We start from the raw sequence: 57671 nt of genomic DNA, 5'->3' as shown, positions 1-57671 counted from the left end.
CGTTTTAAGATTGAAAATCCCACGCTCCGATTCCTGCTTGACATGCTCGATAGCAGACCTAACCCGGTTGCGATTCCTGCGACTATCGTCAGCGGATCGCCCATAGAAGTTGATCAATATCTCGTCGCAGCGCTGTGGACCGGCGAAGTACCAAAGCCATCCGTTCGCGAGGTGACGGAGTGGGTCAACATCCTTCATGAACGCGGCGAAGGCTTCTCGTCTCACGCGTCGGCCTGTCACTACTGGCTGTTCGAACAGAGGTCGATCGCGGCGGGCAACGCGCCGCGTCCATATCCTAAATGCGCAAAGTAGATCTGACCGGATCGAGCCAGATCGGCCCAGAAACCTCTCGGCGCGGCCGGCGAGCAGAGATGCGACGGGAGCGGCGACGGAACGCGTGTGGCACGATTTGGCAAATCAGGCAAAACAGCATTACAACTTCGCTTCAAGCGTATCCACGCGCGCACCCAGTTCGCGGATCGCCTCGACAATCGGCGCAGCCAGTTCGCCGTACGCAACGGCTAGCGTGTCCGCTTCGCCACCGCGCGCAACCGCCTGCGGATACACGGCCCGTCAGCAAGGTGGTCACATCGCCGTTCGCCCACGTCAGTTGCAGGTCCCATGCGAGCATGCGCCCGACGAGCTTCGCGCACTCGGCAGCCGTCAGCGTGGCGAGGATCGTGTTCGGCAGTGTGGCGCGGATGCCCTCGAGATCAGGCCATCCATCCCGATCCGGCACGATCGAAATCGCATTTCATCTCCAAAAAATTCGAATCAGATGTCATGCGCCCGGTCTCGAAATACCATGTCGCGGCCTTGCACGCATGTAACTCGTCCGCCAACCGCCGGTTGACGGGTAGGCTGGCCGAAATCTGCGACGCCGGTTGGACTCCTCCAACATCGCCTTTCGGATCAAATCTGCAAAGCACTCGAGCGCCTCTTTCGTCCCACAGACGCTGCTGTATTCGTGCCCGCCAATCCGGGCTTCCAGCAGTATCGTGAATCCTGCTGCGCGCGCAATTCCAAGCAAATCCATTTCGGTTCCCCCGGTACGTTGACTTGCCAGTACATCCGCATGATCCGTACCTCGCGCGTCTTCGGGCCTGTCGTGCCAAGAAGACTCGTCCGATTCCGCAGTCGAACCGGGTAAAGCAAAGGTGCCGCAGCAAAGACAGGCGTGCATTGTCACTGCATAAACCATCTGATCTTGCGTGCTGGTAGCCAGCGATCGCACAAGCTAATCGGGTTGCTGCTCGCGCAATCCCTGCTCGGTCGCCGGCGGCCCAGGCGTAACTGGTTTCGCCCTTGGACGGCAGGATGAAGCCGTCATCGGCGAGCGGCGGTTGTGCGTCGCGGCCGGCCGTCGCTGCCGCGCCGCAACAGAGCGCGCTCGAGCCTGCAGGCGTTCAGGCGGCGCATATCCTGCGCCTGTGGAATTTGACGCTGTTCATCTGCGGAACCGTTTTCGCAGCCGTGCTTCTCGCCACGCTCGTCGCGCTCATCCGCAGCCGGCGCAACAATGACTCATCGCCGCCGACTCCTCAACCCGACGAGCAAACTTCGACGCGCACGCGCAACGCGGTCACGACCGATGCAGCCGTCGCCGCAATGAGTGACGGGGCAGCAATGGTGGTGGCAAGCTCGTGATGACGGATCGCGCCCTCTCGAAGCTGCCCGTCGAGAGCAGTCTATTCGCCGGAATCGGGGCAGCCCGGCTTCACGCGTCGGCGAACACCAGGCCGACGAGCAGTACGTCAAATGAGCTACACGTGCCCGCCGGCCGGCCTGTCATCGTTGATCTTAAGGCGGGTGATGTGATCCATACGTTCTGGGTGCCGAATCTGCACGGCAAGAAGGACATGCTGCCGGGCATCCAGACGACCATTGAGTTTCGCGCCGACAAGCCCGGCATATATCGCGGCCAATGCGCAGAGTTTTGCGGCGCCGAGCACGCGCTAATGGCGATGCTCGTCGTTGCTCAATCGCCGGAGCAATACGCGGCATGGTGCGGCCAGCAGGCGACATCCGCTTCCGGTGCGTCCGACGCCCTCGCGCAACGCGGACGACAAATCTTCGAACAGTCGAGTTGTGCCGGATGCCATACGGTGCGTGGCTCCTCCGCACAAGGCACGCTCGGTCCCGACCTCACGCATCTGATGAGCCGTCAGACGATCGCCGCAGGAGGGCTCGCCAACACACCCGCCGGTCTGCACCAATGGATTCGCGATCCGCAAGCGGTCAAACCAGGCACGACGATGCCGGCGGTGCCGCTGGCCGCCGACGATCTGCGTGCCGTCATCGCGTGGCTGGGGACCTTGCAATGAGCACTGCTGAACCGCGAGTCGCGATGGATGTGAACCTCGACCTGAAGGACGGGCCGGACGCGCCGCAGCACGTAAAGGATGCGCTCGAGCAAACCTGGCGCGACCCGGGTGGCTTGATCGGCATGCTGTCCGCCGTCAATCACAAGACCATCGCGCGCCGCTTCATCGTCACGACATTCGTTTTCTTCCTGCTGGCAGGACTGCTTGCGCTCGCCATGCGCACCCAGCTCGCCCGCCCGGACAACCGGCTGATCGGACCGGACGTCTACGACCAGCTCTTCACGGTGCACGGCTCGACTATGATGTTCCTGTTCGCCGTGCCCGTCATGCAGGCGGTTGCAGCGTGGCTCGTGCCCCTGATGATCGGCGCGCGCAGCATCGCATTTCCGCGCGTCAACGCCTACGCGTATTGGGTGTTTCTGTTCGGCGGACTGACGTTGTACGTCGCGTTCGCGCTGGGCGCCGGGCCGCGCGCCGGCTGGTTCAGCTATGTGCCGCTTGCGGGCCCCGACTATTCGACGGGCAAAGGCACGGACATCTGGGCACAGATGATCACGTTCACGGAGCTCTCCGGGCTGCTCGAAGCCGTGGTGCTGATTGCGACGATCCTCAAGATGCGCGCGCCCGGCATGTCGCTCAACCGCATGCCGCTGTTCGTCCGGGCGACGCTGGTGACGCAGTTCATGGTGCTGTTCGCGATGCCCGCCATCATGCTGGCGAGCACAGCGCTGATCCTCGATCGCCTGGTCGGCACACAGTTCTATAACCCGGCGCTCGGCGGCGACGTGTTGCTATGGCAGCATCTGTTCTGGTTCTTCGGCCACCCGGAGGTGTACCTGATCTTCATCCCGGCGCTCGGCTTCATGTCGTCGATCGTTGCGACGTTCTCGCGCCGTCCGGTGTTCGGCTATCCGGCGATGGTGCTCTCATTGATCGCGACGGCATTCCTTGCGTTCGGCCTCTGGGTTCACCACATGTTCGCGACGTCAGTGCCCGCACTCGGCAAGAGCTTCTTCACGGCGGCGAGTGTGATGATCGCGGTTCCGTCCGGCGTGCAGATTTACTGCTGGCTCGCGACCCTGCTGACGGGCCGGCTCAATATGAAAACGCCTCTCTATTTCGTGCTGGCGTTTTTCTTCACTCTCGTGCTGGGCGGATTGACGGGCGTGATGCTTGGATCGGTATCGCTCGATCTGCAGGTGCACGACACGTACTTCGTCGTCGCGCATTTGCATTACGTGCTGATCGGCGGCGCGGTGTTTCCGCTGTTTGGCGCGATCTACTACTGGTTTCCGAAAGTGATGGGCCGGATGCTGGACGAACAGCTCGGTCGATGGCATTTCTGGCTCTTCTTTATCGGGTTCAACGTGACATTCTTTCCGATGCACCTGCTCGGTCTGCATGGGATGCCGCGTCGCGTGTGGACGTATCCGCACGGGATGGGCTGGGACACGATGAACCTGGGCGCGACCGTCGGCGCGTACATGATGGCCGCAGGCATGCTGGTCTTCATCTACAACATCGTGCATAGCAGCAGACGCGGATCGCACGCGGGCGCCGATCCATGGGGCGGCGGCTCGCTCGAATGGAGCGTGCCGAGCCCTCCGCCGCCTCACAACTTCGACGCGCTGCCCGTCGTCCATGCACAGGAGCCGCTTTGGGCGCCACCGCGCGAGCCGCGCTGGGTGTCGGGACTGACGGCGACTGCGCGCGAAGTGCTGACGACGACCGTGCTCGACGCGCAGCCCGACACGCGCCCGCTGTTCCCGACGCCGTCCATCTGGCCGTTCCTTAGCGCGATCGCGACCACGGTCTTCTTCATCGGCTCGATCTATACGCCGTCGGCCGTGTGGTGGGGCACCGTACCCGTCGCGATCGCGATGATCGTCTGGTTCTGGCCAAGGCGGCGCAGCAACGCAATTGCGCGCGCGCTGGAACGCTGGCCCGACGATGCACCGGACAACGATGCAAAGAAAATAGCCATGCCGCCCGCACAACCATCGACGCTCGACGTGCGCGGCCTGCCGAGCTTCGGCTTTGGTTCACGCAGCCTGATGTGGTGGGCGACTGTGGGACTGATGCTGATCGAGGGCACGGCGTTCGCGCTCGCCATCGCGATGTACTTCTATCTGCGAGCCGTCAACGCCGTGTGGCCGATGCATGCGCCGCCGCCAGCGCTGCTGTGGGGCTCGCTAAATACGGCGGTGCTGATCGCGAGCATGGTGCCCAACGAACTCGCGCGGCGAGCGGCGAACAAGGGCAACCGCGAAGGCGCACGCCTGTGGCTTGTGATTTGCCTTGCGTTCGCGCTGATCTTTCTGGTGTTGCGCGGTTTCGAGTTCGCCGCGCTGAACGTGATGTGGTACGCGAACGCGTATGGATCGATTGTGTGGCTTCTGCTTGGTCTTCATACCACGCACCTGGTCACCGACACCGTCGATACCGCCGTCCTTGCCGCGCTGCTGTACTTCGGTCCATACGAGGGGAAGCGGCTGGTCGACACGAGCGAGAACGCGGTCTACTGGTATTTCGTCGTGTTGAGCTGGCTGCCGATCTATCTGGTGATCTATTTCGTGCCACGGATGTCGCCATGATCCGGACTTCTTTTGCTTCGTGGCTCGGTCTGGTCGTCGCGCCGTTTGTCGTGCTCGGTGCGCAGAGTCTCAACTATGCGCTGGTGCAGGTGGCGTGCGCACAGCAAAGCACGCTGGCGCTCGATGTCGTCAGTGCGGTCGCATTTCTGTTTTCGGCGGCGGCGACGGTGCTTGCTTACACGCGATGGCGTCTCGTATCGCACGTACGCGATGCCGACGCTGCGCCGGATACCGCGCACGCCGCATTCTTCGCGCTGATGGCGATGCTGGTCGCCGCGCTGTCGGCGTTGATCCAGCTGATGATGTGGTTCCCGCAATGGTTGATCTCACCCTGTCGCTGAACGCGGCGTGCATGCGAATCGGACGCGTTGCCGCGCCGGCGTGCGTCGCGTTGCTCACGCCCAGAATTGTGGCGGCACATGTGCTGTCCGCGTCGAGCGCTGCAGTGCCTTCGTTCGGATGGACGGGCGAGCCGTGGGTGCTTGCGCTGATGATCACGAGCCTGGTTGCATACGGTACCGGCTATTGGCGTCTGCGCAGACGCGGCTCTGCGCAGGCGCGCGGCGCCCGCGTACGCGCGACCCGTCTCGCCGCGTTTGCCGGTGGCTGGCTAGGGCTCGCGCTAGCCCTGTTCTCGCCGCTCGATCCTCTCGGCGCAGCGCTCTTCTCCGCGCATATGGTGCAGCATGAATCGATGATGCTGATTGCCGCACCGTTGCTCGTAATGGGCCGACCGCTCGGCGTATGGATATGGGCGCTGCCGAAGCGTGCGCGGTTGCGGCTTGGACGGCTGGTCAGGACGCGCGGGTTTTCCCGGTGCTGGCACGCGCTGACCTTGCCGCTCGTTGCCTGGCTACTGCATGCGGTGGCGTTGTGGACATGGCATGCACCCGCGCTGTTCCAGGCGGCGCTGCTGCACCAGTGGGCGCATTCGCTGCAGCACGCGAGTTTTCTGCTGACAGCCTTGCTGTTCTGGTGGACGGTCGCCGGCGACGGCGCGCGGCGGCAGACGGACGGCCACGCCATGCTGTCGCTCTTCACGACGATGGTCCACACGGGCGCGCTCGGCGCGCTGATCACGCTCGCGCCGGGCCTCTGGTATCCGCTGTACGTAGAACCTTGCAGCGCGCTAGGTGTCGATCCGCTGCGCGATCAGCAGTTGGGCGGGATGATCATGTGGGTGCCCGCGGCGACGGCATATCTGGTCGGTGGGCTTGCAATTGCCGCACGCTGGCTGACGCGCCCCAATGCGCCCGTGCTCGCAACGCGGCATGCGGTGATTGTGCCGCGGGATGGAACGCGATGAAGCGTCGCCGCACGCCGCGCATCCGTTGGCTCATAGCCTGCGCCTTGTCGGGCGGCTGCGTGCTCGCGCTGCTGCTCAATCCGCCGGCACCCCATGAAGCCGCCGCTGCTGCGCAGGCGCCGCTGGCGGATGACGCAACGCTCGCGCGCGGCGAATACGTCGCGAAGGCAGGCGATTGCGCAGGCTGCCATACGGCGGCCCAGCGCGGCGCACCGCTCGCAGGCGGACTAGGGCTCGCTTCGCCGTTCGGCACGATCATGTCAAGCAACATCACACCTGACAAACAATTCGGCATTGGCCAGTACAGCTATGAGGATTTCGCGCGCGCGATGCGCGAGGGCGTCGCGCGGGGCGGCAAGCGCCTGTATCCGGCGATGCCGTATGCGTCGTTTGCCAAAGTATCGGACGACGATATGCGGGCGCTCTACGAATACATCATGCATCGCGTCGCGCCCGTTGCCAAGCCGACGCCCCCTTCGGACGTGGCGTTTCCGTTCGATCAGCGCTGGGCGTTGCGCTTCTGGCAACGGGTGTTCGTGCCGCGCGGCGTGTACCGGCCGCGTGCCGACCATGACGCACAATGGAATCGCGGTGCGTATCTGGTGCGGTCGCTCGGCCATTGCGGCGCGTGCCACACGCCGCGCGGTAAAGCGTTCCAGGAGCGCGGCTACGACGAATCCTCGAACAGTTATCTCACGGGCGGCGTCAACGATCACTGGTTCGCGCCGAACCTCACAGGCGATAAGGGATCCGGCCTCGGTCGGAAGAGCGCCGCCAGCATTGCGTCGTTCCTGAAGACGGGGCACGCTGGCGGCGTGATCGCCTACGGCAGTATGGTCGAGCAGATCGAAGACAGCTCTCAATACCTCACCGACGAGGATGCGCAGGCAATCGGGCGCTATCTGAAGTCGCTGCCCGCGCAAAAGCCGTCCGGGACTTACACGCCGAACGCCGATCCGGCGCGCGCATCCGTCAATGGCAACCGCGTGCCCGATGAACTGTCGCTCGGCTTCAATGTATATCGCAGTTTTTGCGCGCGCTGTCATCGCGATGACGGCATGGGCGTTCCCAACGCCTTTCCTTCGCTGGCCGGCAACCCTTCAGTGCTGACGGAAGATACGACGTCGCTGATCAGGCTGCTTGTCGAAGGCGGCAATAGCCCGGCGACGCTCACGGGGCCGCCGCGCCAGTCGATGCCCGGCTTCGTCGGGACGCTGGCCGATGTGCAGATTGCCCAGGTGCTGACCTATATCCGCGGTGCGTGGGGCAACAACGCGCAACCCGTCACGGCCAACGATGTAAGCACGCTGCGCGGCGAACTGCACAAGTGACAGAGGGGGAGCCATGAACGTGGCACGACAGGTGGTGTCTTTTCTCAGCTCGCGCGGCCTCAAGCTCGCGACAGCCGAGTCATGCACGGCGGGGCAGATCGCATCGTGTCTCGCTGAAGTTCCGGGAAGCGGGGCGTGCCTCGACGTGGGCTTCGTGACGTATTCTCCGTCGGGCAAGGCGGGCTTCCTCGGCGTACAGCACGCGACCATGCAGGCACATGGCCTGACGAGCGAAGCCGTCGCCCGCGAGATGGCGGAAGGCGCATTGCAGCAGGAGGCGAGTTGCGCCGATGTTGCCGTAGCCAACACGGGTGTTGCCGACCATCGGACGGACCGCCGCCCGGTACACAATGCTTCGCGTGGGCGTACCGCATGCGCGATGGTCGCATCGTCACGTTTGCAAAAACCCGACGTTTCACCGGCAGCCGCAACGAAATCCGTCATCACGCGGCTCGTTACGCCTTGTCCCGCATCGAGCATTACTTCAACACCCTGGGTTCGCTGCGCTGACCCCGCGTCGCGGCAAGGCGCGAGGCACGGCGGATGCTGGCAACGTCTCCAGGTAATTCATGGAGCGCACGATGAGCACCGTCCACAAGAAGTCAGATGCGTATCAGCACGCAAGCGGAGGCTGGGGTTCCGTCAAGGCCGTAGCAGACGCACTCGTGCATGAACACGCGCCGGTCGCGACGAGCCGCGTGCTGGTTCATCAGAACAAGCCCGACGGCTTCATGTGCGTCAGTTGCTCATGGGCCAAGCCGGCCCATCCGCATCCGTTCGAGTTCTGCGAAAGCGGCGCCAAGGCGACCGCATGGGACTTGACGTCGCGCCGCGTCGATCCTGAATTTTTCGCGGCACATACCGTGAGCGAACTCGAAGCATGGCATGACCACGATCTCGAGGAAGTGGGACGTCTGTGTGCCCCGATGCGCTGGGACGCCGCCACCGACCGGTATGTCGAAACCAGCTGGGAACATGCGTTCGGTGAGATCGGAGGCGAGCTGCGGGCGCTCGATCCCGATTCTGTCGTGTTCTACACATCGGGGCGTGCGTCGCTCGAAACCTCATACATGTACCAGCTTCTCGCGCGCATGTACGGCACCAACAATCTGCCCGACAGTTCGAACATGTGTCATGAAAGCACGAGTGTCGGCCTCAAGGAGGCGATTGGCGTCGGCGTCGGGACCGTCACGCTCGACGATCTCACCCAGACCGATCTGATGTTCTTCTTCGGCCAGAACGTCGGAACCAACAGTCCGCGCATGCTGCACGACCTTCAGGCGGCGCGCGAGCGCGGCGTGCCGATCATCACGTTCAATCCGATCCGCGAGCCGGGGCTGGTCAGCTTCGTGAATCCCCAGTCGCCGTCGCAGATGCTCAAGCCTGGCGCGACGCAGATCAGCACGCAGTACCACCAGGTGAAGGCGGGCGGTGACTCCGCGGCGATTGCCGGCATTTGCAAGGCAGTGATCGAAGCGGACGACCGCGCGCAGTCGGAAGGTGGCGCACGCATTATCGACGTTGCCTTCATCGCCGCGCACACGACAGGCTTCGACGCGTTTGCCAGCTATGTGCGCAACACCGGCTGGGAGGAGATCGAACAGGAGAGCGGCCTGCCACGCGAAGCGCTGATCGCGGCCGCCGACGAGTACATGCGAGCCAGGGCCGTCATCGCGCACTACGGCATGGGGTTCACGCAACATCGGATGGGTGTGCAGAACGTGCGGATGATCGTGAACCTGCTGCTTCTGCGCGGCAACATCGGCAAGCCGGGAGCAGGTCCATCGCCGATACGCGGACATTCGAACGTGCAAGGCCAGCGCACGGTGGGTATCACGGAAAAACCGTCGCTTGTGCCGCTCGACAAGCTCACCGAACAATACCATTTCGAGCCGCCACGCCATGAGGGCATGGCGACTGTGGATGCGTGCAAGGGCGTGATCGACGGTCGCGTGCGGGCGGTGATGCAGCTTGGCGGCAACCTCGTCAGATCGGTTCCGGACCGTTACGCGATCGAACCGGCATGGCGCAAGCTACGCCTGACCGTGCACGTCGCGACCAAGCTCAACCGGAGTCATCTCGTGCATGGGGAAGTGTCTTACCTGCTGCCCTGCCTGAGCCGTATCGAGATCGACGCGCGCCTTGGCAAGGCGCAGGCGGTCTCGATGGAGGACAGCACGGGCTGCATGCACGGCTCGCGCGGCGTCGCGTTGCCGGCAAGCGACCGTCTGCTGTCGGAACCGGCCATCGTGGCGGGGATTGCGATGGCCACGCTCGATCAGTCATCGGTCGACTGGGAAGCATGGAGCAACGACTATGCGCTGATCCGCGATGCGATCGCGCAAACCTACCCTGACATCTTTCACGACTTCAACGCGCGCCTATGGACGCCCGGCGGCTTTCACCGTCCGCTGCCAGCGCGCGAACGGAAGTGGCAAACGAAGAGCGGTAAAGCGGAGTTTCTTGTGCCCGGGACATTGAACGAAGACCCCGACATGCCGGAGCGCAGTCCCACCGATTTACGTCTGTTCACGTTGCGCAGCGACAGCCAGTTCAACACGACGATCTATCGGCTCGACGACCGCTTTCGCGGCATCAGCGGCACGCGGATGGTCGTATTGATGAATCCCGCGGACATCGCGCGTCAAGGGCTCGAAGCGGGCATGTCGATATCGCTCGAAGCCGTATCGCCCGATGGCGTGAAGCGTCAGGTAGATGGTTTCAGGGTCGTGAGTTTCGATCTGCCGGAAGGGTGCGTCGGCGGTTACTACCCCGAATGCAATCCGCTCATTCCGCTGTCGCACCACGCGAAGGAAAGTAAGGTGCCGGCTGCGAAGTCGGTGCCTGTGCGGATCGTGCGTGAACGCATGTGAAACCCGGTTGAGAGAGAACCCGGGCAGGCGGCCGGGCGGCTGCCTGCATGCTGCCGCGCTGTGCTCAACGTCGCGTCGTGGTATCGGATGCGGGCACGCGCAGTGGCGTGTCGCTGTCGTCGCGAGAAGGCGTCCCGCTTAGCGCGGCGACGACCTCTGCCCCCAGCAGGAAAACGGCGGCGCAAAAGTATAGCCACATCATCAGCACGGCAAGCGAGCCGGCCGCGCCGAACGAGCCCGCAGTGCCTGCGTGTGCCAGATAAAAGCCGAACAGATGGCGCCCCACCGTAAAGAATACCGCCGCAACAAGCCCTCCGATCATCGCGGGCCGAACCGGGACGTGCGTGTCGGGCAGCCACTTGATGAGCGCGCCCAGTCCAACCGTCAGTATCACAAGGCCGAGCAGCGTCTGCGCTACCTCGGCGAAAACGCTGAGCGCCATGCTGCCAAAAAGTGCGTTTCCTACTGTCTGAACTGCGGCGTCGAGAACGAGCGAGACGACGAGCAGGAATGCAAGACCCATCACCAGACCGAGCGAAACGAGCCGCGCTCGCAACAGCAGCGCGACGCCTGCAAGTCCTTTCGGCGAACTGGTGCGGAACACGACGTCGAGAGCCGTGTTGAGCGACGAGAACGTTGCCGATGCGCCGACGGCAAGCAGCACGATGGATATCAACGCCGCGATGCCGCCGTTGCCCGAGTAGTGCGCATGTTCGACGATCGACTGTATCGCGCTGGCCGCGTCCGCGCCGAGAATGCCTTTGATCTGGTTGAACAGTTTTCCCTGCGCGGCGTCGCGTCCGAAGAACCAGCCGATGATCGCCAGCACGATCAGAAGCGTCGGCGCGAGTGAGAATGCGCAGTAGAAGGCGACGCTGGCGCCCAGCGTCGTGCACCGGTCGCTGGAGAACCGGCTTGCGACCTCTTTCACAAACGCGACGACGCCGCGGCCGCCACGGGGCGACGGCCGGGAATGACGTGATGGCTTTAGAACGTTGGTCGGTTGCATGGCGGACGTCCTGAGCGCGGCGGTGAAGACGATCGACATTCAGCAATGGCTGTGCCCTGCACATCGGGTTACACATGCGACGCGTCGAAGATCCGAGCCGTCTGTTCGGTCACCCTCCTGCGCGTTCGCGCTGCAACGCTGGCTCGGCGTGTCCGTTCTGCACACCCGGCGCACATGAAACGGGGTACGAAAGCGCCGAGAAATAAGGGACTGTCTTCGCCAGACCCGCTTCGAGCGACGTCACGGGCGCCCATGCAAGCAATTGCGTGGCGCGCGTGATATCCGGCTGCCGGTGCCACGGGTCGTCGATGGGCAGCGGACGAAACCCGATTTCCGACTTCGAACCCGTAATCTCGACGATCTGTTGCGCGATCTGCAGCATCGACACTTCATGCGGATTGCCGAGATTGACGGGACCGTCTGGATAGTTCCGCAGGTTCATCAGCCGGAGGAACGCGTCGATCATATCGTCGACGTAACAGAATGAGCGCGTCTGGGAGCCATCGCCATACACTGTCAACGGTTCGCCGCTCAACGCCTGCATCACGAAGTTCGACACGACCCGCCCGTCGGCGGGATGCATGCGTGGCCCATAGGTGTTGAAAATGCGCGCGATGCGGATGTCGAGTCCATGCTGACGGCGATAGTCCATGAACAGCGTCTCGGCGCAACGTTTGCCTTCGTCATAACAGGAGCGTGGGCCAATGGGATTCACGTGTCCCCAGTAGTCCTCCGTCTGCGGATGCACGCGCGCGTCGCCATAGACCTCGCTGGTCGATGCCTGAAAGATCTTCGCCTTCACGCGTTTCGCGAGTCCCAGCATATTGATTGCGCCGTGCACGCTGGTTTTCGTCGTCTGCACGGGGTCGTGCTGATAATGAATCGGCGACGCTGGGCAAGCGAGGTTATAGATTTCGTCCACTTCGACATAGAGCGGAAACGTGACGTCGTGGCGCATCAGTTCGAAGTTCGCGCAGTCGAACAGATGCGCGATATTGTCCTTCGTGCCCGTGTAGAAGTTGTCCACGCATAGCACGTCGTGTCCTTGCGCGACGAGCCGCTCGCATAGATGCGAGCCGAGAAAACCTGCGCCGCCTGTGACGAGGATGCGTTTGCGCGATGCCTCTTTCATGATCGTGCTCCTGGCAAAGTCTCAGGCCGTGACCTGAGTGAGCGTGTCGTGCCAGTCCTGCACGAAACGGTCGATATGGAAGCGCTCCAGCGCCGTGCGTCGTGCGTTTGCGCCCAGCACGCGCGCCAATGACGGATCGCGCAGCAACATTTGCATCGAATCGCACAGCGCACCGTTGCTGGTATGAATGAAGCCATTCTCGCCATTGCGGATGACCGTCGAGAGTTCGGTTGTCGCGAGGCCGACAATGGGCAGGCCGATCGTCATTGCCTCCACGACCGCAAGCCCGAGGCTGGTCCAGCGGATCGGATTGAAAAAGAAGCGGTAGCGCGCGATAAAAGCGGCCAGTTCCATATTGCCGATCTCGCCGATACCGCAGCAGCTCTGCGCATCCATGCCGACCAGATCGAGCGGCACCTGCGAGCGCATCTGCGTGAACACATCCGCGCCGAGGCGCCGCCCGCGCTGCGCGAGATGGTTAACGACGACGATCCCGCACTCCCGTTCGCCGCTATAGCGCACGCCTTCGGGCACGACCACGCCATGCTCGATCACGCGCGTGGGCGTCGCACCGCAGTCCCACATGAGCTGGTTGAAATGCGTGACGTGCACGAGCAGCGTGTCGGGGTCGTCAACCCAATGCCATTGCTGATACGGGTTTTCCATCGGCGGATCGTGCTCGATGTACACGCGCGGCAAGCGACGCTGCGCGATGGACAACACGCTTTCGCGGTCGTGCTCCCAATGCTGGCGATGCTGATACAGCACCACATCGAAATCGCGTGACGCCACGTCGTCGATTCCGACCTCATGTACATTGTCGCCCCACGGCAGCGAGCCGTTCGCGCCTGCGTAGCCGGGCGGGTTGCCGGGCTTCGTGACGAGAAAGAAGTCGTGCGGCACCTGGCTCAGGTAGTACAGGTAATTGCCGTGGACATGCCAGGTCAGCACGCGCAGGCGGCGGCAGCTATGCAACATGGCGGGTCTCCCGGTGAATCGAAATCACTGTTGCTCCTCCCGCGTGCAGCAGGCATGACGCCGCGGGATGCGCATCGGGGTCGCGCACGAGCATTGCCCGGGCCGTGCCTGCAACCTGCGGCACCGAGACGTTGAGCGCACATTCGTGAGCATAAGGACAGATGCGATAGGCACAGGGGCGGCAAGCCGGATAGTCGGCCAGCACGCGATGCCGCTCGCGGTCAAGCGGCGCCCAACGGCGCGTGTCGCTACCCGACGCGATGACCACGCTCGGCGTGCGCATCGCGGCTGCGATGTGCGAGATGCCCGTGTCGTTGCAAACCACGAGCCGCGCCCGCGCGACCAGCGCGGCCAGCGATCCCAGCGAAGTCGACCCGGCGAGGTGCAGGGCGGGCGCTGCCATCAGTCCGAGCACGGCAGCCGTCAGTTCGGCTTCGCTGGCCGTGCCTGTGATCGCGATCTGCCAGCCGTCGGCGGCAAGCGTGTCGGCGACTTCGGCGAAGCGTGCCACGGGCCAGCGTCGTGATGGCAACTGCGCGCCGGGGTGAACCAGCACGAGGCGGTCCGGCTCGATGCCATGCGTGGCGATCAGCGCGTCCAGTTCGCGCTGGTCGTGCGCCGTCAGATCGAACGAGAGCGCATCGCTTTCGCACGGCGCGCCCATTGCGTTGGTCAGCGCGAGATAGCGGTGTGGCTCCGGCAGCAAGTCCGGCCATTCGATAAAGCAGCCAGCGCGCGGGATCTCGTCATGCTGCACGAAGCCCGCATTGGCGCGCGCATCGAAGCTGCAAACGATGTCGTTCGCTACGCCGCCGCTGCCGTGCAATTGAATCGCGAGATCGAAACGCCGTTCGCGCATAGCGTCGACGAACGCAGGCAATGCAGTCTCGTCTTCGCGCTGTTCGGGAAAGCCGGGCGCGCCCGGAAATTCGATCAGTTCGTCGAGCAGGTCCGGAAAGCGGTCGATGAAGGCCCGTGCCCAGGGCAGACCGATCAACGCGATATGCGCACGCGGCGCGCCGCGGCGGAGAGCACGGAGTGCAGGCACGCTGCACAGCATGTCGCCGAGTTGCAGCGCGCGGAAGATGACGATGCGCTGCGGGTCGAGTCGTTCGAGAAAGGAATTCACAGGAAGAACACCTTGTAGCGAAGCGCGCCGCGCAGGCGCCAGTAGATGGACAGAAACGGGATCAACACGGATGTCCATCCCATTTCGGCAATATGTGTCAGGTCGCGGCGCGTATGACGCAGGCGCGCGGCGCAAAACGCCGCAGTCAGCACACCCCACACTGCGAGGGCGAGCGAGGCCAGACGCTGCTGGCCTGCGAGCGCTGCGATCACGGCGCACAGCAGACTTGCCACGATCGCGTAATAGCGCAGCGGCGGTCCCGTATCGATCCGCTGCCGGTACAACGCGGGATGCTTGCGATATAGCAGCGCCTCGAACTGGCTCTTCTTCTGCTGCGACAGACTTACGCCCCATCGCGCAGGACGGACCGGATGGACGACCACCGCCTTATCGGCATGAATCACGCTGGCGCCCGCTTGCAGCATCGCGAATTGCAGGTCCGAATCTTCACGCCATGCGGACGTGAACCGTTCGTCGAAACCGCCCAGCGCGGCAAGCCGGGCCCGGCGCACGAACGCATTGGCCGTCGCGAACTCGGCGCGCGCAAGGCCGCTTGCATCGAGTTCGTAATCGGTAGGCGGGTCGGGCAGCGGCACCATGATCATGCCGGACGCCGCGTCCGCACCCGTGGCAAGCGCGTCGATACCGCCTGTCAACCAGTGTGGATCGGGGATCGTGTCATCGTCGGTAAATGCGATGAGGGGATACCTCGCAGCACGCCATCCCGCATTGCGCGCGCCGGCGGGGCCTCGCGTGGCGGTGACAGGGATATAGCGCACTGTCATGCCGCGGACCGATGCGCACCGTTGCGCGAAACGTTCGACGGCCTCCCGCGTCGCGTCGTCGGGACCGTCGTCGCACACGATGACCTCGTAGCGCGTCATGTCAAGGTCTTGTGCGGCCAGCGCAGCCAGGCAGGTGCCCAGTAACGCGGGCCGCCGGTACGTCGGCACGACGACAGAGATCGCATCATGCAGAGGTCCGCCTGTCGCACCGGATGCCGCCGATATTGCGCCGTCAGTGCGTGCGTTCATCGTCCAGCCTCGTTTGCCGACGCGCCCGTCACGCCGGAACCCGCTTTCTCGACGATGAATGGGCCGATTACGAGCGCGTCGAGCGGCGAGGTCCAGAACGACTCGACCGCATCGCGAGGCGAATTGACCATCGGCTCGCCGCGCGTGTTGAACGACGTATTGACCAGCACGGGCACGCCCGTGCGTTGCCGGAACGCATCGAGCAGATCGTAGTAGAGCGCGTGCTGCAGGCGGTTCACGGTCTGCACGCGCGCCGTGCCGTCCACGTGCCGCACGGCGGGAATGCGCGCGGCCTGCTCCTCTCGCACATCGAATATGAAGAGCATGAAGGGCGCGCGCTGTCCCCCGACGAACCAGTCGGCAGCATGCTCTTCCATTACGACGGGCGCGACGGGCCGAAAATCTTCGCGGTCCTTGATCTCGTTGAGCTTTGCCTGCATGCCGGGGTCCATCGGCGAAGCCAGAATCGAGCGGGCGCCCAAGGCGCGCGGCCCGAATTCAGTGCGCCCCTGATACCAGCCGATTACCTTGTTCGCGGCGAGCATGTCGGCGGTTTCGGTGACGACATCGTGCGCCCGCCGGTAGGGAATCTTCGACCATTGCAGAAAGCGCTCGATTTCGTCGTCGCCGTACGCGGGACCGAGATACGCATGATCCATCGCCCAATGGCGAGTGCCGTCCCCGCGCTCACGATAGTCGGTCCACAACGCCGCGCCGAGCGCCGTGCCCGCATCGCCGGCAGCAGGCTGCACCCATACTTCTTCGAACGGCCCGAGATCGCGCACCTTCGAATTCATGACGCAGTTGAGCGCGACGCCGCCCGCCATGCACAAACGTGTCAACCCCGTCTGCCGATGCAGCCAGCGCGCGAGGTGCAGCACGGTTTCTTCAAGCACACATTGCAACGAATGGGCAATGTCGAAGTGACGCTGTTCGAGCGGGCCGCCGCGTTCGCGCGGCGCGCCGAACCGTTCGACGAGGCGCGGCGCATCGACGGTATAGGTGCCGTCCTGCCGCGTTCTGACGATCTCGCGGAACTGATCGACATACGCAGGCTTGCCGTACGATGCGAGGGCCATGACCTTGTACTCGTCCGACGAATGCAGAAACCCGAGCCATGCTGTCACGGCCTCATACAGAAGGCCAAGCGAGTGCGGCAATTCCACCTGTCGCAGCCGCGTGTACTGGCCGCCGACGAACTGGCCCATACTGGTGGTCACGCCTTCGCCGCGCCCATCCATCGTGAGCACGGCGCTATCCTCGAAGGGACTGGCGAGAAAGGCGCTGGCTTCGTGCGCGAGGTGGTGATCGACGAAATGCCAGCTGAATCCGCGCGTGCGGTCCACATCCCTGAAACGCTTCGACAGATGATGCGGTGCGCCGTCGAGCAGTTGCGCTTTCGCATTCGCGATATAGCTCAGAAAGAGCGGGTCCCACGGCGATTGCGATGGGTTCGCGATCTTGTGCAGCGTGGGATCGAATGGCAGCTCAATCGTCGCGCGCGCCTCCTTCGGCATACCTGCGAACAGTGCCGGGTCGTACGAGTAGGCAACGTGACCGACGTCTTTCAGCGCAATGCCCGCTGCGCCAAGACAGTAGTCGATCGCATCGAACGGGAGTTGCCACGTCGAAAACGGCACAGGCCGCTTCGCATGCTTAACGTGCGTGAACCGTTCGTCTTCGGCCGCGGCCAGCACGACGCCATCGCGCACCAGAACGGCTGCGCTGTCGTGATAGACGGCATTGATTCCCAGTGTGTACATGAGCGTCATTCCGTATGGGTTGCAATTGAATGGCCGGCGGGCCGCGCAGAAACCGGTGTCCCGCCTGTCTCGTCGATCAGCGCCAATGCCGCGTCGGCAACATCGGCGGGCGATATGCCTCGCAGACAGGCGTGGTGTTTCTCGGGGCACACGCTGCGATAGCACCAGCGGCATTCGACGTCGTTGAACAACACGCGGTGCGGCGTTTGCCACGGGCCATGCTGCGGATTAGTCAGCGCGTACAGGTCCACGACAGGCGCACCCAGTGCGGACGCAATATGCACGGGCCCGCTGTTGTTCGAAATGACCACCGCGGCGCGCTCGATCAGCGCGGCGAACGCGCCGAGTTCGAAGGCATCCGTCAGGTCGTGCATGAACGGCCGCACGGAAGGGCCGGCGGCATCGATGAGCGTATGCGCGAGCGCGGCCTCGCTTTTGCTGCCCGTGACCAGCACGTTCATGCCTGTTGCGCGCACCAGCCGCGCGGCTGTTTGTGCGAATTGCCCGACGGGATAACGGCGCGATTCGGCGCTCGCGCCCGGATGCATCACCGCGTAGGGTGCATCGGAATCGATGCCGCGCCGCGCGAGAATCGAGTCCAGGGTCTTGCGATCGATGGAGCGCAGTTGCATGCGCATGCGCGTGTCGACGGCGTCCGCTCCAATTGCCTGCACCAGCGACAACTGCCGTCGCACCTCATGCTGCACGCCATGCTCGGGCTCTGTCTCGCGCACCCAGTCGCTCAAGAGCGCATACGGGTTCTCGCGGCAACGCGCGAGCCGCCGATGAATGCCCGCGAGATAGCACATCGTCGCGGCGGGCATGGGATTCTGACTGTAGACGGTGAATATCACCGCGGCGTCGAACTGGCCTTCTTCGAGCCTCTGCTGCATGGCCAGGTCGGCAGGGTGCGAGCGGGGCGGGCGCGCGCCTGCCCATGGCGCGTCATAGCGGATGACTTCATCGACATCGGCGAGGAAGGGGGCGACGGCGGCGCCCGCAGGCGAAGTCAGCAGGGTCAGATGACGGTCCGGACAGGCACCGCGCAGTGCCTGCAGCGCCGGCGTCGTCATCAGCACGTCGCCAAGATTGTCGGTGCGCACACAAAGAATTCGCTTGATGTCGCTGTCCCATCGCGTGAGCGGCGCCGACGCCGCCACGCGCGCATGAGCGGTAACCGGTGGTGGAACCAGTGAGAGGCTTTTCATCACGCCGCCCGCCCGGGAACAGCGCACGCGTCTGCGAGGGAACGCTCGTGATAGTGAAGAATCATCAGCACCGCGCGATGCAGATCGCGCGCATAGGCTATGGGCGCGCGGGAATGCGAGCGATCCCATACCGTCTCGTGCCCGTTGTCGAGCAGGATCGTCTTGCACCCGGCGAGATTGCCGGCTTCGACATCGTCGAGAATATCGCCGATGAACCACGACGCGCGCAGATCGATCTTGTGTTCGCGCGAGGCGCGCAACAGCATGCCGGGCGCGGGCTTGCGGCAGTCGCAGGCCCGCGCGTAAGCGGAAACCGTGCCGGCGGGGTGGTGTGGACACCAGTACACACCATCAAGCGTGGCGCCGCATGAGGCGAACATGTCGTGCAGCTTCGCTTCGACCGCATTGAGCGAGCCGATCTCGAAGCGTCCAAGGGCGACACCGCTCTGGTTGCTGATCACGATCAGCCTGAACGGGCAGCATGCGAGTTCGGACAGCGCCTCGCAGGCGCCGGGCGCGAACCGCATGCGGTCGGGGTCGACGTTATAAGGGTCGTCTTCGATCAGCGTGCCATCCTTGTCGATAAAGACGGCCGCCTTTCGATGATCGACAGAAGGTGTAAACATGGCTACCTCAACTGGATTGCATTCGATCGACACGCCGCTAGCGCGCGGCGCTGCCCGCCGCCGACCGCGGTTTTTCATTGACGCGGCTGCGAGCGGACACGGTGTTGATGTCGGCCACGCGCGCGTACACGGCCCTCAGGGCTGCCGCCACGCCGCTCCAGGTGAACTCGGTGCGCGCCCGGGCGAGGCCTGCCTCGCCCATGCGTCGAGCGAGGGCGGGGTCACGCTGAAGTGCAGCAAGGCGCATTGCTAGCGCAGCGGGATCGCGCGGCGGCACGAGCCAGCCTGTTTCGCCTTCCTTGACCGTATGCCGGATCCCGCCGACGTCCGCGCCGATCACGGGCGTCCCGCACGCCATCGCTTCAACAGGTGTGATGCCGAACGGTTCGTACCATGGCGTCGTCACGAACACATCCGCTGCGCTGTAGAACTGATGCAACTGTTCGCGGCCGCGCCGTCCGACGAAGGTCGTCGCCTGTTCGACGCCGGCATGCCGGGCGATGCCTCGCAGCCTTGCGATTTCAGGCGTGGCGATCTCGTTCGGTGAATCCGAATTGCCGCCGACTACATACAGCTGGGCATCGAGTCCATGCTGAGCCTTCAACACGCCGACGCCGCGAATCACATTGTCGATACCCTTGCGCTGCACGATCCGTCCAAGTTGCAGGACGATGAACCTATGTTGCGGCCATCCCAGCGCAGCGCGTGCCTCGTTGCGCGGCTTCGGATGAAATTCGCCTGCATCGAATCCGCATGGCACGATCTCGATGCGCTCGGCGTCGGCCCCATAGAGGTCGATAAGGTCCGCTTCATCCTGCGGGCATTCGGCGATGACCGCATCCGAATGCCTGACCAGTTCGTCTTCGATCGCGAAGCGTGCATCCGGAAAGCCGTCGTCGCTTCCCTGATGAAGCCGGCGTACGCGGCCAAGCGCATGAAAAGTCGTGACGAGCGGAATGCCGAGTGTGCGTTTCACCTTGAGTCCCGCGAGGCCGGACATGAAGAAGTTGGCGTGCATTACGTGATACGGCGTTCGTTCGCGCCGAAAGAAGCCGGTCAGAAAGTCCGCGAATTCCCCCATGTAGGGCAATAGCGCTTCTTTGGGCAGCTGCAGTGGCGGCCCCGCTGGCACGTGGATAACGCGCACGCCATCCATGTTCGAGATGACCGGCAACAATGCCCGATCGCGGCGAGTGAATACATCGACATCGTGACCGCTTCTTTGCAACTGGCGCGCGACATGAGCGACATAGATGTTCTGTCCGCCGCTATCGACGCCGCCCGCAACCGCAAGGGGAGACGCGTGTTCGCTGATCATGGCAATTTTCATCGTGGTCCCTTGGCAGGTGAGCGGGTGGCGAGAGTGGAGCGCTGCATGTCTGGCTCGCATGTCGGCGGCGCACGAGGTTGGTTCAGCATCCGCTGTGCCGGACGATGAGCATGGGCGTTTTCAACGTCTGGCGAGGCGCGAAAAGTTATTTCTGGAATCGCGCGTGCCTCGAAGCGCTGTGGCGCACCCCGAATTACACGCGCCATGTAAAAGGCGCTGCTCGTGGGGGCTTCATCTGCAACTGAATGCCACGTGTTGATTGGCGTGGCTCGCGCGCAGCGATGTGTGCGCAGTGTTTCGTCGAGCAGGATCGGACGCGCCGATATCGGGATCGAATCTCGCTCGCCTTACTTCGCGCGCCTGAAGGCGCAACTCAACGGACAGAACGATGAACCCGACCCACGCGACGACTCGCGCGCAGATCAAAGGCCTGATCGTCCGCGACCTGCTGGCTGCAGTGCTTAAATATCGAGCGATCACGGCTGCGTCATTCGCGTTGATGATTCTCGCGAAGCTCTCCGCCGTCGCCGTTCCGCTCACACTCAAGCACATCGTCGACGAATTGAGCCATCCCAGGTCGCCGGTCGTATTTCCCGTTTTTCTCGTGCTGGCGTACGCGCTGCTGCGGTTTTTTGCCGATGCGTTGAACGAGGTGCGCGACGTGGTCTTCAGCCCCGTCACGCAGCGCACGGTTGCTGATTTCGCGGAGCGTACCTTCGACCATCTGCAACGGCTCGGCGCGCGCTTTCATGCGCGGCGCGAGACGGGCGCTGTCGTGCGCGACGTGCAAAAGGGCACCGACGGCATCGGCTTTCTGCTCGGCACCGCGCTGTTTTCCATCCTGCCGACCTTCATCGAGATCGGGGCGATCATTGCGATCGTGATGCGCAACTATACGTGGACGTTCACGATCATCATCGCGGCAACCTTTACGTGCTACGCGCTCTATACGTACGTGTTCACCCAGCGGCGTCTCGTGGTGCAGCGTCGCGTGAATGGGATCGAGGCGCAATCGGACGGACGGCTCGTCGATAGTCTGCTGAACTACGATACCGTCAAGTTCTTCGCCACCGAGGAGACCGAAACCCGACGCCTTTCGGACATCCTTGCCCAATGGATCGACGCGCGCATTGCCAACCAGCGCGCGCTGACGGCCCTGCATATCGGGCAAAGCGGCGTGATTGCGACGGGCATCGCTGCCGTCGTGCTGCTGGCAGTGCAGAACGTGACGACGGGTGCCATGAGCGTGGGCGATCTCGTGCTGATCAACGCCTACATCATTCAGGTCTGCATGCCGCTCAACACACTCGGCTTCGTATTCCGCGAGACCAACGACGCGAAGGTCAATGTCGAACGGATGTTCGCGATTCTCATCGCGCGCGGCGTACCGGGTGAAGACATCGACATGCCGGACGCAAAACCGCTGGTCGTCACGCATGGCGCGATCGAGTTCGATCACGTGAACTTCGGTTACGACCCGGCGCGTCCGGTGCTACGCGATGTGACGTTTCACGTGCATCCGGGCCACCGGCTCGCGGTGGTGGGCGGCAGCGGCTCGGGAAAATCCACGCTTGTGCGTTTGTTGTTCCGCATCTATCAGACGGGTTCGGGGCGTGTGTTGATCGATGGTCAGGACGTGCGCGCGATTACGCAGAAAAGCCTGCGCGAAGCGATTGGGATCGTGCCGCAGGATACGGTGCTGTTCAACGAGACGATTGCCTACAACATTGCCTATGGAAGACAGGGTGCAACGCGCGCCGACGTGGTGCGCGCGGCGCGTGCAGCACAGATCGACGAGTTCATCGAGCGCTTGCCCGATCACTATGACACACGGGTCGGCGAGCGCGGCGTGCTGTTATCGGGCGGCGAGCGGCAGCGCATTGCGATTGCCCGCGCGATACTGAAAGACCCTCGCATCATCGTCTTCGACGAAGCGACCTCTGCGCTCGACACCCGCTCTGAACGTGCGATCCAGGCGGAGTTGAACCGGCTTGCATGCGGACGCACATCGGTTTCGATCGCGCACCGGTTATCGACGGTGGTCGACGCAGACTGGATTCTCGTGATGGAGCACGGCCGGATTGTCGAGCAGGGCACGCATGAGGATCTGCTTGCCCGCAACGCGGTTTACGCGAAGATGTGGGCGTTGCAGTGGCAGCAGGGCGAACTCGAGCATCTGCAGAGAAAGGTATCGTCGGAGTCGGTGAGGATCGGTGCGCTGATTGCCGATGCGCTGGGTCCTTTGCGAGGCGCGATTGCGCAACGTCGCATCGTATGGCAGACGGTCGTGCCACAAGAGGACCTGCGTGTGACGGGCGACCCCGTCGAGTTGCAGCAGGCGGTCGGCATGTTGTGCCAGAGGGAGATCGAACAGACGCGGGCAGGCGGGCGCGTGGAACTTCGTGTCGAGCGTCAGGGCAATCATGCGTGGATCAGCGTGACCGGGGCGCATGACAGCCCGCTGGAATTGTCGCAGGCAACCGCTGGCGCGATCGAAGCAAAGCTGACAGCTTCGGGCGGCCGGCTGACGGTGATACCCATCGGTCACCGTCTTGCATATGGACTGGTTCTGCCTTTGCGGCCGGTTCTGGATGACGATCATGCGAACGGGCAACGCCCGGCGGCTGCCGATGCGCCACAGACCGTCATCGATACGCAAAGGCCGCTCGAAGGCTTGCGCGTGCTTGCGATCGACGATCAGGAAGACGCGCGCGATGCATTGGAGGCAGTGCTGACAATGAGCGGCGCGCAAGTGCAGCTCGCCGGCTCGGGCGACGAAGCGCTCGCCGTTCTCGCGCAGATGGCGGCGAACGCCGGGCCGCAGATACTGCTTTGCGATATCGTGCTCGGCGCAGAAGACGGATATCAGGTTCTGGCGCGCATCAGGGACTTCGAAACCCGGCAAGGCGTGAGCGCGCACGACCGGATGCCGGGCATCGCATTGACGGGATTTTCGCAGGCGGGCGATCAGGATCGCGCGCGGCAGGCCGGCTTCGTCATGCATTTGGCCAAGCCCGTCGCGGCGCCCGTGCTGATCGGAGCGATTCTCGACGTGACGGGTAGGGCTCGCGTATAGGACGTTAGCCGTGCGACATTATGGTTCAACGGATTCCGGGCAGTTTTGTTGCCGCGAGCGCGCCGTTTGCGCGCGTGTCGCGTGCAGCGTCGATGCGCGTCGGCGTTCGTGCCGCTTCACTTCACGCAGCATCCGTAGCACGTCTCGCGACGCGCGTCGACGTTCGCCTATCGCCCACGCGAAGCCGCGCACCAGTGTCTCGCCGTCACTCAACAGCGTGCCTTCGCGCCAGAAGACAAGGAGCGCATCGAGCGTCCGTCCGATGGCGACGCCAACGGGCAGTCGCAACCAGGCAATCCACGCGGCGTTGCGCGCGAGCATGCGCCGCCGCAATGCGCTGTCGCGCGCAGTGGATGGATGGTGGGCGACGGTGAGCGAGTCACAGTACGCGATTGCATGACCTCGCTCCAGCACGTCGAGTGCGAGCAGTTCTTCTTCGCCGCCGATGAAAAGGCGCGCATCATACCCGCCGCACTCGCGGAACACGGCTGTTCTGAAGACGGACGCGCCCGCCATATAACCGACGAGAGCCGGGCCGGGCAATCCCGTCGCATCGAGCGGGCTGTGCCGCATGACCACGCAGGTCGGGTCGGTTTCACCCGCATCGCCGACGACGATGCGCGCATTGAGCACCGCCGCGCGCGGCGCCGCATCGAGCGCACGGACGGCTTGCGCGAGGGAACCCGGCTCCCACCAGGTGTCGTCGTCGCAGAAGGCGACATATTCCGTCTCGACGTATGCGACGGCCTGATTGCGGCCTGCCGCGCCGCTGTTGCTGCCGCACTGGACGACGCATATGTCGGGGAATGCGAGGCCGATCATGCGGACCGTGTCGTCCGTGGATGCGTTATCGGCGACGATAATCCGCGGACACTCCGGCAATGCACGCAGCCGGAACAACGTTTCGCGCAGACGCGCCGCGCGGTTGTGCGTCAGTACGACGACCGAAATGCGCGATCGCGCGTCCTTCAGTCCAGCAGCGATGCCATTGCTCACTGGATGCGTGAAATTTCTTTCGATACAGCCGATGGGCTGTCGTAATTGTGATCGGGCAGTCTGTCGATCAGATCGACGATATCCGTGTTGGCGCGATTCTGCCGGGCGCGCTCCACGAGTTTCTCGCGGGTAGTCGGATAATCGACGCCTGTCAATGCCTTCTTGACATCGATGGGATTGGGTTGGCCGGGGTGACGTTGATCCTGCGAATGGGCGGGATGCTGCGACATGAGTACCCTCCGTTGATTCAATGTGAGTGCTGCGCGAACGGCCGCACGCCGGCTCGCGGTTCATCAACCGCGCAAGCGCAATGCCTGTGCGGCCGCGAACGGCGGGACCTGCGCTTGCTGGTCCACTGGTTCAGCGGTGCGCAACCGCATCTCATTGGGAGAGGGCACATGAAAGCAGTCGTTTTCCACGGCATTGGCGATATACGGCTCGACACCGTTCCCGATCCGGCCATCCAGCAACCGACGGACGTCGTCGTCCGGATCACGTCCAGTGCGATTTGCGGCACCGATCTGCACATGATTCGCGGCACGCATGCCCGGCATGCAGCCCGGCACCATACTCGGGCACGAGGCCGTCGGGATCGTCGAGGAAGTCGGGCGCAACGTGCGCAATCTTCGCAAGGGAGACCGCGTGCTCGTGCCGTCGACAATTTCATGCGGCCATTGCGCGTATTGCCGGGCGGGCTACACGGCGCAATGCGATACGGCCAACCCGAACGGGCCGCTGGCAGGAACGGCGTTTTATGGCGGCCCCAAGGCCACGGGCCCGTTCGATGGTCTGCAGGCCCAGTACGCGCGCGCCGCGCTCGCCCACGCAAGTCTGATCCGTCTGCCCGACAACATCGACGACGATCGCGCCATCCTCATGTCGGATATCTTCCCGACCGGCTTCTTCGGCGCACAACTTGCGGAAGTGCAACTGGGCGATACCGTTGCCGTGTTCGGCGCGGGGCCCGTCGGTCAGTTCGCGGTCGCCAGTGCGAAGTTGATGGGCGCGGGCCGGGTGATCTGCGTGGACCGTGTGCCGTCGCGGCTCGACATGGCCCGCGCCCAGGGCGCCGAGGTGGTCGATTTCGACGTCGACGATCCCGTGCAGACCATACTTGAGCTGACGGGCGGCATCGGCGTGGACCGCGTGATCGATGCCGTCGGCGTCGACGCGGTGCGAGCCGCTCAAGGGCCGGCCGCGAGCGCGCAGCAGGACAGGCAGCAGACCTTCGACCAGGAGCGCGACGAAATCGCACCTGAGCGCAACGAGCAGGGCGGACACTGGACGCCCGGCAGCGGCCCGTCTCAGGTGCTGCAGCGGGCCGTGAAGGCGGTCGCGAAAGCGGGCACGGTGTCGATCATCTGCGTGTATCCGGCGAATGACCGTTTTTTCCCGATAGGCGAAGCGATGAATCGCAACCTGTCGGTCAGGATGGGCAACTGCAATCACCGCGCGATTACACCGCACCTGGTCGAACTGGTAGCGAACGGATCGTTCGATCCGATTTCCGTGCTGACACAACGTGAGCCGATCACCAATGCGATCGAAGCTTACCAGGCATTCGATGCACGCGAGCCGGGCTGGATCAAGGTGAAACTCGAGCCTTGATCGATCGCGAGCGTCGCATGAAGGGCCGCCGTGACGTTGCTTCGGTTCCGCCTGGGCCGGCATCGGATCGCCGGCTCTTCGTATGGAAACGATGGTCATGGTCCGCGCGACAGCGTTGCCTCACTGCAAGCGCATCGGCTAACCCCGTGCCGAATCGGGGTGAATGATCTGCACCGCACTCGCACGAGCGCCCGGCGTAGGGGCAACATCCTCCATCAGCAATGAAGCGCGCACGCCGTCAGTCGCTTCGTCCAGCGAACGGTTCAGCGCGATGAAAGTGCTGTTGATACGGCTCCCGGCGGCTCCCGGCGCCGCCAACGGCGTCGGTGAATGCGTCCAGTGCGATCTCGTTCAGATGTCGCCGGTAGGCGGCCGCTTTCGCGGTGCCCGCCAGCGCAAAACTTGTCTGCAAACGCCACGCGCCAAGCGGCGAATACTCGTTTGCAGCCTCTAGCGCGATTGCCTGCTGCTCGTCGAGCGACGCATGTATCGCCTTGCTGTTCAGTTTCGCAATCCTCCCGGCTGTCTCGACACAAAGCTGCGCCAGATCGATCAACCGGTTTGCGGGCCACGCGTCGTGCTCGCGGACGGTGTCGGCTGCATCGTTGGGCAAAGCAATGAGACTTTCGCTCATGTTGAACTCCTTCAGGGGTTGAAGACTTTGTCGAGGGCGAATGGGCTCGCCGCTGTGCGCCGCCGCAATCGCCATTCCACTTTCGGCTCCGCGATGCAGTGCCCGTCACGTGGTACGTGCCATGCTCGGACGTCGAGGTCTTCAAGGAGTGTGTGTTGATGGATCGACAGATAAGACGGACGGTCGCCGAGGATTACCCCGAGATCTGTTCGTGGATCCCCGATGCAACGGTCTGCCGTCAATGGGCGGGGCCTGCTATCGCGTTTCCTCTCCAGTCTGATCTCATCGCGACAGAACTCGTGAAAGAGGGGCAACGGAGTTTCAGTGTGCTCGACGGAGGGCGTGTAGCCGGATTCGGGCAGTTCTGGGTGATCGAGCCGGGCGCGGTTCATATCGGACGGGTCGTCGTGTCGCCGCACTGTCGCGGCAGAGGCATCGGACGTTATCTCGTGCAGGCACTCGTCATGGAAGGGCTGAACTCAACGGGCGCAGGCCGCGCGACGCTCCGGGTTGCGTCCGGAAACGACCGCGCCCGGGCCCTGTATGCAAGCATGGGCTTCGAAGCGGTGCCGGAGCGCTCCACGCCGGACGTCCTCTTCATGCAGCGGTTTGCGTGAATGCATGCCGCGCATCCAGCGGGCCGGGCGCTTACTAGATCTTGCTAGATAGTTGACACAACCGTGCAGGCCGGCACGCCGGACGCGCGACGATTTCATGGGAGAAAGCAATGACCGGGACCCAATATGCAACGCCGCCTTTCGCGCCGCAACAGCAGGACGCCGTGCCGGGCCGTACCGCGCCGATGACTCCGCAGTCCGATCATGGCGAAGAGAGTTATGTCGGACACAACCGGCTCGCAGGCAAGGCGGCGATCATCACGGGCGGCGACAGCGGTATTGGGCGCGCCGTGGCGATTGCCTTCGCCCGCGAAGGGGCGGACGTGCTGATCTCTAGAAAAAGGCGGGTCGCCGTGCGGTGCTGATGCCGGGTGATATCAGGGACACCGCGCAATGCAACGGGATCGTCGAGCGCGCAATGGCAGAGTTCGGACGGATCGACATCGTCGTGAACAACGCGGCCTATCAGATGACCTACGATTCGCTCGACGAGATCACCGATGAAGAATGGAACAAGACGTTCGATACGAATATCGGCGCGATGTTCAGGATCGTGCGCGCGGCCGTCGAGCATATGAGACCTGGCAGCTCGATCATCAACACGACATCGATCAATGCGGATAAGCCCAATCCCGGGCTGCTCGCGTACGCGACAACAAAAGGTGCAATCCAGAACTTTACGGGTGGTCTTGCGCAATGCTCGCCAGGCACGGCATTCGCGTCAACTGCGTTGCGCCCGGACCTATCTGGACGCCGCTTATCCCTTCGACGATGCCAAAAGAAAAGGTTGAAAACTTTGGCAAGCAGGTGCCGATGGAGCGGCCGGGGCAGCCCGTCGAACTCGCACCTGCCTATGTGATGTTGGCGACGCACGAGGCGAGCTACGTGTCAGGGGCGACCATAGGCGTGACGGGTGGCGCGCCGATTCTCTAGGCGGGTGAAGCGCGCCTGGCGGCATGATGACCGGCCTTCGCGCCTGCGCGCGCTCGAAGTCTGTTTTCCTATCGACGAATGGACACAACCATCTAGCTAGGGCGCGGACATGGAAAGCCTATATTCAGGGCGACAGCGCCCGAATGGTGAAGTTGATGCACAGGTAAGACTTCTCACCCTGCTCGTGGCTTTACATTTGCTCGTGTTTTCTGAGTCACGGACGTGGTTGTCGCCCGCACAGTCCGTAGGTGTCATGCGACCATCCGACGTGCGTGCGAAGCCGCGCTGCTGCCCGATTGACCGTCGGCACAGGCCGCCACCCTTAGGCATCGGGTCGCGCGGGCTGCCGCGTCGCCGCAGTCACGGCACCAACCGGCGAACTCAACTCCAGGTTGTCCGGCGTGCCTCGCATACGCGGGACTCGACGTGTCGGGCACGCTCGCGAGCGGATCTGTGGGCCCGTTGCCGTTACCGTGTGTCGTTTCATGAGTCATGACACCTCCCCGTCGTGAACTGAGTTCGTGTTTGATGGTTACCCTGCATGATGGCATTTGGCGTGCCTGATTCTTGCTACTGGTTTACCGAGACCGTCCGTGCCCGTCAGCCGCGGGGCCGGGACCCGGCGGCCGCCGTGCGGCAACGCGCGGAACTGCACTGCCGCATGCGCGCATCAAGGAGCCAACATGAAGGAGCGAGCGACCGTCATCTGCCGACGCGACGACACGGTTCTATTCGTGCGACACCGCATCCGTTGGACGCTGCCTGGCGGCATTGTCCGCGCGAACGAAAGTCCACGGCAGTGCGCGCATCGCGAGCTTGAGGAGGAGACTTCGCTGGTCGCCGTGTCGTCGGCCTATCTTTGGCAATTCGTCGGCTTCAACAAGCGCCATCACGTATTCATCGTGGAGATTGCAGACGGTGCGGACCCGCAGCCTCGAAACGAAATACGGACTTGCAGATGGTTCGTTCCACGCGACATCGAAACGCTGCTTGTAAGTGTGCCGACGAGATCAATTCTGGAACTGGTGTCGGGCCGTCGCGGCTACGCCGCGCTATGGACGAATCAACGAGCGCGGAAAGCTGAATCACACGATCGGCATCTGCCATGGGAATGACGGGCAGCGGGCCGGTGTCTTCGTCACTGTGCGGCCGGACGATGTTTCTCCGGCTGCGTGCAGGAAGGAGGCAGAGGTTGCACGACCTGATTGGAAAAGTTACGCGAAGCGACCGCAAACCCGGGCGTTGTGCAGCAGGCGTACGCGGTGGCTTTGCATACACGCGCGCCTATGCGGTGCGCGATCAACCCAGGAGGAAGGATGGCGATGACGCGCGAAGAATTCGAGCAAAAGATCGGAACCGTATTACGTGCTCACGGCGCGGGTGTGACAGCTGATCTGACCGACGAACTGCTCGCTTACTGGAACGGGCATGCGGTCGCCTATGTGCTGATTTGCGCGGAGCCGCCCGATGCCTGCTATGAAGAATTTTCCATGGACGACGCGCAGTGGGCAAACTGGCGGTCGTGGCTCGAGGCATGGATAGAGGCGCCGACGTTTAGCGTGCGCCCGGAAGTGCACAACTGGCTGTCGGAGGAACCGCCTGCCGAACCTGGAGAGTAGAAGCGGGGCGTTGCGCATCCCCCGTCTACCGGCGAGTGGTCGTACGAGATCAGGTTCGACGGCTACTTGTTGATGGCGCGGATCGTCTTCGAAACATGCTGCGCCGGTCCGGGCGGCCTGCAGGATGAAGCTGGAAGGTGTCCCGGCAGGGAATTCGTGGTGGCCGGGCGCAGCGCGCGTCGCTAGTCTGGACGGTCGTCGATCTCTGCCGCAAGGACGTGAAGCAATGCGTGCGTGACCCAGGCTTGCGCGCCGAGTTCAGCCAGGATCAGGTCCGCTTGCTCCTGACCGAGGGGCTCGAAGCTGATCGTGATGCGCTCAAATTCACCGTGTCGCACACAGCCCGTACTGGCGCCCCGCACATTCGCGCCCGCGGCCGTCAGCAGGCGCCACAGCGCGATCACATGCATCTCGCCGCACGCTGTCTGGACCGTGACACCGCCCACACGTCCACTGCTCTGCAGATAACGGGTCATCGTCATCACCGGCGAGCGTCTCATGTCGATCGGTGAAGTTTAACGCCATACCGTTTGCCTGTTAAGCGAGCGACGGTCTGCTCTTCCTCAAGGGCCGGCAGGCGAGTGCAGGGCACCCGCCTGCGCCTGCCGGAAGATCTTCTCCGCCATATCAACCCGCGGGTGTCCCCGCTAACCATGTCGAGCGGGATATCACGACTGTGCGTATCGGCCTCGTTGAGGCAGCGTATCCCCTCTGGCCGAAGAACCACCGGACTCTTCGAAAGGCGGCTGATGTTTGAAGCCCGCGCTGCCCGAAACGATTGCGATAATTGCGCCAACAATGAGTGCGGCAAACGAGTACCAACTCGCCCGCGCGACACCACGAGCCGCCTGGTCCGCTGCCTGACGGGCCTGAGCTTGCGCATCAGGACTCGATGCGAATGACGCCGCCGATTCGACGGCCGCCTGGACCTGCTGTCTTGCGGAGTCGATCGACGGATTTCCTGCATCTGTCCGGTTCGCGGCCGTGGCGCCGACTTGCGCGCCCGTCGCTGCCACGCTGCCGACTGTGCTGACGGCACCCGTGACAATGGCGGTCATGCCGTAGACGACCAGCAGCGTCATGACGGCCCACGCGAGAAGCCCGTGGAGCCATCCGAGCACCGGGGCGCATCGTCCCGCGAAATAGGACCCGACAAAGACGGCGAGCACCGTCGTCAGGATCATCCAGACACCGGAGCCGAATCCGAAGCCTTCGAGTGGATGCGGTTTTGACATCGGCGTAAGCAGCGACGCTCCGATTGCCGTCCCGAGTACGCTCATGACCAGATACACGATCATCGACAGAATGACGCCTGCGATGACGGTGCCCCAGGACAGTCTTGGCAGACCATCGCGCGTGCTGAGCAGTTTCATGATTACCCCCTTGGCGTGCCACGCGCGGTGGCCGGTCGGACACCGCGCGGCGCTTTGTTTGCGCAAACGCCATGCCGTTGCGCCGTTCATTTCAGCAGATGCAGGGATGTCACATTCAGACGACAGAGAATTCGCGTCTGTCATGCACGTCCGCCGTGATCACGCTCCGTGCTCTGGACCGCGCGGCTCGTTTTCCCCGCCGGGTTGCAGGTCTGGGTCGACATGATCGTGTTCAGGGGTGTACGGCCCCTGTTCAGGATGATCCTTTCCTTTCGGAACCAGCGTTTCATCCATGTTGCCGTGCGGCTTCTGTGTGACGGTCCCATCGGGGGCGACGCTCACGTCGCCGTCATCCGTTTGCCGTCTGCGGCGATCCGCGCGCTCGACGGGATCAGCGGCTTCCTCGATTTGTTGGCCGGGTCGACGCGCGTCCGACGGGTTGTGATGAGCGGGCGCGTCTTGCGAAGTGGGCGGGTTGTCGGGAAAAACTGGCACGATAGACTCCTGTGGAGGTGGTGGCAGGTATGACACCGCATTGGGCGTTCCACGGCGAGCCGTCGCCTGGCGCTCATAGGACTACCGCCTGAGCCGCCTACCAGCCAGCGGAGGCGGCCGGTTTCCGCTTCGGTTTCGTGTCGTGTGCGGGCGCTTTCCCGTACCTGCGCATGTAATGCTTCAGCGCGGGCGTCGCGCTGCAACCATGCGCGAACACCGATATGGCTATGGTCGCGAGAATCGCGGGTGCGAGAGGACGGACGGCGCTGCGGCTGTGTTCGAGAGCAAACAGAAGGTAGTAGAACGCGCCCACTCCGCGAATGCCCATCCATGCCGTCATGATCCGCTGCTGGCGGTCGAAGCTCGACCCATAGAGCGACAGTGCAGTGCCAATTGGCCGCGCGACCAGAAGCAGGAACAGCGCTGGCCAGATCGCATGCCAGTCGAGCAGCTCTCGCCAGTGCGCGGAAACGACGCTGCCGACCAGCAGCATCAGTCCGAGTTCGACGATACGTTCAATTTCCACCGCGAACGCCATCATCGATTCGGCCATGTACGCGTGTGCCAGTTCGGGACTGGTGGCGGCCTCCCGTTTCTGGCCGCGCTCGACATCGGCGAGTGCCTCAGAGGGCATCTGCTCGCGAGTTGCGTCCAGTTCTTCGTGGCGCAGCGCGACGCCAGCGGCGAACACGGCGACGAAGGCGTAGGTGTGCGCCATCAACGCTGCGCCATAGCAAAGCGCCATCAGACCGATGGCGAGAAACCCTTCGAGTCCAACCGCCTGGCCAAAGCGCGTCCTCAGACGGGTCACGATCCTGACCATGCCGATACCACACGCCCAGCCTATCGCCGCTGCGCCAGACAGCCCCCACGCCACGGCCAGCAGGAAAGTCGCGGGCCGGTCGCTGCCCAGGCTCGGCCAGCCGCAGAGAGCGAGGCCGATCAGCGCAACCGGATAGGCCGACCCGTCGTTGCACCCGCCTTCGCCGGACAGCGCGAAGCGCAGCGGTTCGTCATCGCCGGCTTCCCTGACGCGCAGTTCATTCGCAAGCACGGGATCCGTCGGTGCGAGCGCCGCCGCAAGTACGAGCGCCGGCCCAAGGGCGAGGCCGCCCCACAGCAGGCCGGCGCCAGCAACGAGGGCGACGGTGGCAAGCATCGCCGGAAAGCCGAGGCGCAGGGGAAGTCGCCACAATGGATCGCGTAGCGGGAGACGCAGGTGCATGCCGATCGCCATCAGCGAGACGACAAGACCCGTCTCACCCACCACTCTCAACGAGCGCACGTCGCTGTCGAGCGAGACGGGCAGCAGGTTCGCGCACGCCGGTCCAATCAGGAAGCCGACCACCAGGTAGACCATCGCGCCACTGAGCGGCAGGCGGGCAACGAGCCCGCGGCCGAGCGCCATCGCGACGAGAAGCGCGCCAACGAGGAGGAACCAGAGCGCTTCCATCGGCATCTCCGAAAGGGAACGACTGTCGTCGGACTGACCGGCCGTCGCCCGCAGCGGCACGACGGGCGCAAAGTTCGGGATGCGCTATCTATCCCAGATACGGCAGGACGTCACAGACGGGGCGTTATATCAAGGAGCAGGCGACAGCAGCGCTCCAGATCAGCAGTTGCATGCACAACAGGGAAATATTTAACCGTCTCATGATGGCGCTCAGGGTGGATTGACGATGGGAAAAGCAATCGCCATACCGCAGCGGTCCTGACCAGGCGGCATTACACGCGCGTGCATTATTTGCAATCCAAAGTAAAGATCCCGCATCAAGATGTGCCGCATTCATTGCACAGCCCGTGGCACGGCGCATGCGAAACCAGTCGCGCAGGTTGAACCCTTGCGTTCCTGCGCGCAGTCACGCCAGAGCCACCGCTCTGAGACCGGTTCGATGGCATCCCGCACCCGCCTGCGTTCGTCTTCGGTCCGCACAGCCAGTCATGCCCAGTCATTCCAGATGCGACGTCCTTTCGCCCACCAGGGGCGTGAAGTACGTCGTGGCAGGTCCCGTCACATCTATTGGAGAAATGCCATGTTCCATCACAACAAAAGACTGCAATACACCGTACGCGTCGCGGCGCCCAACCCGGGGCTGGCCAACCTGCTGCTCGAGCAGTTCGGCGGGCGGTGTCAGGTTGGTTGGCAGACAACGGTAGAATGAAGCGATGAACAAGACGAAATCGCTTTATCACGGCCACCGCTTCCCTGCAGTCGTCATCAGTTGCGCGGTGCGCTGGTATTTCCGGTTTAACCTGAGCCTGCGCGACATTGAGGAGTTGTTGCTTGAGCGTGGCGTCGTGGTCACGTACGAGACGGTCCGCTGCTGGTGCGACAAGTTCGGCGCGGGATTCGCCCGTTGCGCCAGGTCGGTGCGGCGGAAGCCGGGCAGCACCTGGCACCTTGACGAGATGTTCGTGACACTGCGCGGCGAGCCGTATCTGTTGTGGCGTGCGGTCGATCAACATGGCGCCGAGCTTGACGTGCTGGTACAAAAGCGCCGCGACAAGGCCGCGGCAAAGCGCTTCTTCCGGCGGGTGCTGCGACCGAACCCGGCGCCGCGCAAGATCGTTACCGATCAACTGCGCAGTTATCCGGCGGCAAAGGCTGAAATTCCTGAACTCGCTCGGGTAAAGCACGTCTTCGTCAAAGCGACTGCTCGCGTGAACAACCGCGCCGAGAATAGCCACCAGCCAACCCGCAGGCGCGAACGCCAGATGTGCGGCTTTCGCGACGCGCGTCGCACGCAGGCGTTTCTCTCATGCTTTGGCCTGATCCGGCAGCACTTCGCGTTGCCCAGACATCAGATGAACGCGGCATGTCATCGCGCCATACTAAAAGAACGCCTCGCCACATGGCATGACTGGGCTGTCGTAACCGCAGTCGAACGAGTTATCTGATAAGGATACCTATTCTTTATTCGGACACGTAGCCTGCGCTCCTCAACTTGACAGTGCCCTCAGTATCTGTTCTTGTGTGCCAAAGCAACGCTGCGGGGGCTCAAAACAAAAACGCCACCTTTCGGTGGCGCCTCGTTCGGGCAGAAAGACTTTCGGACCGGTTACGATTCCGAGTCCGCAGTTCGTCGCGTCCGCACTCGCACCGTCGCGCGATACGTCTCACGAGCCTTCTTTTCCGTCAGTGCGCCGTTCTCCGCCGCCGCCTCGGTACGTTGGAGGATCACGGCAACCCCGCGCTTCTGCAGCGCTATCACCTTCGGGCGAAGCTTGCTAGATGCGTTCAAAGCCATAAAAACCTCCTTCATCTGATGCGGGCCGGGTCACGCAGCGAAATGATGCTCCCATTTCGCCGCGTTCGAATTTCCTAGCAAGCCTATTATATAGTGCGTCCAGTTTGCCCGTCTGCGGCATGTAGAAGTATTGCGACGTCGCCGGATAGGCGTCGGCGTGGGCTACCAGCGCCATTCCCAAAGCCTCGCTGAACTGCCAGATCATCGCCGGATCGGGTAACGGCCATTCTGACGGGTAAAACATGGTCTCACGATCGGCTTCGGCCCTGAAAAACTTCACGAGTCTTGACGCCGGCGCTGGCACGAATCCACCATTCCACGCGACCGCGGTGTCACGAAGAAACTGCTCGTCGTGTCCCGCGTACGTCATCACGTCGGCAAAAAAAACGAGGTGCCGAGTTCCGTCGAAATCGATCCCGCTGGCCTCAATCGTCTGGTCAACCTGAAGCGGACCCGCGACTCGCAACGTGCCTGGACCGCCCGTGCCTGGCGGGAAAAGCGCTGCTAAAAGCCTGTCGCTCACATATTCAATCATTGCCCGAAATCCTCCACTTACACCCGGTCATTTTCGCATTGCAAGGCGAAAGTCAAGGCAATCCGGCGACTTCACAGGCTGTTGCTTTTGCGCAACCTTTTGATATGATCGTTGCGGATACATTGACGACGAGACGCGCACTCAGCGCGCCGTAATGGTCCTCTACCCGAGACGCCCGGTGCAGCGTCTGCAGTCCGAGGTTCACGACGCCGACAAAATCCTTTCAAAGGAGGGCATCGTGTTTTTCAGTTTTTCGGTCCCATCGTTTCCAAATCAGGACGGCGCTACTCCGCAGCTGTGGTTGACGTCGTCGGCGATCGCTCTGGCGTCAGCATCCGAATCTATACCGACGCAAAGCGCCGCACTGCAGTGAACGTCACGACTTTACTGCGTGTGGATGTGCGTTCTGCCGACTATGACGCCGATCCCACACCGGCCGTCGACCATCTGCTCAACGCCGTGCTTGATGAGCTCGCTAATGTGCGCTTCAGCCTGAAACGCGGCGGGTCTGCCCGCTGGCCGATGATAGCGTTCGATCGACCGAAGAAGTACCGTTGGTCTGGCTGGACTAATCGCAGCCGTCGCATCGCCAGAGCGCACGCGGCGGCTGCCGCGCGCGTTCCGATCTAAAACACATAATAGCACGATCGTGCGATAATTGTTATTATGTACAGCGGTTAGGTTACCTATGAATGTTGCCTCGATAGGCAGTGCGACTTCTCGCGGGCGCGCTATTCATGGACGTCTACTCAAGGGTATCGACGTTGCCGTGGCGTGCCGGTCTAAGCGACATGCCGATCAACGTCACCCTCTCCGCCGACGAGCCTAAGGGACTGCTGGCTGTGCGCGAGGAGCACGCTGCGCTTCAGCGACAATGCGGCGATCCGGGTAGCACACAGTCGCGTCGGCAGAAGGAGCCTCACGTGATTCACAACCGGTTCAACGAAACGCATTCGGTATACCACGTGATCGACTACGCAGTACTTGATGCGCTAGTCAGTGAGTTTTAGAGACCTTTGGATGTTTGCGACTACGCTGTCCCATTGCTGTTTTTCCGATTCGGGATAGCGCATCAAGAGTGTTACTCCGACGTCTGATCCAAGCAATTTATAACGATAGACTACGTCTCCATTCCCCGAACTCTGAAGACATGAAACGATAATCCGTCCCGGTTTCACCACGTGATAAGGGGGCGGTGATTTGGCGCACGAAACTATCCAGGCGTCGTATAGACTTTGTGTTGACTCGGCAGTTATTGAATCGCTCGTCAATATCTGTATGAACGCATTGCCGTGAACAGAGCGTGCCTCAATTCCATCGTGACCACTGTGGTCGGAGATTTTCTTGAATGTGAATTCGTTAGCCGGATAGGAGAAGGTGTATTTTGGGTCGGAGAAGGTCTGATAACCGGCTTGCGGCGCGCTCCGCCCGCTGGTGTCGGCGGCCGATGAGGCGCTCCCGGCCTGCGGCGGGTCAGCGCGCCGCAGCACCCAGTTAGTGGCCGTATCCTCGATCTGCGTGCTCTTGCGCAGACCGGTCATGAAGCGGCCATCGATCGAGAGTTCCATGTCGGCCCGTTCCTGCTGGGTTCCCGAGGGCAGCACGCCGATTGCGATTTCCACGTCGCGTCCGTGAAGGTCGATCTTGCGGTAAGTGGGATCTTTCTCCGGCGGCTCGATGCGCGCCATGTCGAAACCGCCGCTCGAGTCCGACACCACCTTGTAGAGCGCGCCCTCGTCGTCGCGCCAAAAGCCGCTCAGGTCGGCCGGAGCCGTTGGATCCGCCGGACGCGAGGCGACCGGCGGCGGGGAGGGGGCCGCGCCGGTCGAAGCGTTGCTGGCCGTGCTGGTGATGGCAGTTGTGGATAGGGACGGTGTGGACAGCGGACGCCAGAGGAAGAAGCCGATGCCTGCTGCGGCGATGGCCAGTGCGGCCAGCGCTGTGCCCACGAGGCGTCCCGGCACGCGGCGCCACAGTGAGCGGCGCAGCTTGCGTCCGAGGATCGCGACGATCTGCGATACGTCGTAGCTCCAACGAGTGTCGCTGATCTCGCTCGCCTGACGCCGCGCAAGCGCGCGGATGTCCTCGGGCAGGTCGGCCTCGTCCGGCATGTTCGCGCCGTCGACCAGTACAGGCAGGACCAGAATGCCGCGCCGCAGCGCGATGGCCGTTTCCTGGCGTACCCAGTCGTCGGGTTGGTCAAGCCGGCGCCGACCGTTGTGGCCGGTGCAGGTCAACCACTGGCGTCCGATGAGGATGATCATCGCGTCGACCGACTCCACGGCGCGCTGCAGAGCGTCCGCGAAATCTTCGCCACGCTGGATGCCACCCTCGATGTCCATGAACACGTGGTCGGCGCCGAAGTGCTGGCTCAGGCGATCGAAGAGCCGCCCCGCGTAGGCCTTACTGTCGATGCGCCGGTAGCTGATGAAGATCGCGGGCACGTCGGTCCCTCGCTTGTTCTCTTGTGCGTCGCCCGGGCCGCAGCGCCTTGGCGACTCGGCCGCGAACGCGCGGGGGCGGCGGATGCCGCGCGCCTACACATCGAGCACACCGTGCGTATGGACAGCAGCAGCGCACTCGCGACATGAAGTGTCGTTTGCGCTAATTTCCAATCGGATTTTGAACTCAGAGCCCTGTAACGCATAGGTCCTCGCATGAAGGATAGGAACTCCAACGCCACTTCCGCCAGTGTGCCGTGCGCTGACGTGCTTTGACAGCATTCGTGATTCGGGAATTGTGTGCGACGGCTCCCAAAACCTCGCCCGAATCGCATTGCGAGTTGGATATGATTTGCGCGAGTGGCGCTCGTGCAACGAGAACGAGGGCGGGTCAGGAGGCGTTGGAGAGGGTAATCGCGAAGACTGACACGGGCGTCGTATAAGGCGCGAACATATGTGAAACGAAGCCAGCGCACGCCCTTCCAGGGTCCGCATGGATACCGCCGCGCACCAGGCAGCAGATGCGATGCAAATTAAGCCGCTGCGTCCTTCAGCTTTTTAAGCGCACGTGCCTTGATCCGAACCGTTGCCGGTTTCGCGTCGAACCAGCGCTCTTCGCCGGTAAAGGGATCGTTGCCGAAACGGCGCTTCTTCGCCGGGACCCTGCTGAACACTGATCTTCAGAAGACCCGACAGCGTGAACTCGTCAGCACCTTTCTTGTGGATCGACCCGAGCATGGTGTCTTCCAGTGCGGCGAGAACCGCCTTTGCGGCTTTCGGCTCCACGCACAGCACCATCGCCTTCAGCGGCGGATCCATGTAGAGGCCGACAATATCGCGAACCTTGTCGACGAACAGTGGATCGCTCGATAATTTGAACGTCTCCTGCCGATGTGGCTGCAAGCCGAACGCGCGCCAGACTGACGCTTCTTGCGGCTATATGCGTGACAGGGTTTAATGACGCCTTCATCATGGTGAAACGGTTCCGACCGTAAATCCATCCCCCTCGTTTCTTTTGCTCTACGCCACACGTCTATGCGTCGTATCGTTGTTCGCAACTCGCCCGTTCATGGCCGCGGCGTTTTCGCGCTGGTCGATCTCCAGCCCGGCACGTACCTTCTCGAATATAAAGGCGCACTTGTCTCGTGGAAGAAGGCGCAACAGGCCTACGCTCTTTCCGGCGCCGAAGACGGCCACACGTTTTTCTTCGCGCTGGATGACGCGCGGGTGATCGATGGTGCCCGGGGAGGCAATTCCGCCCGGTGGCTCAATCACAGTTGTGCGCCGAACTGCGAGGCTGAACAGGACAATGACCGGGTATTCATCCGGACGACCCGTCCCATCGGAAAGGGCGCGGAACTGTTCATTGACTATCAGCTTCAGGTTGAAGGTCGCCGGACTGCTGCGATCACCCGAAGGCACGCGTGCCATTGTCGGGTAGCCGGCTGTCGAGGCACCATGCTCGCCGACTGAGTGGCAACGGGAGGTACACGGTCGGAGAACGGACAGCCTCTTCCTGTTGAAAGGTGATCGATGTGCTGGAGTGGGATCATCCCCGCGAGAGTTCGTGGGCGCCGCGCAGGGATGCACAACGCAGCCAGAAGTGAGCACGGCCCGCTGCTCGAAGGAACGCCACCGTTGGTGTGCCGGAGCAGCGGTGCGAGTCATAGAGACGCATCCAACAGCTCGGCGCAATCCATCGACCATTTGACGCGGTAATCACTGACGACCTTTATGCGCTTTCATTCGAGGCCGTCGAAGGCGTCGTATGGCCTTAACCCATTCGCTGATCGTAGGTCCAACGCCGCACTTTCTGCGCACGAATGCCCGCTGCATCCGGATGTGCCGGGTTGATGAGGACGTTCGTCTCCTCCGGGACGATGACAGACGGTACAAGAAGCAGGGCGGTGGCGGCGTTATAGATCCATTTCTCACCTGTATCCAGGCTCGTCATACCGGGCGGGATTGCGTCCCATCCGATGGGCGCTGAGATGTTCGTGAAAACCGTCGCGGCCTGCCAGACGTTGTCGGGCACGTCCAGACGAACGAGGTAGCGGTTCAGCGGCAATCCCGCCGCGCGAATGTGAACCACGGTTTCCAGACAGGCCAGGGCGATGGTCGACGCACAGTACAAAACCGGCGTTCCGCGCCGGTTCCACCGGCCACCCGTCACCTTCGCGCCGGCACCGGAAAGATCGTCTGCGGGGTAGTTGGGCGCTTCGGTCGCGATCCGCCAGACCGCGACCGTCACGCGTACGCTCCGCTCTGTGCCTTCGCCAGCAGGGCAGCGACAAATTCCTGTCCCGCGACCGTATCCATGAACTCGGCGGGACGGCGCTGATCCAGTGCCGGGTTGGGCTGGTCCAGCCATTCGTTTACCCAGTGGGCGGCGTCGAAGCCTTCCGGATTCCCGGATTCCGCAACCATCGCTTCAACCTGGCCGACCAGCCTCGCCATACCGATCACCCGTTCGCTCTGCTCCGCGGACAGTCGCGCCTTCCCCTTGGCCTTACGGATGATGGTCGAGCGCGGCAGCCCCAAGGTCACCATCAGGTTGTCCTGCGAGGTTCCCATGTTGCGCGCAAGAACGTACACGTCGTAGGCATCCACGCCGTGCTTGATGAAGCTGATGCGCTCGAGCGGAGGCGCGTGATAGAGGGTGAGGTAATCGTTGATCTTCGTCGCGTGCGCTTTGCAAGCCCGCGACGGCGCGGCGGGTTTTGCCGGGACACGAACTGCAGCCTTGCGGGCCGGGCGACGGGCGGAGGTGGTGGGCGCGTTCACGGGTATCTCCAAATGAGACTTTATTATAGCTCAAATGGATGTAGCAAATCTGCCCAGCTGGGACGCATGCAATCGGGCCATCACCCGTAGCCGATGACGTTGAAGTCTCGAAGGGAGTATCGGCGAGCGCGCTGACGCGGCTTACCGTTCTGGCCGATCGATTGAATCGCGTGGGCCACCGGAAGGTCGTGTTGCGCATGGCCACCTGCCCCTGTCGGGATGCGCCTCGTCGGAGCGCGTATCTCGACAGCTGCCAACGCCACCAGCGATTCGGGTCAATTTCGTTCTTCCGGGCAGCGCCGGCACCCCTGGCGAACAAATGCGCCCTCGGCACGACCGCGTTCAGGAAAGCATGGCATTTGCCGATAACACGGTGGTGTGCCGGTAGAATATCCGGCGCTCTCATGGGCGGGGGAAGCTGGGGGGACCGCATCTGCGCCGTGCCGTGTGCGCCCGCTGGCCCCCTGGGCCTGCTAATGGGCGTTGCGTGTCATCGCGGATCCACAAACACCTTTCGTCCGTTGGATATCGAGGGGAACGGCCGACGCGACGAGCCACGCAGCAATGGCGCCTTCCCGGACGGGGGGCATGCGTAGCTGGATTGTCCGCAGACGTGAAGAGGCATCGTGCAGACGGTAACAAACAACAGGCGAGGGCGCGCATCGCTGACCGACCAGTTCTGGCGCAGCCGCTCGGCACCGCTGGCGCTGGTCTGCGGCGGCATTGTCATCGCACTCGTCGTGACAGCCCTGTTTGCGGCGGTGCTGTATCAGGGGCGCCTTGATGCAATGGAGCGCGCCCGCGAAACATCGCGCAATCTGGCGCTCATCGCCGAGCGGGATATCGAGCGGAACCTGGAGCTGTACGCGCTCTCGCTGCAGGCCGTTGTCGACGGCGTGCGCGACCCGGAAGTGATGGCATTGCCGCCGCGCCTGCGCGGGCAGGTGCTGTTTGATCGCGCCACGACTGCCAGAGACCTTGGTGCGATCCTGGTGCTGGACGCCTCGGGCAACATCATCATCGATTCTGCCAGCGAGGTACCGCGCACAGGCAATTTCGCCGATCGCCGTTATTTCACCGTGCAGCGCGACAATCCCAACGCGGGTCTCTACGTCAGCGATCCTTATCAGTCGCGCCTGCGTGATGGCTCAGCCAGCATCGCCATGACCCGGCGCATTTCCCGTCCGGATGGCTCGTTTGCCGGGATCGCGCTGATTGCGATCAACCTCGACTATTTTCACAGGCTTTTCGCCGGACTCTCCCTCGGGCCGCACGGCGCCATTTCGCTGATTGGCAAAAGCGGCATCATGGTCATGCGTCAGCCGTACGATGCGCGCACGCCCGGGCGCGACATTAGCAACGCGAGCACGTTCCGGCGCTTCAGAACCGCGGTGGAAGGCAGTTTCTCTGAGACCGCGTCGATAGACGGCGTGCGCCGCTTCTATTACTTCAGAAATTTTCCGGACCTGCCGCTGATCATCATGGTGGCCGAAGCCGAGCAGGACATCTACGCGGGGTGGCGGCGACGCGCGATCACTATCGGCTCGCTGATGGCCGCGTTTGCCCTCGGCTTCATCGGACTTTCATTCCTGCTGGGCGCCCAGTTGCGCCGCCGAATGCGAGCCGAATCGGAACTTGAACTGCTCGCAAGGACGGACGGGCTCACCGGCCTGCACAACCGCCGCACGCTGGGGGAGATCCTTGAGCAGGAGTGGCGTCGGGCGCGCCGCACCCGCAGCATCTTCTCCCTCCTTTTCGTCGATATCGACCGGTTCAAAGCCTACAACGACACGTATGGTCACCAGGCCGGAGACGATGCACTGGCAGCCGTCGCACGCTGCATCCGTGACAATATCCGGCGACCAGCGGACAGCGCCGCGCGTTACGGAGGCGAAGAATTCGTCGTGGTCCTGCCCGATACCGCGCCCGCCGGCGCAAGCCAGATTGCCGAGCAAATCCGCAGCGCGATCAGCGCACTCGCGATTGAGCATGCGGGCAGTGAATTCGGGCGCGTGACGGCGAGCATTGGCGCGGCCAGCTGGTGCCCCGACCAGCAGGGCGACGTCAGCAGCGTGATCCGCGCGGCCGACGAGGCGCTGTACAGCGCCAAGGCCACGGGTCGCAACCGGGTTGGGCAGTTCCGTGAGTCAGGGACGGGTGGAGCGGGCCAGCGCCAGCCGTGACCGTCGCGATGCGCCCTACCAGGCAGCAGTCGGTTTTGCCGACGCCGTCCGGGCCGCGAGAATGCCCCGGATGGTCGCCAGGGAGTGTTCGGCGACCGGACTCGACGTTTGTCGCCGCCGCACGGAAAACTCCGGCGTTCTCACCCCCAGGCGTCTGCAGACGGTGGAGAGATAAGGTTTGCCCGATCCGGCACATTCCGCGACGGCGCTGGCAATCGCGGCATCGCCAACGTGCCTGCGTAGCCATTCGAGCGTTTGCCGGTCCTTCTCGTTGTAGACCCTGACCAGGTGCTCCATCGTGCTTCCCGGGAATACTGTGTATAAATACAGTAATGTGAATTTATACAGGTTTAGCGGTGATGGCAAGCGCTCGGGCTGCTTCCTGACATGCTGATTTTCATTGTAATCAACTACATATATAAATGTTGCTTCTTGGTACATGCGGTGCTGTGTTGCGCCGGCTTGCAGGAGGAGAAATGTTTCACCGATTACTACCGTACCTTTTCGTTTTTGCCGCAACGTGCGCCGCTGCGGAAACTCCCTGCGACTTCAAGGGCGTATCCGTGGGGGAGAAAACGACGCCATCATCGCTGATGGCGTCTCTCGGGATAAAGAACTACAAGATGAACCCCGAGCGGTGGCAATCCGACAAGGTCCTTGAACTTGGGAAGAAATACGGACTCACCGCAGCGGCCGAAATCGAAGAGTGGAATGCGGGTCCAGCCTGCGATAGCGACTCATGCCGGATTCCATTTGGCTTGGGGGTCGGCAATAGCAATTCTCCGGTAAGCGTATTCGTTTCGTTCCCTGGAGGGCGCATCACAGAGATTGATGTACGGTGCAAGCTGGCATGTTGAACAGGACCCGAATTTCGTGATTACGGACTTGGAAACAAGAAAATCCGTCACGGTCGAGCGGATTACGCTAACACATCGCCCCAACGGCACGAATCGACACACCGGTGATGCCTGCATGATTTGGGGGGTCAACTATGACGTGGTCTTCCAGCATCATGACCCGCTGGGAGCGTATCACTCGGTGTTCGCTATCAAGCTTGTGTCCAACAACTTTTGAGCCAAGGTGTTGCGTCACACGGCGGCCGTTTCTGTTGCGCAGAATCTGGCAGGAAGCCTTGAGCTACCGTCGCCGCATGCCCGAAAAACGCAACACTTCAGAACATACCAACTGTCAAAGCCAGATCCAGATGTCCGGGTTTGGACTTTTTAGAGATGTCCGGTTCTGAGGTTCAGAAATATCTACTTTTAAGGGGCTTTAAAGCACCGAGCCTGCCCGCGCTCCGGCAGTTCCCAGGATCGCCTCATTCAGGTCCTCACGCGTCAGTTCACGCTGCGTGCGAGTGCCCACCTTGCGCTGCTTCGGACGCGGCGCTTGCCCCTGATTGGTCCTCGATGGCGAGCCTGACGCACGCCGTTCATCGCGCTGCGCCTGGATCACCTGCGCCATCTGCAACGTGTGTCCCAGCCGCTTGTTGTCGACCACCGCGGCCTGGTCAATCTCCGAGAGCCGGTCGTAGCGGACACAGGGCAGGGCAGCGCCATTGGCCCGGATCTCGATGCGCCCGTCCGGATACTCGAACACATCCAGATAACGGTGAACGAGGCTGCGGTTCGCCACCGTATCCTCCAGCAGATAGATCACGCGGTCGTACTGCACCGTCAGTACCTTCGATACGCGCCGCGGCACGCGGACCGTCAGGATCAGGTCGAGATCGTCGTCAGCGCGCAGCGGCCGGTGTGCATCGAATGTGCTCCTGGGCACCTTGCCGAACCGGCCGTTGAAGTCAGCGATGAAGTGGGGCGCATAAGCGTTGGCCGCCTCCCTGGTACTGATCCCGCGTAGCCGCAGTTCCTTCACGAGACGATCCTGCAACGTCAGATTCGCGCGCTCGACCCGACCCTTCGCCTGACTGCTGTTGGCGCAGAACGTATCGACATTGAGCTCGTACAGCGCGCGCCCAAACTGCGTCACGCCCTTGCCAGGCGTCACCGAATGGCTGTTGCAATGAAAGACGCTGGCCCTGTCGCTATACAGCGCAACCGGCTTGCCATGCTGTTCAAGGTACATCCGCATCGCCTCGAAGTAGCTGAAGGTCGATTCGGTCGCCGTAAAATGCAGCGCCATCAGCCGGCCCGTTGCATCGTCGATGAACACCAGCAGCGTGCACGCCGGTGCGCGCTCCTCGAACCAGCGATGATCGCTGCCATCGATCTGCACCAGCTCGCCCAGACACGCGCGGCGGTTTCTCGGCTGATGGAGCTTCGGCGGACGCTGCCGGCGTGGAATCCACAGCCCGGCGTCACGCATCCAGCGCCGCACCGTTTCCTTCGCCAGCACCACGCCGTGACATTCGCGCAGCTTCTCGCACGCCAGCGTCGGACCAAAATCGGCATAACGCTCACGCACCAGCGCCATCGTGCGTGCACGGACATCGACCGGCAGTTCGCGGTTACTGGGCTGACCCCGTCGCGCCGAGATGAGCCCGGCCGGTCCCGCGGCTTCATAGCGGCGCACCAGCCGGCTGACCTGACGCTCGCACAGCTGCAGCCGTCCTGCTGCCAGCACAATCGTCAGCCGGTGCTGGACGACCGCCTCAATGATCTTGACCCGCTCGAGCTCGTGCATGCTGATCGTGATGAATCCACGTGCGTTCATGTCCGGCTCCCAGGGCGATCACCATGGCGCAGCATGCGCGCAGCGCGTGGCCCAGGGGCGCCAAACCGGACATTTCTAATGAGCCAGAAGGGGGTGCGGCGGAATTCTTGGACCATCAGGAGGTAGTCCATGTATTCCTACGAAGATCGCATCCGAGCGGTCAAGCTCTACGTGAAGTTTGGAAAGCGCCTTTCCGCGACCGTTCGTCAATTGGGCTATCCCACAACGAAATCCCTCGAACGTTGGTATCACACATACGAGCGATGCCTGCATTTGCCGAGGGAACGTATTTGCGTGAGGCCGCGCTATTCGGCAGAACAAAAAAAGGCGGCCACAGACCACTACATGAACCACGGCCAGTGTCTGGCAGCAACGACAAAGGCCTTGGGATATCCGGGACGTGGGACGCTCGTCGCATGGCTCGACGAGTTGCATCCTGAACGAAAGAAACGCGCTCTCGGGAAGACTTCGGGTATTCGATACGCACCAGAGCTCAGGCAATCCGCGGTCATCGATCTGTGCACGCGAGGGGAAAGCGCTGAGGAAGTTGCCAAAAAGATTGGCGTGAGCCGCCCAACGTTGTACAACTGGAGAAATCGGTTACTGGGTCAGGAGGCTGTTTCGACCATGACACGCCGCAACGATCCGCCGCAGACCTCCGAGCAGACGACGCTGGAGCAGCAGGTCGAATCACTCCGACGAGACATCCGGAAGCTCCAGATCGAACACGACATCCTGAAGAAGGCCAATGAAATATTAAAAAAAGGCCTGGGCGTCGACCCGCAACTCCTGACGAATCGGGAGAAGACGGAGCTGGTTGATGCCCTCAAACAGACTTACACGCTGCCGGAGCTTCTTGCTGAATTGAGGCTTGCCCGTAGCTCCTACTTCTATCACCGGGCGCGGTTACAGAGTGCCGACAAGTATGCTAGTGCACGCCTTGCCATTGCAGATATCTTTGAACTGAATCACCGCTGCTACGGATATCGCCGGGTGCGTGCGGCACTCGGCAGACAGAAAGTGTTCATCTCGGAGAAGGTCGTTCGGCGCCTGATGAAGCAGGAAAATCTAAGCGCGGCCACGACGAGGCGACGTCGATACGGCTCCTACGCTGGAGAAATAGGTCCGGCTCCAGATAACCTTATCAATCGGGACTTCCGGGCCGCAGCACCGAATGAAAAATGGCTCACAGACATCACAGAGTTCCAGATTCCTGCCGGCAAAGTCTATCTGTCGCCAATCATTGACTGCTTCGATGGGCTTGTGATCAGCTGGTCGATCGGTACGCGACCAGACGCCGAGCTTGTGAACACGATGCTCGATGCTGCCGTCGAAGCAATGGGCAGCAGCAACAGCCGACCTGTGGTCCATTCGGATCGCGGTGCGCATTATCGCTGGCCAGGCTGGCTAACCCGAATACGTGAGGCCAATCTGATCCGTTCAATGTCGCGCAAAGGCTGCTCGCCTGACAACGCGGCGTGTGAAGGCTTCTTTGGACGGCTGAAAACGGAACTGTTTTACTCTCGAGACTGGCAGGCCATCAGCACCGACCAATTCATCGAGGTCGTTGATTCGTACATTCGCTGGTACAACGAGAAACGGATCAAGATCTCACTTGGCGCACTCAGTCCGATTGAATACCGGGAGAGTCTCGGGCTGACGACTTAAACCAGTCCAAGAATTCCGCCGCACCCCCGAACCCGGACATTACTAAAAAGCTCTGACACCAACAGAGTTGATAAATTATATTATGTCAAGTTATAGCGTACAGAACCGCACAGCCGAGGGCATTGATAACGTGTAGAATGTGGATAGATGTGCGCATATCTATCCACATGGAGGAGGTTCACATGGCACATGCAGCTGCCGCCGTGTCACGTAAGGCGACCAATGTCACACTGCCTGTCGACGTTTATGAGCGAGCGAAGGAACTGGGCATCAACTTCTCACGTGCGTGCGAGCAGGCTTTACGCGACGCAATCAAGGCCGAGGAAGGTCGTCGCTGGGCGCAGGAGAACGCGGAGTTCATTAAAAACACCAACGACTGGGTCGAAAAGAATGGCCTTCCACTCGCTGAATACCGGATGTTTTGATGGCGCGATTTGAAGTTTATGCCAATCCGGGCAAAAGCAAGGCAAATACGCCGTACCTTGTCGACGTGCAGAGCGACTTTCTCGATGGCCTAACTATTCGGGTTGTTGTCCCGCTGATTCGTGCTGACTCTTTCCCTCCCGGCAAACTGCCAGCAGATTTCACGCCGTCCTTCGAGATCGCTGGCGTCAAATGCCTGATGCACCCGGCATTCATTGCATCTGTTCCGTTAAACGAGCTGGGTCCCTCGATCAGTTCATTGCGGGAGCATCGGGACAAGATCACGGCAGCGCTTGACCGTCTGCTGGGCGGCTACTGATCAATCAACCACTGCTGCTGGCATTACCAAACGGGACCAACTCGGTCGACGCGACATTCCTCGCCAGCATCAAGCGATTTTGTCCCCTCACCCGGCTGCATCATGCAAGCTCTTGCATACAGTAGCTTCGTCGCCCTATCCTCGAAATTGAAGACCTTTGATTGTCGGTCGATGCGTAAGCGCACCGAAAATATAGGATACCGATAAATATTCGCTAAATTGGGTTTCTGTGCACTCGTGATTCACGACTTGAGGGAGCGCCACAGGCCGTCGTCGGCGAAATCACGACACCGCATTCCCGCCCAATCAGAGAGTTGGCCATAATGCGTCAGGAGTCCGACACATTTCGATCTCGTCACGATTTAAGAGAGAAACAAGTCTTCGGCTCAAGCGGTGAAGCGCGGGACAAAAGATCACCCGCGGCGTTTCGCGGATTTCGACGTAGCAGGCGGACGTGCAACCGGCTTTTGAGATGCGGCAGAACGGTTGACCTTCGACGTGCCGGGATCGGTGTTGCCCCTGGCCTTTTTCAGGGCGGCGGCGCTGGACTTCGCGGTCGGCGTCGCGACCTTGCTTTTCGGTGCCGATTTCACGGTGGTCGCGGACGACTTCGGCGTAGTCGAGGCGGACGTTCTCGCTTTTTGCGAAGTGGATACCTTGCGCGTGCGGTTGCCTCGGACCGTGTCGGCATCTGCAAAGGGTTCCGTGTCAATATCGATACCGAATACATCGCCCAGAACCGCATTGTCGAGCAGCTTGCCGGACGCCGGGACGGTTTTTCCCGCACCAGACAAATTCTCGTTCGTGTGATTGACGAGATCGGACGGGTCAACGCCACGTAACGTAAAGAGCAATTCGGGCTGCTGGTCGAACCGTGCGCCGATGCCATAGAGTACCGCTGCGACGTGCTTGCACATCACCGCCCAATCCAGGCAGTTGCAACCGAACCTGATGTCCTTCGGTGCGGGGAAAAGCCCGGTGCCGGGCTTGCAGATGCGGCCCATCACGGCAGCCGATAGCTTGCCCAGCAGCAATTCGACCATCGAGTCAATCGACGACGAACAGTCGGCGCTCAACGCACGCCACTGCTTTTGTGGACAGGCTGCGACATCAATCTTGATTTCGTACAGGCTTGATCCCATCACCTGTGCATGGATCTTGCCCGCCGTAATCTGCAGGTCGATCACCGACCCATTGCGCACGTAGGTGCGACCTCTTGGCAGGCGACTGTCGTAATCGCTGTAATGCTCCAGATTGTCGCACCACGCTTTGCCCCAGAAGGTCTTTGCTATCGCGCCACGATACGGTGCGATGGGTGAGAGGGTCTTGCCAGCCTTGATCGCTCTGGCGACCAGCTGCTCCGCTTTTTTTCGGCGCTCGGCCACCGGGACGTAAGGTTTCCATCCACCGTAGTTAGCCATCAGCGTTCCTCTTCATGATCAGTTTTCCTGCGCGGAATGAATATCGAGCTTGACAAGAGCGAGCAGCTCCTGGTCACTCATCTCGGTCAGCTGCAGTTCCGCACCGCCTTCAAGCATATCGTTCACCAACTGCTGCTTCGATTCGATCAGTTGGTCAATCCGATCCTCGACCGTACCCTGGCAAACAAACTTGTGCACCAGAACATTCTTGCGCTGGCCAATGCGAAATGCCCGATCGGTCGCCTGATTCTCTACGGCGGGATTCCACCAACGGTCGAAGTGAATCACGTGGGAAGCCGATGTGAGATTCAATCCCGATCCTCCCGCTTTGAGCGACAGCACGAAGAACGGTGTTGATTCGTCCTCCTGGAACTGTCTGACCAGTTCGCGCCGTTTGCCTACAGGCGTTCCGCCATGGAGAACCAGGCCCTCCCGTCCGAAAAGGGATCCCAGGAACGCAGCAAGTGGCTCGGTGGTCTCGCGGAACTGCGTAAACACCAGTACCTTTTCCTGCTTGGCCGCGATCACGTCGACCAACTCCCGCAGACGGGCAAATTTGCCGCTGGCTTCGGGGCTCCATGCCGCGTCGCCAAGCCACTGGGACGGATGGTTGCATATCTGCTTGAAACGCATCAGGTAGCTTAATACGATGCCTTTGCGTTCAATACCCTCGGCGCCGTCGAGCGCCGCCGCCAGGTCCTTTACCGCGCGTTCGTACAACGCGGCCTGGACGGGGCTCAGGTGGCACCACGCTTTGAGTTCGGTTTTTTCCGGGAGGTCGGCGATAACACGCCTGTCTGTTTTCAGACGGCGCAAGATGTAGGGTCGCACAAGCGTGCGAAGCGGGCCAAAATGCTCGATTTTCGCCAAACGCCGCGTGAGACCGGCAAATTCCTTCGCCGAACCCAACAGCCCTGGATGCGTGAAATCAAAAATGGACCACAGATCCGACGAGCGGTTTTCCACCGGGGTGCCCGTCAGGGCGATACGTGACTGGGCCTGAAGCTTCTTTACCTGTTTCGTCTGCCTGGCGCCGGGATTCTTGATCGCCTGGGCCTCGTCGACAATCGCGATGCGCCACTGGATCGTTTCCAGAGCGGGTTGACGCAGCAGCGAACCGAAACTGGTAATGACGAGGTCTGTCTGCGTGAGCTGCGCGTCGTTCAGTGCGCGTAGTTCTTCTGCTGGCGTCACGGACGGGTGAGCCACCAGCACGCGCAGGCCGGGTGCGAAGCGTTCGGCTTCCGCGACCCAGTTTGCCAGCAAGGACGCGGGTGCGATCAGCAGGCTCGGGCGCGAGTCGGCCTGATCGCGCTTCAGGACCAATAGCAGGGAGAGTACCTGCATCGTCTTTCCGAGGCCCATGTCGTCGGCCAGACACGCTCCCAACCCAAGTTGGCTAAGCAGGTATAGCCATCGCACGCCGGCCCGCTGGTATGGGCGAAGCTGGGCTCTCAGGTCGGGGCCCGGATCGACCTGCGCCAACCCTTCCGGTTGGCGTAAATGCCCAAGCGTCTCTGCCAGCCAGTTTCCTGCAACGACCTGCGCCCAGTTCCGCTCGTCGGAGCCTTCAGCTTCGTCGCCTGATACACCCGCCAGGAGACGCAAGGCATCGTTCAACGGCAGTCCCGATTGCGCGGCCTTCTCCAGACTCTCAAAGCGGTGGAGTACGTGGCCAAGTTTTTTCGTGTCCACTTCGATCCAGCGCCCCCGAATCCACTGGAGACCGTCAGCACCCTTGAGCAGACGCCTGATCTCGGCGGGAGTTAACGGCTCGCCATCGAGCGACACCTCCATTCTGAAGTCGAGCAGCGCATCCTTGCCGAGGAGCGACGGAGGCTGTGTCCCAACGCTGGCCCTGACCGCGGGTCGCGCGGGGCGGCCCGTCGCCCAGGTAGCCGGCAGCCGAACCATGATTCCGGCAGATTCCAGAGCGGGCAAATCGCAGAGAAGACGGTAAGCATCAGCCGGCATCCAGCGCAACGGGTGGTATATTTCGCGCGATTCGAGCATCGCACGAAGCCAGTCGCAGCGTTCAGCGGCGCGCTGAACCGGCATCAGGAGAGAGAGCAGCTTCGCCTTGTTCCGCGCACCAGAAAATTCCTCGAGCGCCCGCGAAAGTGGTTGATGTTGTGTCTTGCCATGGGCCGAGATGCGCGCTGCGTAGGTTGCCAGGAAGGCGAAAGGGGCTTCAGGGTCCTTGCGGTTTTCGGCAAGGTTGAAGTGAACACGGCCCACAAGATTCCAGGCAGGATGACGCGACTTGAGATATGTCTGAAGCGACTCCCCCGTGCTTGCCAGCTCATCACGTAAAGCGATGTCGATTTTGCCCCACAATGCGACCAGGACATCCGACGTGAGATATTCGGCACCCGTCATGGGCGGCGCATCTTCGATCAGTCTTTCGAAGTCCCCTGTGTCCGGTTGAGAGACTGCGACTTCCTCGCCTTCTGGCGTCGTGCATAAAGACGTGACATAGCGGGCGCCAAAGTCGCGCCACCATGCCCACGCAGGCGGCAGTGCACGCCCTATGGTTGCGCTCCCCAGATAGAGCAGCCCATGACCCGTGCCGCGCCTGAAGGAGGCACCCAGCGCAACGTCATCTGGCAAGGCAGGCGCATCGACGTCCGGCGCTGCAAGGAGGTGGCCTGCCGGTGTGATTTTTGGCGCGAGACGATCGCTATCGGTCGAAAACATGGATGGTCGAGAGGAAAGTTCCGGAGTCGAATGACTGTTCGAATGCAGGCGGCATGTAGCCTCGCGTGCAGATGACGTAATCTTGCGCCCCGGGATAAATTGCTATTTCTGGTCATGGTGCTGGCTTTCGGCAGCATGTTGTATGGCGTTGCCGGGTGACGCTTCTGTCCGCGCCGAACAAGGTTTGACCCGCAGGCAGCGGCACCCGAAACTTTCCTTGAGGTGCAAGCCGGTTCGAGAGCGGTCAGTGCTTCGTCATGTGCCCTGGTACGCCTCCTGTTACCGATGCAATGCCGTGCGCATTGATGGTGTTCAACGCTTCGGCCAGCGCGGCTCCGTCGGTCGGAAACGGGTCGTCCCAGACTGTCGATGTTCCGAGCGGGTCGATGATTTCCAATATCCAGCCATCGCGGCTGTCGTCTCCGGCCCGATAGATGTGCACATCGACCGACGTGCCTTCGCGAGTGACGCCCGTAGACAGCGGGGACAATGCAAGCGGATGAAACGCATCTTCCGTCGTCCGGCCGAGCGAATCGACAAGGAACAGGTCTTCGGACTCATTCTCGTCTCGCGCGTCCAGATCGCTGCGCCCGGTATGCTTGCCTGTCCTGTCTTTCGGCCTTGAAGCCGCCGCGATCATGTTCGGCCGCTCGCCCTGCTCCATCAATTTTCGACGCTCCTCGCACCAATATTGATGGATATTGAGCGCTGCGGCCGCGAGCAGGTTTGCGAATGACCGGCGTTGCCCGACCGTGTAATCTCGCTGCTCCAGTTCGTGGTATCCGGAGGCCGTTCCAAACAACAGGACGACATTGAACCACTCGGGGTGTCGTTCAAGCAGCGGCTCCCAGGCCTCCCGGTCAATGTTGATGCCTTTGCAATAACCCTCGCACCATTCGTCGAGGATGAGAACCTCTTCGCCCTTACACCCGGTGGTGTGCAACGGGGGCTCGAACAGATCGGGACAGCGATTCAGAGCATTGTTGATATCGTTCCAGTATCGGATGATCAGTCCGGTAATCTTGCGTGCCCGCCCTGCTGACAAGAATCTGGGTTGACGTGTTGCGTGCCTTGCATCCCAAACCCACGGAAGAATCGCGCTCGGCATGACCGTGTTCGGTCCACAGATGACGGCGGTCAGAAAGCCGTGCAACATGACGACGTCCATCGCATCGTCGCAAACGGCATTGCTCGAAAGAAAGCGTTCGAGGACATCAAACTCTTCGTCAGTCAGTGGATCGTCCGATTCGGGATCGAGAGTCATGATATTCTCATTGGGATACACGGTAGACGCGATGCTGATCGCCTGTGCATGTCGCTGTCGCCGACATGCCAGTATTTTACCCGATGGAGCGATGCGCAAATCGGACTGCCGGTCGGCAGGCGATGAAATTCTTTCGCGCACATGTCGCTAACCCCTGTGATTGATAGGGACGCGTTTTCTGGCGAAACTCCAGTTTCGCGACACCACATCCCCAGTGGTCCCGCACCTGAAACGCCCGGATGCCCAGTCACGGGCTTCCGTACTCTTTCCCCGATGCGACGTCGGTGTCCGCCGTGCGTGCACACAGCCATGACTTCGCGCCCGTCAACGAGCGCTATTACCCGCTCCTACCCGGAGATGGCAAGTCGACGCGCGGCGCACTTTGACGCATCCGTGGGCTACTCGCGAACGTCCTCGGCGCCCCCCCCCCCGGCGTCTGCCCGATGCAGATGGCGTTTTTCCATGCGTTCCACCGTCGAAGCCCTCCGCCAGGCGATCAGCTCTTCCTAGAAGCGTTCGAGCTGACGGCTACGAGGGCGAATCCGCAGGCTATCGTTTCCAGCTCCTTGCCGAGTCACAGCCAGCCCCCTTTGTGATTCTCGGAGCCGGGTGCAGAAGATGAAGCGCCCGTTGTCAGTCAGGCATCTGGTCGAGCACGCTGGTCACTTTTCAGGTCGCTGAGACGACGGTTAACCGCTGTATTGAATGTGACGGAGATGAAGTTGGTCACCTGCCGCGTGCTTTTATCGGCAGCAGGCTTGTTGAGTGGAACGACGACGGAAATTCGAACTTTTACATAGGAATCCTACTCTATAACTGCTAATTTGATTTATGTCAAATGTATAGGATACCTATTTAGTTTCCAAAGGCCAGCGAAGCGCAGAAAGCATTAAGTTCGGCCATCGCGTGATCCGAGACGGCCTGCTCGCATCATCCACCGAGGGCATTCGGGAGCGTGTCAGTCCCGGGGGCGCCATTGACAGTATTGCGGCCCGGTCTGTCTCTTGCCGCATTGCAAGGCAATCCTCCTGTGATGAGGTTGATCAATAACTCCGTGCCCTGGAGGCCTGGTCGAAGCGTACCCGGAAACAGCGACGACTGTCCGAGGATTTACTGGCTCGCGCCGGCAGGCACCGCGCTGGCCATGGACGATGGCGTGGCGGCAACTGGCGCTTCGCTGGATGCCGGAGTGTTTGGCGGGGCCGCACTGTCGCTTGCGCTCCGCGCAGCGGCGCTCTGTCCCGCCGCGCCGCTAACGCCCGCTGTATTGGTCATTACGCCGCTGCTGGCGGAGCCCATCGTATTGCTGGCTTTTTCGTCAACTTTCTTGCAGGCGCCCATGCCGAACATGAGCACCGTCGCCGCCAGCACGGCGGACGAGTAACGTGTAATCGGCTGCATTGTCGAACCCTCCTTGCTGAGAGGGGCCGACCCATCGACGCATCGGCCGGTGTGTGTTTTCCACCCTAAGCAACGTTCATTCCCCACGCCATCGACGTCCGGGCCGGAAGCTTGCATACGAACCGACGGACGGAATCACGGAGCGGAGCGCCAAGCGCATATCCGTCTCGCTACCATTTCTTCTTTTTGCCCGCGACCGTGATGTCCGAATGTAGCCCCCGCGTCGCTGCCGTGTGCCTGGTCTTCAGAAATTACGAGACATGCCAGTGAAATGTGATTTGCATGGTTGCATACGCATGCCATGGTCGGCGTTTCGACAACCCGACCTGCGCGATTGCACCGAGTAACGCGTGCAGCGACACGGGCTTGCCGAGATGGGCGTCAAATCCCGCGCGGAGTGCTTCTTCCGCATCGCTCTGCCTGCCGAACCCCGTCAGCGCGAAAGCCGGCACCGCCTCCAATCCGGGTAGCTTGCGCAGCGCGGCGATGAGTTCGTAGCCGCTCATGCCAGGCATACCGATGTCTGACAGGATCAGGTCGAATTCGTTTTCCCTGGCCGCCGCAAGCGCATCCGGACCATTGCATTCGGCCCGCACCTGTGTGCCTTCCAGTTCAAGTAGTGCGCGAAAACCTTCCAGTCCTTCCACAGAGTCATCGACAAGCAGGACGCGTAGTCCTCTGAGGACGCTTGTATCGGCCTGCAAGTGCCGACTCGCCGGATGCGCCGAGTGCGGCACCTCCGGCAGCCTCAGACTGAACCGCGCCCCGGCTCCCAGACCTTCCGAATGCGCCTCAATCGTTCCGCCGTGCATTTCGACCAGTTGCCTGACGAGCGAAAGGCCAATGCCCAGTCCGCCGCGCTCGCGACCCGCACCGGTATCCGCCTGACTGAACATGTCAAACACACGTGGCAGAAAATCCGGCGCGATGCCCTGCCCTGTGTCAGCGACATCGACGCACAAGAACCCGTCCTTGTGAGACACGTTCACGTCTACCCGTCCACCCGAGGGCGTGAATTTCAACGCGTTGCGCACCAGATTCCACAATATCTGTTCGACGCGCACCGGGTCGGCCTGAATCGTCGCAGCGCTTTCCGTACCGGTCACTGCAAGGGCAACGCCGCTGGCAGCCGCATCGACTGCGCTCGCGTCGATTACCGCGTGCACGATCGACGCTGCATCAACGGTCGCGAAATGGAGCGCAAGCTTTCCGGTGCGTGCGCGCGACAGATCCAGCAGGTCGTCGATGATCTTCGCCTGGCCGACCACCGAGCGCAGGATCGCATCCGCCGCGTCCTGCACGAGCGTTATCTTCCGGACCTCGGGCGCGCGCGTCAGCATCTCGGCCTTGACATGGATCAGGTTCAGCGGATTTTTCAGTTCATGCGATAGCACGGCAAAAAACTCGTCCTTCTGTCGATTCGCCGATTCGGCGCGCTCGCGAACGCGCCGTTCAAGTTCGAGCCTGAGTGCCTGCTGACTCTCGATGCTTTTGCGGTCCGTCACGTCCCGCGCGATCTTTGCGTAACCGTTGAATTCTTCGCTCGCAATCAACGTCATCACGCCGCTGCAATAGATCCGCTTACCGTCGCTTCGCACGTGCCAGCGTTCATCCTCGGCCCGCCCGGTGTCCTTTGCCTGTGTTCGCTCCGCAAGCGGCGCTCCCTGCGCCCGGTCCTCTGCGGTGAAGATCAGGTCGATCGGCTGCCCCAGCACTTCGGATTCCGCGTAGCCGAAAATATTCTGGGCGCCCTTGTTCCAGCTGACGATCGCGCCATCGGGATCCTGCACAATGATCGCATAGTCGTCGGTAGTCAGTGCAGCGAACTTCAGACGCTCTTCACTGCTGCGCGCCGACTGCTCCGCCTGCCGTCGCCTGGTGATATCGATCAGCGTCAGCACGGCGCCATCGATGCGGTCGTCAAGCGTCCTGTACGGCAAGAGCCGGGCAATGAACCATTCGCCGTCGTTCGTGCAGACTTCCCGCTCAGTCGTCTTGAGCGCCTCGAACGCCGCTGCGACATCTGCCGCCAGTTCGGGATAATTCAGGCGATGGGTAAGGTCCAGCAGCGGGCGGCCCACGTCCGTCGCGATCAACCTGAAGATGCCAACGGCGGGTTCGGTGAAGCGTTTGATGCGCATCTGTCGGTCCACAAAGATGGTCGCGATCCCCGTCGACGCTATCAGGTTCTGCAAATCGTCCTTGGCCTTGGCCTCGTCCTCCACCTTCGATTGCAATTCGGCGTTGACGGTGACCAGTTCCTCGTTGACGGACTGCAGTTCCTCCTTGCTGGTTTCGAGTTCTTCCGTCGCTGACCGGAGTTCCTCGTTGATCGCCTGCAACTCTTCGTTGGACGCCTTCAGCTCCTCCGTCGATAGGTTCGCCTGTTCGATATTGGACTGCAGCAGTTCTTTCGTGCGGCGCAGTTCGCCTTCCAGATGGGCGATGACGGGATTGTGGTCCGCATGACGGCCAGTGTCCGGTTCGCCTGTGCTTTCCTCAATCGCGATCTCATTGAAAAGCACGGCCATCACGTCGCCGCCCGCCAGGTCGTCATGAAACGGATGCACCGTCATCCTGACGTACGAATTGGCGTCGCCTTGTGGGAAACGGACGTTTTCCGCAT

At 62.0% G+C, this 57671-nt stretch carries 47 protein-coding genes and 7 pseudogenes; 24 read left to right on the top strand and 30 right to left on the bottom strand.

Going from position 1 to position 57671, the window contains the following annotated elements; translation table 11 throughout:
- Positions 1 to 432 precede the first annotated feature (432 nt).
- Positions 433 to 567, bottom strand: a complete 135-nt coding sequence (locus tag SB822_RS28670; RefSeq protein ID WP_410856156.1) for a hypothetical protein — start codon at positions 565 to 567, stop codon at positions 433 to 435.
- 750 nt (positions 568 to 1317) lie between these two features.
- On the opposite strand from SB822_RS28670, the pseudogene SB822_RS28665 reads away from it, so the two are divergent.
- The 7 genes and pseudogenes from SB822_RS28665 to SB822_RS28635 all read left to right on the top strand — a co-directional run bounded on the left by SB822_RS28665 (position 1318) and on the right by SB822_RS28635 (position 10428).
- Positions 1318 to 2324: pseudogene (locus SB822_RS28665) on the top strand (c-type cytochrome).
- Entirely contained in the window at positions 2321 to 4918 is a 2598-nt protein-coding gene (gene ctaD, locus SB822_RS28660; protein ID WP_410856155.1) for a cytochrome c oxidase subunit I, read from the top strand. Before SB822_RS28665 ends, ctaD begins: the two are co-directional and overlap by 4 nt.
- Positions 4915 to 5259, top strand: a complete 345-nt coding sequence (locus SB822_RS28655) for a hypothetical protein (RefSeq protein ID WP_410856154.1) — start codon at positions 4915 to 4917, stop codon at positions 5257 to 5259. Before ctaD ends, SB822_RS28655 begins: the two co-directional genes overlap by 4 nt.
- A complete protein-coding gene (locus tag SB822_RS28650) occupies positions 5235 to 6224 on the top strand; it encodes a cytochrome c oxidase assembly protein (protein WP_410856153.1) in 990 nt (329 codons plus the stop codon). The genes SB822_RS28655 and SB822_RS28650 overlap by 25 nt, the downstream gene beginning before the upstream one ends.
- Positions 6221 to 7555 carry a c-type cytochrome gene (locus tag SB822_RS28645; protein ID WP_410856152.1) on the top strand — a complete coding sequence of 445 codons (1335 nt, stop codon included), beginning with the start codon at positions 6221 to 6223 and terminating at the stop codon, positions 7553 to 7555. Before SB822_RS28650 ends, SB822_RS28645 begins: the two co-directional genes overlap by 4 nt.
- A 13-nt stretch (positions 7556 to 7568) precedes the next feature.
- A pseudogene (locus tag SB822_RS28640) lies at positions 7569 to 8065 on the top strand (CinA family protein).
- 71 nt (positions 8066 to 8136) lie between these two features.
- Positions 8137 to 10428 (top strand): FdhF/YdeP family oxidoreductase, encoded by a 2292-nt coding sequence (locus tag SB822_RS28635; RefSeq protein WP_410856151.1) that lies wholly within the window; start codon positions 8137 to 8139, stop codon positions 10426 to 10428.
- 64 nt (positions 10429 to 10492) lie between these two features.
- On the opposite strand, the gene SB822_RS28630 is transcribed toward SB822_RS28635, so the two are convergent.
- The 9 genes from SB822_RS28630 to SB822_RS28590 all read right to left on the bottom strand — a co-directional run bounded on the left by SB822_RS28630 (position 10493) and on the right by SB822_RS28590 (position 20637).
- Positions 10493 to 11437: a YihY/virulence factor BrkB family protein gene (locus tag SB822_RS28630; protein WP_410856150.1), complete on the bottom strand. Its 945-nt coding sequence runs from the start codon at positions 11435 to 11437 to the stop codon at positions 10493 to 10495.
- 109 nt (positions 11438 to 11546) lie between these two features.
- Positions 11547 to 12569, bottom strand: coding sequence for a UDP-glucuronic acid decarboxylase family protein (locus tag SB822_RS28625; protein ID WP_410856149.1), 1023 nt, complete (start codon positions 12567 to 12569; stop codon positions 11547 to 11549).
- Positions 12570 to 12590: 21 nt separating this feature from the next.
- On the bottom strand, positions 12591 to 13547 hold the full coding sequence (locus SB822_RS28620) for a glycosyltransferase family 4 protein (RefSeq protein WP_410856148.1): 957 nt from the start codon (positions 13545 to 13547) through the stop codon (positions 12591 to 12593).
- Entirely contained in the window at positions 13537 to 14676 is a 1140-nt protein-coding gene (locus SB822_RS28615; RefSeq protein WP_410856147.1) for a glycosyltransferase family 9 protein, read from the bottom strand. Before SB822_RS28615 ends, SB822_RS28620 begins: the two co-directional genes overlap by 11 nt.
- Positions 14673 to 15710 carry a glycosyltransferase gene (locus SB822_RS28610; RefSeq protein WP_410856146.1) on the bottom strand — a complete coding sequence of 346 codons (1038 nt, stop codon included), beginning with the start codon at positions 15708 to 15710 and terminating at the stop codon, positions 14673 to 14675. The genes SB822_RS28615 and SB822_RS28610 overlap by 4 nt, the downstream gene beginning before the upstream one ends.
- Positions 15707 to 17473, bottom strand: a complete 1767-nt coding sequence (locus SB822_RS28605; protein ID WP_410856145.1) for a carbamoyltransferase — start codon at positions 17471 to 17473, stop codon at positions 15707 to 15709. Before SB822_RS28605 ends, SB822_RS28610 begins: the two co-directional genes overlap by 4 nt.
- Positions 17474 to 17478: 5 nt before the next feature.
- A complete protein-coding gene (locus SB822_RS28600) occupies positions 17479 to 18681 on the bottom strand; it encodes a glycosyltransferase family 9 protein (protein WP_410856144.1) in 1203 nt (400 codons plus the stop codon).
- Positions 18681 to 19307, bottom strand: a complete 627-nt coding sequence (locus SB822_RS28595; protein WP_410856143.1) for a D-glycero-alpha-D-manno-heptose-1,7-bisphosphate 7-phosphatase — start codon at positions 19305 to 19307, stop codon at positions 18681 to 18683. The genes SB822_RS28600 and SB822_RS28595 overlap by 1 nt, the downstream gene beginning before the upstream one ends.
- Positions 19308 to 19344: 37 nt before the next feature.
- Positions 19345 to 20637 carry a glycosyltransferase family 4 protein gene (locus SB822_RS28590; protein WP_410856142.1) on the bottom strand — a complete coding sequence of 431 codons (1293 nt, stop codon included), beginning with the start codon at positions 20635 to 20637 and terminating at the stop codon, positions 19345 to 19347.
- A 388-nt stretch (positions 20638 to 21025) separates the two neighbouring features.
- Here SB822_RS28590 and SB822_RS28585 point away from each other — a divergent pair, with 388 nt between their 5' ends.
- Positions 21026 to 23713, top strand: a complete 2688-nt coding sequence (locus SB822_RS28585; protein ID WP_410856141.1) for an ATP-binding cassette domain-containing protein — start codon at positions 21026 to 21028, stop codon at positions 23711 to 23713.
- 18 nt (positions 23714 to 23731) lie between these two features.
- On the opposite strand, the gene SB822_RS28580 is transcribed toward SB822_RS28585, so the two are convergent.
- Both SB822_RS28580 and SB822_RS28575 read right to left on the bottom strand, forming a co-directional pair.
- Positions 23732 to 24709 carry a glycosyltransferase family 2 protein gene (locus SB822_RS28580; protein WP_410856140.1) on the bottom strand — a complete coding sequence of 326 codons (978 nt, stop codon included), beginning with the start codon at positions 24707 to 24709 and terminating at the stop codon, positions 23732 to 23734.
- Positions 24706 to 24939 carry a DUF2795 domain-containing protein gene (locus SB822_RS28575; RefSeq protein WP_410856139.1) on the bottom strand — a complete coding sequence of 78 codons (234 nt, stop codon included), beginning with the start codon at positions 24937 to 24939 and terminating at the stop codon, positions 24706 to 24708. The genes SB822_RS28580 and SB822_RS28575 overlap by 4 nt, the downstream gene beginning before the upstream one ends.
- 168 nt (positions 24940 to 25107) lie before the next feature.
- On the opposite strand from SB822_RS28575, the pseudogene SB822_RS28570 reads away from it, so the two are divergent.
- Positions 25108 to 26317 (top strand): annotated as a pseudogene (locus SB822_RS28570) (zinc-dependent alcohol dehydrogenase).
- Between the two features lie 238 nt (positions 26318 to 26555).
- Here the strand turns inward: SB822_RS28570 and phaP are convergent.
- Positions 26556 to 26951: a TIGR01841 family phasin gene (phaP, locus tag SB822_RS28565; protein ID WP_410856138.1), complete on the bottom strand. Its 396-nt coding sequence runs from the start codon at positions 26949 to 26951 to the stop codon at positions 26556 to 26558.
- A gap of 158 nt (positions 26952 to 27109) precedes the next feature.
- Here phaP and SB822_RS28560 point away from each other — a divergent pair, with 158 nt between their 5' ends.
- The 4 genes and pseudogenes from SB822_RS28560 (at position 27110) to SB822_RS28545 (ending at position 30120) form a co-directional block, all read left to right on the top strand.
- The gene (locus SB822_RS28560; protein WP_410856137.1) at positions 27110 to 27568 is read left to right on the top strand and encodes a GNAT family N-acetyltransferase; all 459 of its coding nucleotides are present in this window, start codon (positions 27110 to 27112) and stop codon (positions 27566 to 27568) included.
- A gap of 110 nt (positions 27569 to 27678) precedes the next feature.
- A pseudogene (locus SB822_RS28555) lies at positions 27679 to 28501 on the top strand (SDR family oxidoreductase).
- A 683-nt stretch (positions 28502 to 29184) separates the two neighbouring features.
- Positions 29185 to 29616: an NUDIX hydrolase gene (locus SB822_RS28550; protein ID WP_410856136.1), complete on the top strand. Its 432-nt coding sequence runs from the start codon at positions 29185 to 29187 to the stop codon at positions 29614 to 29616.
- A gap of 201 nt (positions 29617 to 29817) precedes the next feature.
- Positions 29818 to 30120 carry a hypothetical protein gene (locus tag SB822_RS28545; protein WP_410856135.1) on the top strand — a complete coding sequence of 101 codons (303 nt, stop codon included), beginning with the start codon at positions 29818 to 29820 and terminating at the stop codon, positions 30118 to 30120.
- A 182-nt stretch (positions 30121 to 30302) separates the two neighbouring features.
- Here the strand turns inward: SB822_RS28545 and SB822_RS28540 are convergent, their stop codons facing one another.
- The 4 genes from SB822_RS28540 to SB822_RS28525 all read right to left on the bottom strand — a co-directional run bounded on the left by SB822_RS28540 (position 30303) and on the right by SB822_RS28525 (position 33447).
- Entirely contained in the window at positions 30303 to 30596 is a 294-nt protein-coding gene (locus SB822_RS28540) for a hypothetical protein (RefSeq protein WP_410856134.1), read from the bottom strand.
- A 192-nt stretch (positions 30597 to 30788) separates the two neighbouring features.
- Complete coding sequence (locus SB822_RS28535) at positions 30789 to 31493, bottom strand: hypothetical protein (RefSeq protein ID WP_410856133.1); 705 nt, start codon at positions 31491 to 31493, stop codon at positions 30789 to 30791.
- A 159-nt stretch (positions 31494 to 31652) separates the two neighbouring features.
- Positions 31653 to 31988 (bottom strand): hypothetical protein, encoded by a 336-nt coding sequence (locus SB822_RS28530; protein WP_410856132.1) that lies wholly within the window; start codon positions 31986 to 31988, stop codon positions 31653 to 31655.
- A 97-nt stretch (positions 31989 to 32085) separates the two neighbouring features.
- A complete protein-coding gene (locus SB822_RS28525; RefSeq protein ID WP_410856213.1) occupies positions 32086 to 33447 on the bottom strand; it encodes a cation:proton antiporter in 1362 nt (453 codons plus the stop codon).
- Positions 33448 to 34021: 574 nt separating this feature from the next.
- Here SB822_RS28525 and SB822_RS28520 point away from each other — a divergent pair.
- Positions 34022 to 34114 (top strand): annotated as a pseudogene (locus SB822_RS28520) (manganese catalase family protein); the annotation flags it as partial.
- 40 nt (positions 34115 to 34154) lie between these two features.
- A complete protein-coding gene (locus SB822_RS28515) occupies positions 34155 to 34886 on the top strand; it encodes an IS6 family transposase (RefSeq protein ID WP_410856131.1) in 732 nt (243 codons plus the stop codon).
- A 161-nt stretch (positions 34887 to 35047) separates the two neighbouring features.
- Here the strand turns inward: SB822_RS28515 and SB822_RS28510 are convergent, their stop codons facing one another.
- On the bottom strand, positions 35048 to 35236 hold the full coding sequence (locus tag SB822_RS28510; RefSeq protein WP_410856130.1) for a hypothetical protein: 189 nt from the start codon (positions 35234 to 35236) through the stop codon (positions 35048 to 35050).
- Complete coding sequence (locus SB822_RS28505) at positions 35217 to 35771, bottom strand: hypothetical protein (RefSeq protein ID WP_410856129.1); 555 nt, start codon at positions 35769 to 35771, stop codon at positions 35217 to 35219. Before SB822_RS28505 ends, SB822_RS28510 begins: the two co-directional genes overlap by 20 nt.
- A 297-nt stretch (positions 35772 to 36068) precedes the next feature.
- Between SB822_RS28505 and SB822_RS28500 the strand changes: the two genes are divergently transcribed.
- Both SB822_RS28500 and SB822_RS28495 read left to right on the top strand, forming a co-directional pair.
- On the top strand, positions 36069 to 36401 hold the full coding sequence (locus tag SB822_RS28500; RefSeq protein ID WP_410856128.1) for a hypothetical protein: 333 nt from the start codon (positions 36069 to 36071) through the stop codon (positions 36399 to 36401).
- Between the two features lie 80 nt (positions 36402 to 36481).
- The gene (locus SB822_RS28495) at positions 36482 to 36781 is read left to right on the top strand and encodes a hypothetical protein (RefSeq protein ID WP_410856127.1); all 300 of its coding nucleotides are present in this window, start codon (positions 36482 to 36484) and stop codon (positions 36779 to 36781) included.
- On the opposite strand, the gene SB822_RS28490 is transcribed toward SB822_RS28495, so the two are convergent.
- The 3 genes and pseudogenes from SB822_RS28490 to SB822_RS28480 all read right to left on the bottom strand — a co-directional run.
- Positions 36764 to 38215, bottom strand: a complete 1452-nt coding sequence (locus tag SB822_RS28490; protein ID WP_410856126.1) for a toll/interleukin-1 receptor domain-containing protein — start codon at positions 38213 to 38215, stop codon at positions 36764 to 36766. The two genes, SB822_RS28495 and SB822_RS28490, sit on opposite strands and share 18 nt — an antisense overlap.
- Before the next feature lie 530 nt (positions 38216 to 38745).
- Positions 38746 to 38998: pseudogene (locus tag SB822_RS28485) on the bottom strand (HU family DNA-binding protein); the annotation flags it as partial.
- Positions 38987 to 39133 (bottom strand): annotated as a pseudogene (locus SB822_RS28480) (IS630 family transposase); the annotation flags it as partial. The pseudogenes SB822_RS28485 and SB822_RS28480, both read right to left, overlap by 12 nt.
- A gap of 114 nt (positions 39134 to 39247) precedes the next feature.
- Between SB822_RS28480 and SB822_RS28475 the strand changes: the two are divergent.
- Positions 39248 to 39685, top strand: a complete 438-nt coding sequence (locus SB822_RS28475) for an SET domain-containing protein (RefSeq protein ID WP_410856125.1) — start codon at positions 39248 to 39250, stop codon at positions 39683 to 39685.
- A 301-nt stretch (positions 39686 to 39986) separates the two neighbouring features.
- Here SB822_RS28475 and SB822_RS28470 read toward each other — a convergent pair whose 3' ends face one another.
- Together SB822_RS28470 and SB822_RS28465 are read right to left on the bottom strand one after the other, a co-directional pair.
- Positions 39987 to 40463 carry an RES family NAD+ phosphorylase gene (locus SB822_RS28470; RefSeq protein WP_042305802.1) on the bottom strand — a complete coding sequence of 159 codons (477 nt, stop codon included), beginning with the start codon at positions 40461 to 40463 and terminating at the stop codon, positions 39987 to 39989.
- The gene (locus tag SB822_RS28465; RefSeq protein ID WP_410856124.1) at positions 40460 to 40996 is read right to left on the bottom strand and encodes an antitoxin Xre-like helix-turn-helix domain-containing protein; all 537 of its coding nucleotides are present in this window, start codon (positions 40994 to 40996) and stop codon (positions 40460 to 40462) included. Before SB822_RS28465 ends, SB822_RS28470 begins: the two co-directional genes overlap by 4 nt.
- Positions 40997 to 41661: 665 nt before the next feature.
- Between SB822_RS28465 and SB822_RS28460 the strand changes: the two genes are divergently transcribed.
- A complete protein-coding gene (locus tag SB822_RS28460; RefSeq protein ID WP_410856212.1) occupies positions 41662 to 43179 on the top strand; it encodes a diguanylate cyclase in 1518 nt (505 codons plus the stop codon).
- A 15-nt stretch (positions 43180 to 43194) separates the two neighbouring features.
- On the opposite strand, the gene SB822_RS28455 is transcribed toward SB822_RS28460, so the two are convergent.
- Positions 43195 to 43476 (bottom strand): hypothetical protein, encoded by a 282-nt coding sequence (locus SB822_RS28455; protein WP_410856123.1) that lies wholly within the window; start codon positions 43474 to 43476, stop codon positions 43195 to 43197.
- Positions 43477 to 44010: 534 nt separating this feature from the next.
- Here SB822_RS28455 and SB822_RS28450 point away from each other — a divergent pair.
- A complete protein-coding gene (locus tag SB822_RS28450) occupies positions 44011 to 44253 on the top strand; it encodes a hypothetical protein (RefSeq protein ID WP_410856122.1) in 243 nt (80 codons plus the stop codon).
- 198 nt (positions 44254 to 44451) lie between these two features.
- Here SB822_RS28450 and SB822_RS28445 read toward each other — a convergent pair whose 3' ends face one another.
- The gene (locus SB822_RS28445; protein ID WP_410856121.1) at positions 44452 to 45852 is read right to left on the bottom strand and encodes an ISNCY family transposase; all 1401 of its coding nucleotides are present in this window, start codon (positions 45850 to 45852) and stop codon (positions 44452 to 44454) included.
- Positions 45853 to 45981: 129 nt separating this feature from the next.
- Between SB822_RS28445 and SB822_RS28440 the strand changes: the two genes are divergently transcribed.
- From SB822_RS28440 to SB822_RS28430, 3 genes are all read left to right on the top strand, one after another.
- The gene (locus tag SB822_RS28440; protein ID WP_086908662.1) at positions 45982 to 47520 is read left to right on the top strand and encodes an IS3 family transposase; all 1539 of its coding nucleotides are present in this window, start codon (positions 45982 to 45984) and stop codon (positions 47518 to 47520) included.
- A gap of 182 nt (positions 47521 to 47702) precedes the next feature.
- Positions 47703 to 47945: a type II toxin-antitoxin system CcdA family antitoxin gene (locus SB822_RS28435; protein ID WP_039901976.1), complete on the top strand. Its 243-nt coding sequence runs from the start codon at positions 47703 to 47705 to the stop codon at positions 47943 to 47945.
- Entirely contained in the window at positions 47945 to 48262 is a 318-nt protein-coding gene (locus SB822_RS28430; RefSeq protein ID WP_009769807.1) for a CcdB family protein, read from the top strand. The genes SB822_RS28435 and SB822_RS28430 overlap by 1 nt, the downstream gene beginning before the upstream one ends.
- Before the next feature lie 413 nt (positions 48263 to 48675).
- On the opposite strand, the gene SB822_RS28425 is transcribed toward SB822_RS28430, so the two are convergent.
- The 3 genes from SB822_RS28425 to SB822_RS28415 form a co-directional block, all read right to left on the bottom strand.
- Complete coding sequence (locus tag SB822_RS28425; protein ID WP_086910724.1) at positions 48676 to 49683, bottom strand: hypothetical protein; 1008 nt, start codon at positions 49681 to 49683, stop codon at positions 48676 to 48678.
- Between the two features lie 18 nt (positions 49684 to 49701).
- Positions 49702 to 52380, bottom strand: a complete 2679-nt coding sequence (locus tag SB822_RS28420) for a DEAD/DEAH box helicase (RefSeq protein ID WP_410856120.1) — start codon at positions 52378 to 52380, stop codon at positions 49702 to 49704.
- Positions 52381 to 52624: 244 nt separating this feature from the next.
- A complete protein-coding gene (locus SB822_RS28415) occupies positions 52625 to 53644 on the bottom strand; it encodes a UPF0149 family protein (protein ID WP_410856119.1) in 1020 nt (339 codons plus the stop codon).
- 1144 nt (positions 53645 to 54788) lie between these two features.
- Here SB822_RS28415 and SB822_RS28410 point away from each other — a divergent pair.
- On the top strand, positions 54789 to 55028 hold the full coding sequence (locus SB822_RS28410) for a hypothetical protein (protein ID WP_410856118.1): 240 nt from the start codon (positions 54789 to 54791) through the stop codon (positions 55026 to 55028).
- Positions 55029 to 55296: 268 nt separating this feature from the next.
- Here SB822_RS28410 and SB822_RS28405 read toward each other — a convergent pair.
- On the bottom strand, positions 55297 to 57671 hold a 2375-nt coding region (locus SB822_RS28405), incomplete at its 5' end, for an ATP-binding protein (RefSeq protein ID WP_410856117.1).

It is taken from the genome of Paraburkholderia sp. SIMBA_054 (assembly GCF_046534875.1).
Lineage (GTDB): Bacteria > Pseudomonadota > Gammaproteobacteria > Burkholderiales > Burkholderiaceae > Paraburkholderia > Paraburkholderia hospita.
This window is presented reverse-complemented; position numbering and strand designations above follow the sequence as displayed.

Excerpts from the sequence above, each read along its gene's own strand:
- SB822_RS28410 (WP_410856118.1), top strand. The coding sequence starts at position 54,789 with ATGGACGATGGCGTGGCGGCAACTGGCGCTTCGCTGGATGCCGGAGTG.
- SB822_RS28625 (WP_410856149.1), bottom strand. The coding sequence starts at position 12,569 with ATGAAAGAGGCATCGCGCAAACGCATCCTCGTCACAGGCGGCGCAGGT.
- SB822_RS28425 (WP_086910724.1), bottom strand. The coding sequence starts at position 49,683 with ATGGCTAACTACGGTGGATGGAAACCTTACGTCCCGGTGGCCGAGCGC.
- SB822_RS28505 (WP_410856129.1), bottom strand. The coding sequence starts at position 35,771 with ATGATTGAATATGTGAGCGACAGGCTTTTAGCAGCGCTTTTCCCGCCA.
- SB822_RS28605 (WP_410856145.1), bottom strand. The coding sequence starts at position 17,473 with ATGTACACACTGGGAATCAATGCCGTCTATCACGACAGCGCAGCCGTT.
- SB822_RS28560 (WP_410856137.1), top strand. The coding sequence starts at position 27,110 with ATGGATCGACAGATAAGACGGACGGTCGCCGAGGATTACCCCGAGATC.
- SB822_RS28455 (WP_410856123.1), bottom strand. The coding sequence starts at position 43,476 with ATGGAGCACCTGGTCAGGGTCTACAACGAGAAGGACCGGCAAACGCTC.
- SB822_RS28540 (WP_410856134.1), bottom strand. The coding sequence starts at position 30,596 with ATGACCCGTTATCTGCAGAGCAGTGGACGTGTGGGCGGTGTCACGGTC.
- SB822_RS28655 (WP_410856154.1), top strand. The coding sequence starts at position 4,915 with ATGATCCGGACTTCTTTTGCTTCGTGGCTCGGTCTGGTCGTCGCGCCG.
- SB822_RS28650 (WP_410856153.1), top strand. The coding sequence starts at position 5,235 with ATGGTTGATCTCACCCTGTCGCTGAACGCGGCGTGCATGCGAATCGGA.
- SB822_RS28620 (WP_410856148.1), bottom strand. The coding sequence starts at position 13,547 with ATGTTGCATAGCTGCCGCCGCCTGCGCGTGCTGACCTGGCATGTCCAC.
- SB822_RS28440 (WP_086908662.1), top strand. The coding sequence starts at position 45,982 with ATGTATTCCTACGAAGATCGCATCCGAGCGGTCAAGCTCTACGTGAAG.
- SB822_RS28525 (WP_410856213.1), bottom strand. The coding sequence starts at position 33,447 with ATGCCGATGGAAGCGCTCTGGTTCCTCCTCGTTGGCGCGCTTCTCGTC.
- SB822_RS28430 (WP_009769807.1), top strand. The coding sequence starts at position 47,945 with ATGGCGCGATTTGAAGTTTATGCCAATCCGGGCAAAAGCAAGGCAAAT.
- SB822_RS28600 (WP_410856144.1), bottom strand. The coding sequence starts at position 18,681 with ATGAAAAGCCTCTCACTGGTTCCACCACCGGTTACCGCTCATGCGCGC.
- SB822_RS28515 (WP_410856131.1), top strand. The coding sequence starts at position 34,155 with ATGAACAAGACGAAATCGCTTTATCACGGCCACCGCTTCCCTGCAGTC.
- SB822_RS28630 (WP_410856150.1), bottom strand. The coding sequence starts at position 11,437 with ATGCAACCGACCAACGTTCTAAAGCCATCACGTCATTCCCGGCCGTCG.
- SB822_RS28585 (WP_410856141.1), top strand. The coding sequence starts at position 21,026 with ATGAACCCGACCCACGCGACGACTCGCGCGCAGATCAAAGGCCTGATC.
- phaP (WP_410856138.1), bottom strand. The coding sequence starts at position 26,951 with ATGAGCGAAAGTCTCATTGCTTTGCCCAACGATGCAGCCGACACCGTC.
- SB822_RS28445 (WP_410856121.1), bottom strand. The coding sequence starts at position 45,852 with ATGAACGCACGTGGATTCATCACGATCAGCATGCACGAGCTCGAGCGG.
- SB822_RS28590 (WP_410856142.1), bottom strand. The coding sequence starts at position 20,637 with ATGAAAATTGCCATGATCAGCGAACACGCGTCTCCCCTTGCGGTTGCG.
- SB822_RS28595 (WP_410856143.1), bottom strand. The coding sequence starts at position 19,307 with ATGTTTACACCTTCTGTCGATCATCGAAAGGCGGCCGTCTTTATCGAC.
- SB822_RS28475 (WP_410856125.1), top strand. The coding sequence starts at position 39,248 with ATGCGTCGTATCGTTGTTCGCAACTCGCCCGTTCATGGCCGCGGCGTT.
- SB822_RS28420 (WP_410856120.1), bottom strand. The coding sequence starts at position 52,380 with ATGTTTTCGACCGATAGCGATCGTCTCGCGCCAAAAATCACACCGGCA.
- SB822_RS28645 (WP_410856152.1), top strand. The coding sequence starts at position 6,221 with ATGAAGCGTCGCCGCACGCCGCGCATCCGTTGGCTCATAGCCTGCGCC.
- SB822_RS28550 (WP_410856136.1), top strand. The coding sequence starts at position 29,185 with ATGAAGGAGCGAGCGACCGTCATCTGCCGACGCGACGACACGGTTCTA.
- SB822_RS28575 (WP_410856139.1), bottom strand. The coding sequence starts at position 24,939 with ATGTCGCAGCATCCCGCCCATTCGCAGGATCAACGTCACCCCGGCCAA.
- ctaD (WP_410856155.1), top strand. The coding sequence starts at position 2,321 with ATGAGCACTGCTGAACCGCGAGTCGCGATGGATGTGAACCTCGACCTG.
- SB822_RS28635 (WP_410856151.1), top strand. The coding sequence starts at position 8,137 with ATGAGCACCGTCCACAAGAAGTCAGATGCGTATCAGCACGCAAGCGGA.
- SB822_RS28435 (WP_039901976.1), top strand. The coding sequence starts at position 47,703 with ATGGCACATGCAGCTGCCGCCGTGTCACGTAAGGCGACCAATGTCACA.
- SB822_RS28415 (WP_410856119.1), bottom strand. The coding sequence starts at position 53,644 with ATGACTCTCGATCCCGAATCGGACGATCCACTGACTGACGAAGAGTTT.
- SB822_RS28535 (WP_410856133.1), bottom strand. The coding sequence starts at position 31,493 with ATGAAACTGCTCAGCACGCGCGATGGTCTGCCAAGACTGTCCTGGGGC.
- SB822_RS28610 (WP_410856146.1), bottom strand. The coding sequence starts at position 15,710 with ATGAACGCACGCACTGACGGCGCAATATCGGCGGCATCCGGTGCGACA.
- SB822_RS28545 (WP_410856135.1), top strand. The coding sequence starts at position 29,818 with ATGGCGATGACGCGCGAAGAATTCGAGCAAAAGATCGGAACCGTATTA.
- SB822_RS28510 (WP_410856130.1), bottom strand. The coding sequence starts at position 35,236 with ATGGCTTTGAACGCATCTAGCAAGCTTCGCCCGAAGGTGATAGCGCTG.
- SB822_RS28450 (WP_410856122.1), top strand. The coding sequence starts at position 44,011 with ATGTACGGTGCAAGCTGGCATGTTGAACAGGACCCGAATTTCGTGATT.